The 54,401-nt window shown below is 58.2% G+C and carries 65 protein-coding genes (1 of these 65 running past the window's edge); 36 read left to right on the top strand and 29 right to left on the bottom strand.

Features of this window, described 5'->3' with window-relative positions:
• Window positions 1–194, top strand: a 194-nt coding sequence (locus tag AB4Z52_RS13585) for a hypothetical protein (protein ID WP_442218450.1), incomplete at its 5' end; no start/stop codon positions are given.
• 64 nt (window positions 195–258) lie between these two features.
• On the opposite strand, the gene AB4Z52_RS13590 is transcribed toward AB4Z52_RS13585, so the two are convergent.
• A complete protein-coding gene (locus AB4Z52_RS13590) occupies window positions 259–1,131 on the bottom strand; it encodes an acyl-CoA thioester hydrolase/BAAT C-terminal domain-containing protein (protein WP_442218451.1) in 873 nt (290 codons plus the stop codon).
• 98 nt (window positions 1,132–1,229) lie between these two features.
• Window positions 1,230–1,649 (bottom strand): GFA family protein, encoded by a 420-nt coding sequence (locus AB4Z52_RS13595; RefSeq protein ID WP_442218452.1) that lies wholly within the window; start codon window positions 1,647–1,649, stop codon window positions 1,230–1,232.
• Between the two features lie 822 nt (window positions 1,650–2,471).
• Here AB4Z52_RS13595 and AB4Z52_RS13600 point away from each other — a divergent pair.
• Entirely contained in the window at window positions 2,472–2,807 is a 336-nt protein-coding gene (locus tag AB4Z52_RS13600; RefSeq protein ID WP_442218453.1) for a hypothetical protein, read from the top strand.
• A 221-nt stretch (window positions 2,808–3,028) separates the two neighbouring features.
• Window positions 3,029–3,721 (top strand): hypothetical protein, encoded by a 693-nt coding sequence (locus AB4Z52_RS13605; protein ID WP_442218454.1) that lies wholly within the window; start codon window positions 3,029–3,031, stop codon window positions 3,719–3,721.
• Window positions 3,722–4,047: 326 nt separating this feature from the next.
• Here AB4Z52_RS13605 and AB4Z52_RS13610 read toward each other — a convergent pair whose 3' ends face one another.
• The 4 genes from AB4Z52_RS13610 to AB4Z52_RS13625 all read right to left on the bottom strand — a co-directional run bounded on the left by AB4Z52_RS13610 (window position 4,048) and on the right by AB4Z52_RS13625 (window position 5,992).
• Complete coding sequence (locus tag AB4Z52_RS13610) at window positions 4,048–4,179, bottom strand: hypothetical protein (protein ID WP_442218455.1); 132 nt, start codon at window positions 4,177–4,179, stop codon at window positions 4,048–4,050.
• A gap of 793 nt (window positions 4,180–4,972) precedes the next feature.
• A complete protein-coding gene (locus AB4Z52_RS13615; RefSeq protein ID WP_442218456.1) occupies window positions 4,973–5,236 on the bottom strand; it encodes a hypothetical protein in 264 nt (87 codons plus the stop codon).
• Between the two features lie 298 nt (window positions 5,237–5,534).
• Window positions 5,535–5,729 carry a hypothetical protein gene (locus tag AB4Z52_RS13620; protein ID WP_442218457.1) on the bottom strand — a complete coding sequence of 65 codons (195 nt, stop codon included), beginning with the start codon at window positions 5,727–5,729 and terminating at the stop codon, window positions 5,535–5,537.
• Window positions 5,726–5,992 (bottom strand): hypothetical protein, encoded by a 267-nt coding sequence (locus AB4Z52_RS13625; RefSeq protein WP_442218458.1) that lies wholly within the window; start codon window positions 5,990–5,992, stop codon window positions 5,726–5,728. Before AB4Z52_RS13625 ends, AB4Z52_RS13620 begins: the two co-directional genes overlap by 4 nt.
• A 197-nt stretch (window positions 5,993–6,189) precedes the next feature.
• On the opposite strand from AB4Z52_RS13625, the gene AB4Z52_RS13630 reads away from it, so the two are divergent.
• The 3 genes from AB4Z52_RS13630 to AB4Z52_RS13640 all read left to right on the top strand — a co-directional run bounded on the left by AB4Z52_RS13630 (window position 6,190) and on the right by AB4Z52_RS13640 (window position 7,732).
• On the top strand, window positions 6,190–6,513 hold the full coding sequence (locus AB4Z52_RS13630) for a hypothetical protein (RefSeq protein ID WP_442218459.1): 324 nt from the start codon (window positions 6,190–6,192) through the stop codon (window positions 6,511–6,513).
• A gap of 125 nt (window positions 6,514–6,638) precedes the next feature.
• Window positions 6,639–7,202 (top strand): hypothetical protein, encoded by a 564-nt coding sequence (locus AB4Z52_RS13635; protein ID WP_442218460.1) that lies wholly within the window; start codon window positions 6,639–6,641, stop codon window positions 7,200–7,202.
• On the top strand, window positions 7,199–7,732 hold the full coding sequence (locus AB4Z52_RS13640) for a hypothetical protein (RefSeq protein ID WP_442218461.1): 534 nt from the start codon (window positions 7,199–7,201) through the stop codon (window positions 7,730–7,732). Before AB4Z52_RS13635 ends, AB4Z52_RS13640 begins: the two co-directional genes overlap by 4 nt.
• Here AB4Z52_RS13640 and AB4Z52_RS13645 read toward each other — a convergent pair.
• Window positions 7,729–8,088: a hypothetical protein gene (locus AB4Z52_RS13645; RefSeq protein ID WP_442218462.1), complete on the bottom strand. Its 360-nt coding sequence runs from the start codon at window positions 8,086–8,088 to the stop codon at window positions 7,729–7,731. The two genes, AB4Z52_RS13640 and AB4Z52_RS13645, sit on opposite strands and share 4 nt — an antisense overlap.
• On the bottom strand, window positions 8,085–9,161 hold the full coding sequence (locus AB4Z52_RS13650; RefSeq protein ID WP_442218463.1) for a hypothetical protein: 1,077 nt from the start codon (window positions 9,159–9,161) through the stop codon (window positions 8,085–8,087). The genes AB4Z52_RS13645 and AB4Z52_RS13650 overlap by 4 nt, the downstream gene beginning before the upstream one ends.
• Before the next feature lie 143 nt (window positions 9,162–9,304).
• On the opposite strand from AB4Z52_RS13650, the gene AB4Z52_RS13655 reads away from it, so the two are divergent.
• Window positions 9,305–10,054 (top strand): hypothetical protein, encoded by a 750-nt coding sequence (locus AB4Z52_RS13655; RefSeq protein ID WP_442218464.1) that lies wholly within the window; start codon window positions 9,305–9,307, stop codon window positions 10,052–10,054.
• 23 nt (window positions 10,055–10,077) lie between these two features.
• Here the strand turns inward: AB4Z52_RS13655 and AB4Z52_RS13660 are convergent, their stop codons facing one another.
• The 4 genes from AB4Z52_RS13660 to AB4Z52_RS13675 form a co-directional block, all read right to left on the bottom strand.
• A complete protein-coding gene (locus AB4Z52_RS13660; RefSeq protein ID WP_442218465.1) occupies window positions 10,078–11,127 on the bottom strand; it encodes a nucleotidyl transferase AbiEii/AbiGii toxin family protein in 1,050 nt (349 codons plus the stop codon).
• A 404-nt stretch (window positions 11,128–11,531) separates the two neighbouring features.
• A complete protein-coding gene (locus AB4Z52_RS13665; RefSeq protein ID WP_442218466.1) occupies window positions 11,532–11,744 on the bottom strand; it encodes a hypothetical protein in 213 nt (70 codons plus the stop codon).
• 583 nt (window positions 11,745–12,327) lie between these two features.
• Entirely contained in the window at window positions 12,328–12,669 is a 342-nt protein-coding gene (locus tag AB4Z52_RS13670; RefSeq protein WP_442218467.1) for a hypothetical protein, read from the bottom strand.
• Window positions 12,670–12,880: 211 nt separating this feature from the next.
• Entirely contained in the window at window positions 12,881–14,158 is a 1,278-nt protein-coding gene (locus AB4Z52_RS13675) for a hypothetical protein (RefSeq protein ID WP_442218468.1), read from the bottom strand.
• A gap of 567 nt (window positions 14,159–14,725) precedes the next feature.
• Between AB4Z52_RS13675 and AB4Z52_RS13680 the strand changes: the two genes are divergently transcribed.
• From AB4Z52_RS13680 to AB4Z52_RS13725, 10 genes are read left to right on the top strand one after another with little or no spacing between them, the layout of a single operon-like run.
• Window positions 14,726–15,268, top strand: a complete 543-nt coding sequence (locus tag AB4Z52_RS13680; protein ID WP_442218469.1) for a metallophosphoesterase — start codon at window positions 14,726–14,728, stop codon at window positions 15,266–15,268.
• Window positions 15,265–15,681, top strand: coding sequence for a hypothetical protein (locus tag AB4Z52_RS13685; RefSeq protein ID WP_442218470.1), 417 nt, complete (start codon window positions 15,265–15,267; stop codon window positions 15,679–15,681). Before AB4Z52_RS13680 ends, AB4Z52_RS13685 begins: the two co-directional genes overlap by 4 nt.
• Window positions 15,671–16,084 (top strand): hypothetical protein, encoded by a 414-nt coding sequence (locus tag AB4Z52_RS13690; protein WP_442218471.1) that lies wholly within the window; start codon window positions 15,671–15,673, stop codon window positions 16,082–16,084. The genes AB4Z52_RS13685 and AB4Z52_RS13690 overlap by 11 nt, the downstream gene beginning before the upstream one ends.
• Complete coding sequence (locus tag AB4Z52_RS13695; RefSeq protein ID WP_442218472.1) at window positions 16,081–16,773, top strand: hypothetical protein; 693 nt, start codon at window positions 16,081–16,083, stop codon at window positions 16,771–16,773. Before AB4Z52_RS13690 ends, AB4Z52_RS13695 begins: the two co-directional genes overlap by 4 nt.
• Window positions 16,763–17,212 carry a hypothetical protein gene (locus AB4Z52_RS13700; RefSeq protein WP_442218473.1) on the top strand — a complete coding sequence of 150 codons (450 nt, stop codon included), beginning with the start codon at window positions 16,763–16,765 and terminating at the stop codon, window positions 17,210–17,212. Before AB4Z52_RS13695 ends, AB4Z52_RS13700 begins: the two co-directional genes overlap by 11 nt.
• Window positions 17,205–17,492, top strand: a complete 288-nt coding sequence (locus AB4Z52_RS13705) for a hypothetical protein (RefSeq protein ID WP_442218474.1) — start codon at window positions 17,205–17,207, stop codon at window positions 17,490–17,492. Before AB4Z52_RS13700 ends, AB4Z52_RS13705 begins: the two co-directional genes overlap by 8 nt.
• Window positions 17,480–18,367: a hypothetical protein gene (locus AB4Z52_RS13710; RefSeq protein ID WP_442218475.1), complete on the top strand. Its 888-nt coding sequence runs from the start codon at window positions 17,480–17,482 to the stop codon at window positions 18,365–18,367. The genes AB4Z52_RS13705 and AB4Z52_RS13710 overlap by 13 nt, the downstream gene beginning before the upstream one ends.
• The gene (locus AB4Z52_RS13715) at window positions 18,360–18,659 is read left to right on the top strand and encodes a hypothetical protein (RefSeq protein ID WP_442218476.1); all 300 of its coding nucleotides are present in this window, start codon (window positions 18,360–18,362) and stop codon (window positions 18,657–18,659) included. Before AB4Z52_RS13710 ends, AB4Z52_RS13715 begins: the two co-directional genes overlap by 8 nt.
• Window positions 18,644–19,336 carry a hypothetical protein gene (locus tag AB4Z52_RS13720; protein WP_442218477.1) on the top strand — a complete coding sequence of 231 codons (693 nt, stop codon included), beginning with the start codon at window positions 18,644–18,646 and terminating at the stop codon, window positions 19,334–19,336. The genes AB4Z52_RS13715 and AB4Z52_RS13720 overlap by 16 nt, the downstream gene beginning before the upstream one ends.
• Window positions 19,317–19,703: a hypothetical protein gene (locus AB4Z52_RS13725; RefSeq protein WP_442218478.1), complete on the top strand. Its 387-nt coding sequence runs from the start codon at window positions 19,317–19,319 to the stop codon at window positions 19,701–19,703. Before AB4Z52_RS13720 ends, AB4Z52_RS13725 begins: the two co-directional genes overlap by 20 nt.
• 31 nt (window positions 19,704–19,734) lie before the next feature.
• Here the strand turns inward: AB4Z52_RS13725 and AB4Z52_RS13730 are convergent, their stop codons facing one another.
• Window positions 19,735–20,058, bottom strand: coding sequence for a hypothetical protein (locus tag AB4Z52_RS13730; RefSeq protein WP_442218479.1), 324 nt, complete (start codon window positions 20,056–20,058; stop codon window positions 19,735–19,737).
• Window positions 20,059–20,154: 96 nt separating this feature from the next.
• Between AB4Z52_RS13730 and AB4Z52_RS13735 the strand changes: the two genes are divergently transcribed.
• From AB4Z52_RS13735 to AB4Z52_RS13750, 4 genes are all read left to right on the top strand, one after another.
• Entirely contained in the window at window positions 20,155–20,418 is a 264-nt protein-coding gene (locus tag AB4Z52_RS13735; protein WP_442218480.1) for a hypothetical protein, read from the top strand.
• Between the two features lie 243 nt (window positions 20,419–20,661).
• On the top strand, window positions 20,662–21,198 hold the full coding sequence (locus tag AB4Z52_RS13740) for a hypothetical protein (protein ID WP_442218481.1): 537 nt from the start codon (window positions 20,662–20,664) through the stop codon (window positions 21,196–21,198).
• Window positions 21,195–22,355 (top strand): tyrosine-type recombinase/integrase, encoded by a 1,161-nt coding sequence (locus AB4Z52_RS13745; RefSeq protein ID WP_442218482.1) that lies wholly within the window; start codon window positions 21,195–21,197, stop codon window positions 22,353–22,355. Before AB4Z52_RS13740 ends, AB4Z52_RS13745 begins: the two co-directional genes overlap by 4 nt.
• Window positions 22,356–22,490: 135 nt before the next feature.
• Entirely contained in the window at window positions 22,491–22,658 is a 168-nt protein-coding gene (locus AB4Z52_RS13750) for a surface lipoprotein assembly modifier (RefSeq protein ID WP_442218629.1), read from the top strand.
• 56 nt (window positions 22,659–22,714) lie between these two features.
• Here AB4Z52_RS13750 and AB4Z52_RS13755 read toward each other — a convergent pair whose 3' ends face one another.
• The 6 genes from AB4Z52_RS13755 to AB4Z52_RS13780 form a co-directional block, all read right to left on the bottom strand.
• Window positions 22,715–24,154, bottom strand: a complete 1,440-nt coding sequence (locus tag AB4Z52_RS13755; protein ID WP_442218630.1) for an esterase-like activity of phytase family protein — start codon at window positions 24,152–24,154, stop codon at window positions 22,715–22,717.
• Between the two features lie 216 nt (window positions 24,155–24,370).
• Entirely contained in the window at window positions 24,371–24,508 is a 138-nt protein-coding gene (locus tag AB4Z52_RS13760) for a hypothetical protein (protein ID WP_442218483.1), read from the bottom strand.
• 76 nt (window positions 24,509–24,584) lie between these two features.
• Complete coding sequence (locus AB4Z52_RS13765) at window positions 24,585–24,938, bottom strand: hypothetical protein (protein WP_442218484.1); 354 nt, start codon at window positions 24,936–24,938, stop codon at window positions 24,585–24,587.
• A gap of 263 nt (window positions 24,939–25,201) precedes the next feature.
• Window positions 25,202–26,704 carry a sulfate adenylyltransferase subunit CysN gene (gene cysN / locus AB4Z52_RS13770; protein WP_442218485.1) on the bottom strand — a complete coding sequence of 501 codons (1,503 nt, stop codon included), beginning with the start codon at window positions 26,702–26,704 and terminating at the stop codon, window positions 25,202–25,204.
• Between the two features lies 1 nt (window position 26,705).
• A complete protein-coding gene (gene cysD, locus AB4Z52_RS13775) occupies window positions 26,706–27,659 on the bottom strand; it encodes a sulfate adenylyltransferase subunit CysD (protein WP_442218486.1) in 954 nt (317 codons plus the stop codon).
• Window positions 27,660–27,791: 132 nt separating this feature from the next.
• The gene (locus AB4Z52_RS13780; RefSeq protein ID WP_442218487.1) at window positions 27,792–28,529 is read right to left on the bottom strand and encodes a phosphoadenylyl-sulfate reductase; all 738 of its coding nucleotides are present in this window, start codon (window positions 28,527–28,529) and stop codon (window positions 27,792–27,794) included.
• A 463-nt stretch (window positions 28,530–28,992) separates the two neighbouring features.
• Between AB4Z52_RS13780 and AB4Z52_RS13785 the strand changes: the two genes are divergently transcribed.
• Together AB4Z52_RS13785 and AB4Z52_RS13790 are read left to right on the top strand one after the other, a co-directional pair.
• Entirely contained in the window at window positions 28,993–29,439 is a 447-nt protein-coding gene (locus tag AB4Z52_RS13785; protein ID WP_442218488.1) for an RrF2 family transcriptional regulator, read from the top strand.
• On the top strand, window positions 29,436–29,705 hold the full coding sequence (locus tag AB4Z52_RS13790) for a type II toxin-antitoxin system RelE/ParE family toxin (protein WP_442218489.1): 270 nt from the start codon (window positions 29,436–29,438) through the stop codon (window positions 29,703–29,705). Before AB4Z52_RS13785 ends, AB4Z52_RS13790 begins: the two co-directional genes overlap by 4 nt.
• Window positions 29,706–29,718: 13 nt before the next feature.
• Here AB4Z52_RS13790 and betA read toward each other — a convergent pair whose 3' ends face one another.
• The 4 genes from betA to betI all read right to left on the bottom strand — a co-directional run bounded on the left by betA (window position 29,719) and on the right by betI (window position 35,439).
• A complete protein-coding gene (betA, locus tag AB4Z52_RS13795; protein WP_442218490.1) occupies window positions 29,719–31,371 on the bottom strand; it encodes a choline dehydrogenase in 1,653 nt (550 codons plus the stop codon).
• Window positions 31,372–31,525: 154 nt separating this feature from the next.
• Window positions 31,526–32,989, bottom strand: coding sequence for a betaine-aldehyde dehydrogenase (betB, locus tag AB4Z52_RS13800; protein ID WP_442218491.1), 1,464 nt, complete (start codon window positions 32,987–32,989; stop codon window positions 31,526–31,528).
• 2 nt (window positions 32,990–32,991) lie between these two features.
• Window positions 32,992–34,521: a choline-sulfatase gene (betC, locus tag AB4Z52_RS13805; RefSeq protein WP_442218492.1), complete on the bottom strand. Its 1,530-nt coding sequence runs from the start codon at window positions 34,519–34,521 to the stop codon at window positions 32,992–32,994.
• Window positions 34,522–34,737: 216 nt separating this feature from the next.
• Window positions 34,738–35,439 (bottom strand): transcriptional regulator BetI, encoded by a 702-nt coding sequence (betI, locus tag AB4Z52_RS13810; protein ID WP_442218493.1) that lies wholly within the window; start codon window positions 35,437–35,439, stop codon window positions 34,738–34,740.
• Between the two features lie 170 nt (window positions 35,440–35,609).
• Here betI and AB4Z52_RS13815 point away from each other — a divergent pair, with 170 nt between their 5' ends.
• From AB4Z52_RS13815 to AB4Z52_RS13840, 6 genes are all read left to right on the top strand, one after another.
• The gene (locus AB4Z52_RS13815; RefSeq protein WP_442218494.1) at window positions 35,610–36,158 is read left to right on the top strand and encodes an HdeD family acid-resistance protein; all 549 of its coding nucleotides are present in this window, start codon (window positions 35,610–35,612) and stop codon (window positions 36,156–36,158) included.
• 222 nt (window positions 36,159–36,380) lie between these two features.
• Complete coding sequence (locus tag AB4Z52_RS13820) at window positions 36,381–36,635, top strand: ribbon-helix-helix domain-containing protein (protein WP_442218495.1); 255 nt, start codon at window positions 36,381–36,383, stop codon at window positions 36,633–36,635.
• A gap of 177 nt (window positions 36,636–36,812) precedes the next feature.
• Window positions 36,813–38,618, top strand: a complete 1,806-nt coding sequence (locus AB4Z52_RS13825; RefSeq protein WP_442218496.1) for a GGDEF domain-containing protein — start codon at window positions 36,813–36,815, stop codon at window positions 38,616–38,618.
• Window positions 38,619–38,724: 106 nt separating this feature from the next.
• The gene (locus AB4Z52_RS13830; protein WP_442218497.1) at window positions 38,725–39,723 is read left to right on the top strand and encodes an NAD(P)H-quinone oxidoreductase; all 999 of its coding nucleotides are present in this window, start codon (window positions 38,725–38,727) and stop codon (window positions 39,721–39,723) included.
• Between the two features lie 93 nt (window positions 39,724–39,816).
• Window positions 39,817–40,824, top strand: coding sequence for an asparaginase (locus AB4Z52_RS13835; protein WP_442218498.1), 1,008 nt, complete (start codon window positions 39,817–39,819; stop codon window positions 40,822–40,824).
• A 143-nt stretch (window positions 40,825–40,967) separates the two neighbouring features.
• Complete coding sequence (locus AB4Z52_RS13840) at window positions 40,968–41,735, top strand: hypothetical protein (RefSeq protein WP_442218499.1); 768 nt, start codon at window positions 40,968–40,970, stop codon at window positions 41,733–41,735.
• Here AB4Z52_RS13840 and AB4Z52_RS13845 read toward each other — a convergent pair.
• Window positions 41,692–42,447, bottom strand: coding sequence for a DeoR/GlpR family DNA-binding transcription regulator (locus AB4Z52_RS13845; RefSeq protein ID WP_442218500.1), 756 nt, complete (start codon window positions 42,445–42,447; stop codon window positions 41,692–41,694). The two genes, AB4Z52_RS13840 and AB4Z52_RS13845, sit on opposite strands and share 44 nt — an antisense overlap.
• A gap of 122 nt (window positions 42,448–42,569) precedes the next feature.
• On the opposite strand from AB4Z52_RS13845, the gene AB4Z52_RS13850 reads away from it, so the two are divergent.
• Together AB4Z52_RS13850 and AB4Z52_RS13855 are read left to right on the top strand one after the other, a co-directional pair.
• A complete protein-coding gene (locus AB4Z52_RS13850; RefSeq protein WP_442218501.1) occupies window positions 42,570–42,926 on the top strand; it encodes a DUF4406 domain-containing protein in 357 nt (118 codons plus the stop codon).
• Window positions 42,927–43,060: 134 nt separating this feature from the next.
• The gene (locus AB4Z52_RS13855; RefSeq protein WP_442218502.1) at window positions 43,061–43,681 is read left to right on the top strand and encodes a glutathione S-transferase family protein; all 621 of its coding nucleotides are present in this window, start codon (window positions 43,061–43,063) and stop codon (window positions 43,679–43,681) included.
• 21 nt (window positions 43,682–43,702) lie between these two features.
• Here AB4Z52_RS13855 and AB4Z52_RS13860 read toward each other — a convergent pair whose 3' ends face one another.
• Together AB4Z52_RS13860 and AB4Z52_RS13865 are read right to left on the bottom strand one after the other, a co-directional pair.
• Complete coding sequence (locus AB4Z52_RS13860; protein ID WP_442218503.1) at window positions 43,703–44,065, bottom strand: MmcQ/YjbR family DNA-binding protein; 363 nt, start codon at window positions 44,063–44,065, stop codon at window positions 43,703–43,705.
• 422 nt (window positions 44,066–44,487) lie between these two features.
• Window positions 44,488–44,697 (bottom strand): hypothetical protein, encoded by a 210-nt coding sequence (locus tag AB4Z52_RS13865; RefSeq protein WP_442218504.1) that lies wholly within the window; start codon window positions 44,695–44,697, stop codon window positions 44,488–44,490.
• 141 nt (window positions 44,698–44,838) lie between these two features.
• Here AB4Z52_RS13865 and AB4Z52_RS13870 point away from each other — a divergent pair, with 141 nt between their 5' ends.
• A complete protein-coding gene (locus AB4Z52_RS13870; protein ID WP_442218505.1) occupies window positions 44,839–45,735 on the top strand; it encodes a LysR substrate-binding domain-containing protein in 897 nt (298 codons plus the stop codon).
• 12 nt (window positions 45,736–45,747) lie between these two features.
• On the opposite strand, the gene AB4Z52_RS13875 is transcribed toward AB4Z52_RS13870, so the two are convergent.
• Together AB4Z52_RS13875 and AB4Z52_RS13880 are read right to left on the bottom strand one after the other, a co-directional pair.
• The gene (locus AB4Z52_RS13875) at window positions 45,748–46,407 is read right to left on the bottom strand and encodes a glutathione S-transferase family protein (RefSeq protein ID WP_442218506.1); all 660 of its coding nucleotides are present in this window, start codon (window positions 46,405–46,407) and stop codon (window positions 45,748–45,750) included.
• A gap of 100 nt (window positions 46,408–46,507) precedes the next feature.
• Entirely contained in the window at window positions 46,508–47,881 is a 1,374-nt protein-coding gene (locus tag AB4Z52_RS13880; RefSeq protein WP_442218507.1) for a TIGR03808 family TAT-translocated repetitive protein, read from the bottom strand.
• Between the two features lie 231 nt (window positions 47,882–48,112).
• On the opposite strand from AB4Z52_RS13880, the gene AB4Z52_RS13885 reads away from it, so the two are divergent.
• The gene (locus tag AB4Z52_RS13885) at window positions 48,113–50,443 is read left to right on the top strand and encodes a sensor domain-containing protein (protein WP_442218508.1); all 2,331 of its coding nucleotides are present in this window, start codon (window positions 48,113–48,115) and stop codon (window positions 50,441–50,443) included.
• 51 nt (window positions 50,444–50,494) lie between these two features.
• Here AB4Z52_RS13885 and AB4Z52_RS13890 read toward each other — a convergent pair whose 3' ends face one another.
• Window positions 50,495–50,908, bottom strand: coding sequence for a YkvA family protein (locus tag AB4Z52_RS13890; RefSeq protein WP_442218509.1), 414 nt, complete (start codon window positions 50,906–50,908; stop codon window positions 50,495–50,497).
• Window positions 50,909–51,012: 104 nt separating this feature from the next.
• Here AB4Z52_RS13890 and AB4Z52_RS13895 point away from each other — a divergent pair, with 104 nt between their 5' ends.
• From AB4Z52_RS13895 to AB4Z52_RS13905, 3 genes are all read left to right on the top strand, one after another.
• A complete protein-coding gene (locus AB4Z52_RS13895; protein WP_442218631.1) occupies window positions 51,013–52,026 on the top strand; it encodes a ligase-associated DNA damage response exonuclease in 1,014 nt (337 codons plus the stop codon).
• Window positions 52,027–52,375: 349 nt separating this feature from the next.
• Window positions 52,376–54,013 (top strand): cisplatin damage response ATP-dependent DNA ligase, encoded by a 1,638-nt coding sequence (locus AB4Z52_RS13900; protein WP_442218510.1) that lies wholly within the window; start codon window positions 52,376–52,378, stop codon window positions 54,011–54,013.
• A 96-nt stretch (window positions 54,014–54,109) separates the two neighbouring features.
• Window positions 54,110–54,401, top strand: the beginning of a protein-coding gene (locus tag AB4Z52_RS13905; protein ID WP_442218511.1) for an alpha/beta hydrolase family protein. Its footprint extends 677 nt past the window's final position; 292 of the gene's 969 nt are visible here — the first part of the coding sequence; it begins with the start codon at window positions 54,110–54,112; its stop codon lies beyond the right edge, outside the window.

Raw genomic sequence — 54,401 nt, forward strand, 5'->3', positions numbered from 1 at the left:
ACTGGTGGCCAGCCGACTTCGGAAGAAGTGCTGCAATAGGCTCAACTGTCATTGTTTACGTCTCTATTCCGGTTGAGAATTTAATTGACTGTAATTTTGGTGATCTCGAGATCGCGTGCGATCTGCCAGCAGTTGCGCCTATCCCCCGGCTTGTCGATTTCAGTGTTGGACGGTGGCACTATGCAGCCTTTTGAAATTTGTGCCGCGTCCCCCAAGATCGAACACAAATTTGACTGGTCGCCTCGATCAGAACGCCCGTCATCTGCCACTGGGCACTTCTACCTTCAAGCAGAGAGCGTGGACAATGACCGCCCAGGCGGATCGACCAAGTCTTGCGTCCGCTTCGTCGCTGCCGCCATGCGCATGCAGCGAAGACCTTGGCGTTGTCTCTCCAGGAAGCAAAAGCCGATGTCCGGCGTCTGCGTCGTAGACCAATTCGGTGTCTTTGCCGAACATCTGCCGTCGCTGAAGAATGGAACGTGCAAATGCCTCCGACTGCCAGAGCGCATCGCTCCCGCCAGCGATGAGAACGACTTTGGCGGCTATTTTCTCCACCGGGATGGTGGCGGCTGGAATGTAAGAGGCAAATCGTGTCAGGCAGTGTTCAAACAGTCCGCGATAGGAAACGAGGCCGTCCTTGTACTCCTTAACCCAGGAAGGATCGGCAGGCACGAAGGCGAGGGGCTCGCTCCTCCACGTCCAAGAGGACCGCTCTGGCCAGGCGATGCCGTCATGCCCCGGTCCGATATTGCCCCAAACGACGGAGGTCGGACTGATCGCAATGACCATTTCGACGCGGTCGTCACGGGCAGCGACAAGCAGGGCCGCTTCCGCGCCCTTGCATGTTCCGACGAATGCGATGTGCTTGCAGCCACGCTGGCGAAGTTCGTCGATGGCGCTGACGAAAGTCTCCAGCGGGACTTCACAGATTCCAGGAGTTTGATCTTCTCCGCCAAACCATCGCAGTGCCAGCGACGTGATGCCGAGGCTGGCGAAGAGGGAAGCACGCTGAACATCTGTGCGACCGCTTGATCCGCTGAGGACGACGATGCCCCATTCGTTCAAGCTGTCCGGCACCAGCAGAACGCCCTGTATCTCTCCGGTCAGGTTGATCTGTGAATAGGTTTTCACTGGTATTCTTCCGCCTTCCAACCATCGACCATCTTTGTCCCTTGCGGCGCTGATTTAAACTGGACCGCGCGTGAACGAGATAGTGAGCCTTCGATTGATCATTCTGTCGGAAACTCTAGATATTGTGGCAGGTCATCGGTGATTTCGTGCCAAGCAGCCTTGGAGGCAACGAAGATGTGCGCCGAAGGCTTGATCGTCGGTGCCTCGACGAGCGTGCCCATAGTGACGTGCGCCGTCGCACCGTTATTAACGATGGAATAGAGCAAGGAGCCGCAACGCATGCAATGAACATCATGCGCCTGTTCCGCGTCGCCATATATCGAAACTAGGTCCTGGCCGGATGCAATCCGTAGCTTGTCGCTCTCGATACCGGCAAAGGGTTTGAAGGCCGAGCCGGTCGCACGGCGACAGTTCGAGCAATGGCAATTCATTGCATAATTGAACGCGTCCCTGACTTCGTATTCCATGCCACCGCAGAGGCATCGACCCGTCAACATTCCCGATTCGTCATTCGCCATGTCCAGCCTCGTAATCTCGACGTAGTTGGCACACCGGTGATTGCCATGCCTTTCACGCTATGGTGGACGTCAGCATCATTCATATCTCGACTACGGATTTATGAGTAGTGACCAATCCAGCTTGATGACCGCAACGGGCCGCGACAAGCGGACATTGCTGTGACCCTTGCATCTGCACTACCTTTGATAGGATGCAGCGACGCGAGCGACGAGATCGCGCACTGGCAAATTTAAACCCTCCTTGGCAATCCAGGCCGTAGCACAAATGATCCGAGGCTTTCGTTGGCGAAGCTATGTCCATGGCGCTCCCTTTTAGACGAGATAGCCCTTGCGCGTCACCTTTCAATCGGCCTTTCGATGTTCTCTTATTGTTCTGTATCCGCACCAGCGCTAGATGCGCCTTCGATACCCCGTAGCGCTTCTTCCAGCAATCCGTCGCTCACGATATTCGACGCCGCGCAGCGTTACACCTATGACACCCCGGTCGGCGGAAACGGCAAAGCTCCAAATGCAAGATTTAGATTTGGCAGTCCTGCAAGAATTTCGAAAGCAAATTCGTGACACCGGCAGCAGTCGATTTCATGACCCTTCATCGCCGTATGCGGTGACCGTCGAGCCATCGAAGCATGGTCACCGGATCAGGGTCGACGACACTCGAAAGCGTTGATTTGGGCGAGAGGTCCTTAAGCGTGAACACCTACTCGCAAATCACTCGCCCATCGTCGACAACGGCCCGGCCTCCATTGCGATCCAGACTTTGGAAATGGTCATTGATGGTGGGCTGCCGCTGTAATAGCCTCATCTGAACTTGGGGGATCGATAATGGGTGAACGCCAAACTACTCTCGTGGTGTGGACATGGGTGATCACGACGTTAGGTTTCTTCGGGTTGATCGGATATCGGCTTTGGGAACAAGGCCCGGAATGGCTATGGCGTTCGTCTGAATCGCTGGCCGCGCTTGGCATCGTTTCTCTCTCATCCTACGTCGCGGGGATGTTCCACCAAACCGACGAGAGCAGAGAAAAAGACACTGCGAGGCGAGAGCAAGTTCATCAAGAAGCTATGGAAGCTATCCGCGCCCTGCTAGCAGAGCAGAAGATGCAGCTCCGCGAGGTTGAGAGCGCGTTGTATGATCTGACCCGGAAAGTCCGGAGTTAGGCCGACTTTTGATCCCACTGATCTCGGTCTGCATGCCGAGCTGACTCTGGAGAAAGCCGTCGATCTTGCCTGAAATACCTGCAACGGCAGTATTCAATTTGAGGATTTCAGTCATCAGGAAGTTTTGATCGATGGCCATGCAAGTCTCGTCAACGTTGTATATGATGCTGACGGTATCAGCGCACGCGGCGGTGCAAGATTCGAGGCTGGGGTGGGGATAAATGTTCTGGAAGAAGAAACCGAAGTCGACCGGACCGACTCTTCAAGAAGAAATCGCCGCGCATAAAGACGCTATCTATATGTCGGAAGATTTCGACGATGCATTTCCCGATCCTGCCGAGCATCCTGAAATGCACAAGCAACCAGTCAGCCTGGAAGCGATGGATTGCCGCAATATACAACCAGCCGACCGGCAATTATTCGAGAAGACAGTTTCAGTTGGAAATCTGTTGAATTACGCACTATCGCGCGGGTCCTGGCGGGTAATCGAAAGCGATACTCGTCTTATGGATGACTGGTCCGGCTATCGTTCCTACAGGGCAACCGGTCGACACTATAAGCTTTTTTACGGAAAGTTGCGAACAGGAGCACTAGTGATCAGCACAGATGCCGAAGGCGACGAAGACTCTCACGGCGTCCATCTAAGCCTGACTTTCAGGTTCCCGTTCCTTTACGAATTCGACGCCATTTACGACATGCTGCGAACGCTCATCTGGCAAATGAGCGATGGTACGGCGGAAGACATGCAGCGACGGGACTCATCGCTGACGATGAAGCTGCTGCGGACGCTGTGGGGCATCCAGCGCGACGAGATGTACGTCTTCTACTTCGATGAGACTGGACCCGCGACCGTGATGTTTGAGGCGCTGGCGCAACAGCAGAAACGTGATCGGCGCACGGATAATGCGATTTGATGTCGCTCAAGGATTCGTGCGAGAGCGGTGGTCAATTTGACCATTGGTGCCAGCAGCGCTGCAAATTCAAGCTGCTACAGAAATTGTAGACATCGAGTCCTTCAGAAATTGATTTGAAAAAAGACTCGACGAAAAAATCTGAGCGCTATTTTTTTATACAATATTTTTCTTTACGATATTTTTTTAAAAGATATTTTTAAGTCATTCGGATTCCTGTCAAGGGAAAAATCCTTTGACAGGACTCGTCTAATAATTAAAGGTAGTCTTACAAAATCTGTAGGGACCGGTGCTGGTAACACCGATCCCCTTGGCAGCAGCAACCGCTGTTACATCGGTTTTGCTTCATCAGAGCCGTGCCGAGAAATCGACACGGCTTCTTTCATTTCGTTCCAGGCGTGGACGACGTAGTATGCCGCCACCGTCAAGAACGCTGCTGCCAACCAAACCTTGAGGATCATGGTGACCTCCTTTCGTTTGTTGGCACGAACAGTAAGGCAGGCTCGCGCTGAATCTGCAAGTGCTCATATTTAACAATCCGTTTACGATACTCCCACGGGAACCGCCCGTAAATGATTGTAATCAAAAGCGTATTAACACATGAAAACGATGTGTCGTCTGTGGATAACGTGTGGAAAAAGCCGGGGAGAATTCGCTCTATTCACACAAATAACGGCCGTACATGAGCTGACAATGCCGAAAGTATAGCTCAGCTGCACGTTTTCGTTGACAGACTCAACTGTAGTGATTCGTTTCAATCTTCGGGCGGGGTGTAGTCAACGGACGTCTGGACCACAGCAAACGACACATCCGCCCCCCAGCCAACGACCAGCTCTTGCTCCTGATCATGGCTTTCGATCCGAATAGTCGACGTCCTGACGCGCGTACGGGACACCAACTCTTTACGAGCTTGATGTCCGATAAGTTGTTTCAAGGCGCTAACGGTCGAGGTCATGTCTCCGGAGCAAGGTCGATACCTTTTCGGACAAGGATGGGTTGAGTGGGAGCTGAAATCCTTCGAGTGATCAGGTCTTCGTATCTCAGCGGTTCGAAAAAAATCCAAGCTGTGTCGGAATCGCCTTCAAGCGAACGCTTGATCAGAGGATAGCCGTTTTGTACGGACAGCGGGTTCGTCATTCAAACTCTTGCACTCTGTATTCGAGAGTAGCGTAGCGAACCCGGCTGCAAGATTTGATGGTAACCGCCAAATATTTTCGGCATGAAAAAGCCGGGCTGCAAACCCGGCTTGAAGGATCAGATTTTAAGCAGCGTGCCGACTGGCGGCAACGGCCATAAGCCCATTTTGGCGTATTTATCGCGGAAGTATTTGCGTCGGCACTGGCGCTCGATAGCGCGGCGGGTCAGAGCGTCCGCTTGCTTGGCCCGAACTTCGGCGACACGAGCCTGCTGAAGCTCAATGTGTTTGTCGATATTGGCGAAGTAGTGTTCGAATGACTTCTTGAGTGCGAGGAGATTACGTTCGTGGGCGGACAATTTCTGCTTTGCAGGAACTTTCATTTGGTAGTTCTCAGTTGCGATAGGCAAATTGTGACTCGCAAAAGCAGTGGACGCAAGCTCAAAAATGCAGGGCTAACTCATTGAGCGCCCTCCATAATGTTGACTCTTTGTCGCATCGGCGACGTTCAGTGAGAGGAAGTGCTAAAATGGCGACTTCTCCGGGTGGAAGAACGCATTAAAAGGAGGATTTCCGACTTAGGGTGCTGATGGTGAATCGGTTTTCAAAATGTCCGATCCAGTGACCAGATGCGGCCTCCAATCCACCGCATCGCAGGGAAAGAGCCTGGGGCCTCTCGGCTCAAAAATTGGTTGTTGGTCGGGCGGCGCTGACGATTGTCCGGGCTTCCTCAAGGACATCCTCAAGATCAACGCTTTCCCCGCGATCCAGTTCATCAAGACCTTGAGCATCCAGGAGCACTTCGGCCTGCTCCACGTTGGAGAGACTTTTAAACCACGCCTGCATTTTGATATCAGCGATATCTATCGAACTCATCCCTTCACCTCGAACGTCAACGACACCGATCCATCATCACTCGTCATCTCTTCGTGGCTTAAGACCTCCAACTCGCGCACGTCGATCCGATGCGGTTGGTCATCGCCGCCACGTCGCAAAGTGTCAGCGAACACTACATACACCTGCGGTAGACCAGTGAGGTACGCGGCTACATCATCCATGCGAACAAGGAGGAACCGGTCCGAGATCGGGTTTTGGCAGATTATCTCGACGGGGCCGAAATCATTCCTGTATTCAGTCATGCTAACTCCTCCAATCCCATCGCCGACCTAATAGTGACAACCGTCCACTCAGGTCCCTCAAATAGGTTCGACAGTCTACACCGGCATACCCTGACGGTTTGACCATGGGCGTCGAGCCGATGCGATCTGTCAGCAAGGGAAATCGTTGAAAATTAACGGCTTCTCGCTTACGTAGAGCAGCACCCAGGGAGACCCGCATGGCTATCAAGGCATACATCATCGAGAACGGCAAATATCTGCGCACGGAGACGCTTCAGAATAACGATCCTAGCGAACAGGAGCTTATCGATATCCTTGGTGGTATTCCGAGCGATATGGCAGCCATTACCTTAGGCTCCGTAGGGAGAGTAGAGGTCAATTTCGTTGCGAGCCAGCCAAACTTTCGGCTTGTCATCGGCAAAGCACCCGGCAACTGGGGTGATCCAAAGGTGCGGCCCGATATTACGCTTCCGCCGGGGGTTGCTGAAAACCTGGCAGAGGCGGTCGAAAACCTTTGGAAGAAGTATGGCAGCGCGATGTAAACGAATCAGGTTCCGGACAAAACATTAGGCTTGGCTCATTGAGTGGCGTTCGCCCAGCGGTTGAATTTGGACTATGTAGCGAACACACGACTTCCGAGTCGGTAAAACGTGTAGTTGGGGGCATTATGAAAACGCGCGTAAAATTTTTAGCCGGTTCGACGATTGGTATTCTCACCGTACTTGGTTCTTGGACGGCCGCAGCTGCTAGTCCAGCTACGCTCCAGGGGCTGTTGGAAAACGTCTGCATGGCAACCCGGCTAGACGAAAAGGCGCTGGGATCGACCGTGAAGGTTGCCGGTAAAGTATTGCACCTGACGGTCAAGCCTCTTCCGGCCGAAATGCTGCCGGATATCAATCCCGATGCAACGTCGGGATGGTCTCTTGTCGATGGGGATCAGGCTTTCTTGGTTGTCTTTGCTCACAAGACGGTCGAAGCGATGGTCAGCAACAGCTGCACGGTTGCTTCAACGTCCGCTGACTATGAGGCGATTAAGACGTTTATCGAAAAGAAGTTCTCAGCCCAACAGTTCGTTGACCAACAACAAGGCAGCTCACGAATGACGGGTTACAAAGTCGATCTCGTTGGCTTCGACAAGCCTAATTACTTCATGAGTATTCAGCGTGTGGAGCCTGGCGAAGGCATGGATCAAGGCATGATCATGCTGTCTTTTTTTGATAATTCCGAATGAGCAACATCCCAGACAAAACATTCGGTTTGAAAACGTCCACAGACCTCTACCTCAAACTGCTCTACGACATCGAGCGGCTGCGATCTGCTGTCGGCACGAAATCCGTCCAGTATGCCGCATTCGATGCCGCAGTGACGGCGTCACACATCCTGGATTGGATATTGCATGAACTGGATGAGTCAGCCCATGTCCGCCTGACGGGCGTTGGGAAGGGCAAGAAGGGTGCGGTGGGTGGTTTCATCGACCGCAATGGCGGAATGCTTGGCGGACTTGCGTTCTGCCGTCAGATCGCAAACTCGGTGAAGCACGTTGTCATCACGATGGGGCCGGTCATGGAGAACATGTCGACCGGTGCGACGGTCAAGTTTGAACGAGACGGCGACCGCTTCACGAACGTTTATGCGCACGCCTATATCAAGATAGATGGTCAGAAATACCCGGTGATCGAGTTATTTCAGTCCATGGCCGAGCAATGGTTTCTGTTTATGGAGATCGAGGGTCTGTGGGTAGAGCAGCCACCTGAGGATTAAGCGGCTATCTCAAATTTCGCAAGAATTTGATGATTGAGCGCTTGGTCGATGGCCTCAACGAGCTTGTCGAAGTCCTTGTGAAGAAACCGGTCGACGTCGCCGCTGTCGACGGATGGGTACATCTCCCAATACGGCTCGTCGACCGCGCCAAGACGGCCGAGGGGGTCAAAATAAATACTGACGGATGCCGGACCTTTGGTCACTAGGAAACCAACCAATGCGCCGCCCCACGGTGGAAGGATCGTCAGTTCCCACCCTGCCTTCGGACGGAAGGACGACATCTGCCGCCACATATCCCAGTCTTCATCGGTCTCGATATGATATCGGCGGCGTTTGAGCGCGAAATCCTCCATCACAGCGAACTCCCAACAACCTTTGCGATCTCGTCCCGAACGACATCCCGCAGGAACTGATGCTCGCGGTAACTCATCGGCGAAACGAAGCGGCGTACCTGTTCGTGGATCGCACCAACGGCCTTGTTGACGGCTTCATCGATGATTGTTTTCCGAGCTTGAGCCCGTTCTCGGTCGTATTTTACTAGCCCAGCGCGGATCGCCGTACGCATGCCGATTTCTTGGGTTGGTTTCACTTTTTCAGCCAGAATGCCGAGTTCGCGAGACAGTCGCCCCATGATCATGTCGATAATCGGTTTGTCGGGGTCCTGGGGAGCGTCTTCGCCGAAACTCCCGGCCTCCATGGCACCGATCATGGCGGTAGCCCGCGCCTCTGAATACGATTGCTGCATCTTCTCAATCACGCCTGGCTCGTCGACATTGAGGCCAAGGTTACGAGCTAGTTTGATTTCTTTGCCAGCGACGGCCTCCACGAGTTCCTCAATCTCCTGGACGGTATAAGAGCGGCGTTTTGGCGTGGCCCAGTCGCAGGACGTCAGGTTCTCGAATTCACTTTGCGACATGGTAGCAGGGGCTTCGATGCCTCCGAATTTGAGGGTAACTGTAACTGTCTCATCGTTCTTCTGGACATCGCCGCCAACGACCGCAATCTCGCCTTCCAGCTCATCTACGGCAGACATCGCCCAGTCCAGGCCCGGAGCCGCGATGATGATCCGCTCGGCCTCAACCTTGCCCCGGCGTTCCTTTTCGGCGGCTTCGTGGGCTCCGACGGACTGTATGGTCAGCTCAATGCGACGCCACATCATCTGGTCAGATGATTGTCCGCCAAACTTGGCACGCGGTCTATCAAGCCATTCCAACACCTCGTCAAATGCGTCGTGCATGTCGTCAAGGGTCAGACCAAGACCTCCAAGCCAGAAGCGGGTTTCATCCGGCATGGAAAGCAGTTTCTCGTTATAAATGAGAGTGAACTCTGGTCCACCAACTGAAGCTGGGCGCAGCTGGAAATGGATATCAAACTTGTTTTCGGAAACGGAATAATCGCCAACGCGAATCTTTGAAGTGATCTTGGCCATGTCGACGCTCCCATACGTCTATGTTCTTGATATTATTGTTCGATGGGAAACGTTCTGCGTCAAATAGCCATTCTGTTGACAAAACCAGTGATTGCGCTCATCTGGAAGTAGGGCCAAAAATAATTGCAAGTGAGGGCGCGATTTTGTCGAAGACGGAGTTCGTTGCGACGCTGATCGGCTGGATCGCTGGGGGCATTTCAAGCGACATCGGGAAATTTTTACTCGGCGCTGTCGGTGCCCTTGGTATCGCTTGGGTGAACACCAGATTGGGCATCTGGAGAGATGAGCGGGCCGACAAGCGGAGACGAGAGGGCGCGACAGCTTATTCGGTGGCCCTGATCGAATCGACGTTAAGGCGATACGTGCGCGATTGCATGGCGGTCATGAATGACGATGGGGAGCCGGATACTCCTCAAGGGGATTATGAAGACTGGAAGGCATCAATTCCCGAGCCTAGCCTCGCTTATCCAGACAAGATCGACTGGACTTTGTTTGAACCTCAAACGATGTACCAAGCGCTTGCGATCCCAAACATCGAGCTTAGCATTAAAAAATCGGTCTCTTGGGCCTACGATCAGGCATCACCTCCGGATCGTCACGGCTTCATTGAGGAGCGTCAACGCAAATTCGCACAACTGGCTATATTCTCCGCCCGGGCTCAAGCCAATTTCCACAGACACCATCCCGCGCCCTACACATCCGATCAGGATGACGTTATCGAGGAGATATCCAAAAAGATGATCGCACTTGATAAAGCGGAGCAAAAACAGAAAAAGGAAAACGCAATGTGGATGGCTGCCTTTGAAAGACACGGCGAAGAAAGGGCGGCGCAGAATTCCGATGATGTCGGGGCACCGGCGGCTCGGCCAACCGGCGGCTCGTCGGATACTTGACGTTGTAGTTCTGGCAGCAATCATTATTTCGGACGGAACTTCAGCGTAGCCGGATCGCGATATAGCCCCATATGAACAACGACGTTGTCACGATCAGCGCGTGCCTGCGGTTCGTTGAGGGCCTGCCTGACTTCATCGACCGTAGGAACATGACGGACGCGCGGGCGGCGGTAAGGCACGAAGCTATCGACCAGGACTTTGCGAACTGCAAAGTACATGTTGCGGACGTTGCAGTTGGCGTCTTCGAAGTCGATGGATGAAGCGGTTCGGCCGTTTTTAGCCTGCCAATTCTGCCACTGCGCAGCCTTTTCACGGGCATATTCGAAGCTCATGGTCTCCGGGACTTCCGGAAGAGCCTGCAGAACTTCCCTCGCCGTCTCGAACATGAAGCTGAGTTTGTGGCTCATCTCGATTGCGATCTTCGTTGGGCTTAGGTTCATCTTGTGAAGATGAGAGATGTCAGCAAAATCCTTCCAGCGAGTTGCATCAGGGCGGAGGACGAGTACTGAAAGCTTGTCAGCGGCTTGGCCTTCGAACGGTTGGAAGTATGCTTCAAGGGGCTGCTGGTCTTTGAAGAACACGGAACTAAACACCTTCTGAACCTGAACCTCCTTCCCGCTCTGATCTTTTTTCGACGCTGGAAGGTGGCGCATGCCGCCAGTGATATCCAGGTGAGTGTTGATCCGAGTGCCGCCGCAGTCAGCTTCGACCGGGAAGCGCATGCCACCATCGCCGGAGATGATGAGGTCCTGTATCTTGCCGATCCTCGTGATCGTGATGCCCTTAGCTGCGAGCAGAGGTGCCATTAGACGAAGGCTTTGAAGAATTTCGGGCTCGGACACCTTGCGAGCGAAAGTGATGTCCAGATCACCGGTCTCGCGCGTTACCTGAGCATGCAGTAGCCCGCCCTTAACGAGGTGGCGAACCGGAAAGACCGTCGACAGACCGCGAGAGATTTCCTCGCAAAGGAAACGCTCGGTCGATTTGCGTGTGTCTAGTTCGTGAACTGATGATGCGGATTTGATGCGATCTATCGTGCGCTTGCCGATATCGAAGGTGGCGTCGTTGGCCATTGTGGCTTCTCCCAAAGCGTTGTTGGGAGAAGCGTGCGATCCGCCGATGCATTGAACGAATTGGGCGGCTGGCGGCCGAGGGAGTTACGGACCCCGGTTTGTGATCCACCAATTCCGACTGTCGAGAAGGTGTCGACCGAGATTGTCCAGGGCGTTAGTGTAAGCCGTCAGGTCGAAATCGAAGCTGACGGAAGTTGATGTAGTCATGACATCACCTCAAAAAAAGGCCCGGCAGCGATCTCTCGCGCCAGGGCCAAGGTAGCCGTCGGAAAACTTCGAAACCGATGGCAGGGAACCCCAAGTCTGAGTCCGGGCGGAACATGAGGCAAGCGGTCATTAGAGGTGGCCCGCTGATAGGCGGTTCTCGGCCGATGTCATCCGGCTTTCAAGTGCTGCTTTGTGGATTAATTTTTCCATCCAAATCCCCCTGATCCAGCGCCGTAGAAGATGATGTTGTAGGCACGGTCGAGTGCGTCCTTGACCTCAGTCAAATCGGGATGTTCAGGAGCCGTGATGGCAGCAAGCTTATCGAGCACACCCTTGAGGACTGCCTCGACTTCCTGCAGGCGGATCGCGACGTCAGTTGGTGCCGTCCGCGTGGATGTGAAAGTTGTCATGAGCGATGCCTCGCAACGCGCTGGCGGCGGTTACGGACGTCATCGAGAGCAACGCTTGCGGCGATGCGGGCAATCAAACCGCCGTTGCCTTTGACAGCTTCAGCTTCCGAGACGGAAAAGAGCCGGAGATTCGATTGGTACCTGTCTTGGAAGTCATCGCCTTGGGCAGGCGTCAGGGATGATAGATCGACGATGTGCATTGCGGTTCTCCGGGGACTGTTCGCCCATGGAAACCCGGACGGCCGAAATGACCAAACTCAAATCGACCGTTTGACCTGTACCGGTTGATCGACAAGCAGACGAGGCGGAAGCTGTCGTCGGTATTTCCGAGCGAGACGGACGGCGATCAGAGCAAAGGCCCAATGTCGGACAACAATCTCTGTCGGCCATTTTGCGAGACAGTTTCCCAGTTTCGTATCTGACTTTGAGAACCCCGCGTTGTTGGCTTCATGTGCTCTGTCGAGATCGAATGCCGCGATATACCGGACGGCTTCGTGGGCTCGCTGGAGAACCTCATCACTATGTGTCTGTTGATTTCGAGGTTGTTTTTGTGCGGAGTAATGGGGGGAGGAGCCACCTTGGTTCATAGATTGCAGCCTCTTTTCTGCAGCCAAGTTGCCGCAGGATTTTTGTGGCTCTCTTTCAGCCAAACTATACGCCGGTAGAGCAGCCTTCCGGAAGCTTTACCCGAGTAACCCATTTTACGAAGATGATCGACGGCATCGATGATGGCTTGGTCGAGAACAGCTTTCGCTCCGGTAACTGCCGTCTTGTTCTCAAGGGCGATCACCAGTCTCGACAAGGCAGCAGCTACGGCTGTGTCGAGTTCCTGAACTTCTGGTTCCCGTTTCATTGACAAGCGATCACGGTATCGCTGTTGGCGAAGTCGACCTTTCTCGTTTTTTCCTGTTGTTTTCCGTGGCACGCCCATCTCCCGCCGTCACTAAGGCACGTCACAACGGTATGAGTGATGGCTGCAAGGAACTAGGTTAAGGCTATTGGTTTTCGCCATGTATTCCGGATTCCAAATTTAGATTCGGTTCCGGGAATCGTTATTCCCGATTCCCATCCTATTTCTAACTTAAGGAGTATGTAGTTAGGGCTACGCAACCATACACCGTTCGAATCGCGAACGGTCAAGAAGGCAACGACGAAGCTTCCTTGATTGCCTTGGTGATCGTTGCTCTGGACACCCCGAATTTCTCACAGAGCTGCGTTGTCGACATGCCGTCTCCTCTTAACCGGGCAGCCTCGACACCAAGTCTCAATCTTTCATCTGCCCGTGTTTTATGGTCCGTCTTCTGGCCTTGGCTAACTCGCCAATCCTTCGACCGTTTTCGAGCCAGTTCCGAAAGCCGACCTTCATCACACAGACACCGTAGATCAGCCTGAACCATCTCGCCCGGTTCAATCTTCAACATGTCGATAATCCTGGCCGATGAATACCTATACCGAGGGTCGTATTCTTTACCGTTCCAAGTGACCTTCTCACCGGCAGCAGCGGCAGTCGCACGCTTGAAGGCAGCCGAAGTTCGTGCTGATGTTTCACTCTCCGACCATCCGGCGGCGCTCTGGGCCAGTGCGGTGATCTCCCTCACCATTGCTTCCGGAGGTGCCAACCATGTTAGCGCGACGGAAGCGATGAACAGCCACGCATCACGCTGACCTGACGGTATCGCCCCGTCAGCCCAGCGAAGATTGCGCAGCTTTCGAAGGTCCTGGAAACGAGTTGACCAAAGCGTTGCTTGGCTAAGCTGCCTGGCAGGCTTGACGATATCTTTGCCTTCAGCATTCCGGGTGGCTCTTTCGGCCCGTAGGATTTTGATCTCGGCCCTCGTGTGCGGGAGAAGACTATCAGCCAGATCGCCAAACGGGTACCGGTGCGGCGAAGAAGCGTCGCCATTGCTCCAGATCAGATGAACACGCTGGCTATGATTGACCTTCGAATTATTTGATCCGACCAGGCGGAAAACACGGGCAGCGTCGAGCGCATTCTGGTCGGCTCCAAAAGCAGTCAGAAGCTTAGCGGTATGACGTTGGGTCGCCGACCAAATCGGAAGCGCATTAACGCCCATTAGTTCATGCAGCCAAACGCACAGCAGGCCGCGACCGGTCGACAGTATGTAGGATGGCAACGGCTTTTTGGCAGCCATCAGGTGTTTCAGAACGGCATCCTTCACCGTCTCGGCGCTCTGTCCGGCATACTGGGACTTGTGATAGTCGAGGTCGGCATAGGCCGCTCCCAGTGCGACCAGTTCCACGATTGCTCGCTTACGCCCGAACGTCTGCTGGGACAGGAAAATATTGGAGACGTTCTTTCGTGAAAGGGCTTCGTTGGCAGCTTCGACGACTGAGCTTGTTGGCCGGTACCACTCTTCCCATTTGCCGTCCGAATGAAGCTGAGCGAACGCCACCCGGCCTGCGCGGCGTTTGCCGGAGATACTCGGATGAAGAGTTTGAACATGTTGAGTTGGTCCAAAGCCGTTGTCAGGAACCCAAATTTGTGGACTTGCTGGACCAAAGAGATCAAGGATATCGTCGATGGTCTTGTAGACCGCCGCGCTCAAAATTCACCACTTACTTGCTTGAAAATAGCAACGCCAACGAACATAATCAGATCACCCCAAAAAGAACCGAAGTGGAGAGATTGCCGTCTCTGTGAAGCTTCGGTTCTTTTAGCTTTGGCGTGCGTTAAGCTTGTTGCAAGTGGCCGATTCTATGCTTTCAGCCCAATCTGTTGACCGGACCTTAACTATCCTAGACGTTTGAAGCGAAAATAAATCTGCATTTGAAAATCTGTCTTGCCATGGGGACTCCTCCATGGTTGTATGCATGCAGCCACCAGTGCCCTTGAAAGGCAACACGTAATGCGAGTCCTGTCGATACGAATATCCAGAGACCTATCCATAGCCAACTAACGGCTGTGGGTACCCGCACGCGCGGGTCTGATCGTATCGAACCGGAATTTAGGGACTCGCAAGATGGCTTTCACGTCACAATTTTTTACAGCCGACACCCATTTTGGGCATGCTCTCATGCTCAAAGATCGACCGTTCACGTCGCCGGAGGAGATGGACTACCATCTCATCGACGCATGGAATTCAATCGTCCGTCCAGACGATATCGTCTGGCACTTGGGTGATTTCAGCTACCATGATGCGGACCGCACCGCGTCGATCTTCTCCCAGCTTCGCGGCCGCAAGCGCCTCATCCTCGGCAACCATGATTTGGACAATCGCGGCGACGTCCGCAAGTCCGTTGCTAGCCTCGCCTGGGACCAGCCGCCAACCCACTATGCGGAAACCCAGCAGGATGGGGAGCGCGTCATCCTCAACCATTATGCGATGCGCACCTGGTCGGCATCGGTGCATGGCTCCTGGCATTTGTTCGGTCATTCACATGGCAAGCTCCCGGCGCTCGGTCGCAGCCGCGATTGCGGTGTCGATTGCCCTGACCTTGGTTTTGCTCCGGCGTCTTTCAAGAACCTGACTGCGGCGACGCGTGATGCGGAGGTGGTGGCATGAAGATGGAAGACATCGCCCGTCTCGCTGCCGCATATCCCCATCTCTGGGAGCGCAACATGATCCTTCTGCCGGACGGCTGGACCGAAATCACCGAGCGTCTGCTGTCGGACCTGCATGCGATCCAGCCGCCCGTCGATGGCGTCTACGGTAGCCCGCTTCCGATTATGGTCAAGCGCGGTCAGGGTTTTGCCGTCGCCTTTGTCACTTTCAATCCGGAGCTAGGTAGCTGGACCCCGGACAAGGCAATGGCGTTGGTCGAGGCGGTCGCTCGTTTCAACGCCGCGACGTCGAAAACCTGTGAAGTCTGCGGCAAGTCGAGCACGATGATCGTCAAATACATGGATCACCGCGATCAGCAGACGCTGTGTCAGGAACATGCGGACGAAGCGCTGGAGGCTGCAAATGAACACTGAGATCGCTGGCCGCCTCCGCGCGGAATACGAATATCTGTGGCACGACAGCATGACCGCGCTGCCGGACGGCTGGATCGAGCCGCTCGTAAAAATGCTCGACCGGCTGTACGTGCTGTCGCTCGTCGCCCCTCAGAGCTTCCTTACGCCGAGCCTGGCAACCTGGGTCCGACTGCGGGTTGAGGTCCAGCCATCAAGCGCAATGGCTTTCATGACTCCGATGATGCCGACATCTCGCTGGCACGGCAATCGCGCTCTCGAATGCATCGAGGCGCTGGTCCAATTCCACGGCGGTACACAAGAAACCTGTTCGATCTGCGGCGCTGACGGTTTCCTGCGGATGCCGATCCTCGGTGACCGTGGCGAAGGTGTTTTCTGCGACGAGCATGCTGGAGGTGTCGAATGACCCCCGACAACGTTGCCCGCATCCGCACAATGTATCGTCACTACTATCACCCTTCCGTCGACAACCTGCCGGACGGCTGGTGGCAGTTGGTCATGGATTTCCTGCACTTGATGGACGGGATCGGAGACCTGACGGACTCAGTTTCGATCCGCTTCGAGCGCGGACCTGACGGAGTTCGCGCGTTCGTTTTCCCGGAGATGTCACGCTGGAGCCCGGACCAGATGAACACCTTGCGCATCGCTCAGCATGAGCTGTACGGACTGAGCCAGCAGACCTGCGAACTTTGTGGCCTGCCAGGAGCGGCAGAGGACGGCCACGTCTACTGTATCGGACATGCTGGCGGTGACGAAAAGACCGCACGAGAAGCCGCTCTCTACCACGAAGTTCGAGACCTGTTTCCTGAGGTTCATGGAAAGGCGATCAATCTCGCGGTCCCGGAGTATATGTCCAACCTGCTCGCGATCACATTTCGCGCGATACTCAAAATCGTTGTCGACGAAGACATCGTCGGGAAAGTCCTGATCACGAAGGTCGAAATGGACGGCGGCGCACTTTTTGTTCGCGTTCGATATCTCGATCTAGAAGCTGTTTTTATGGGCGTGCAAATGTCAATCAACGAGATGATCAGCGATCTTGAGACGCTGAGCGACGAGCTGACACGCAAGCATGGGGGCTCCAATGCTTCCTGAGAGCTTCGAGCGCAACGCTTACATCGCCGGGCTCCACGAAAAACACGCCCGCATCCTGCCACCGGATATTGCGTTTGCGGTCGATGACGGGTGGCTGCAGTTGATTGCGGACAGCCTGCAGGAAATCGAAGCCTGCCTTGAACGGCATGACTGGATCGCGAAAGCCACGGTCCGTCAGATCAAAGAAAAGTTGGGTGACCTCCGCATCTACGTGCGGCCGCGACGGGCCTCGGCCAGTTTTCCGAAGGCGCTGCAGGCCGATCTATTTGAGGTCCAGAAGCGCTTTACAGGCAAGAGCATCGAGACCTGCGAGCAGTGCGGCGACCCCGGCAAGCTCGATAATTTCGACGGCTACCTGCAGACGTTGTGCGAGCGGCATTCAGACCAGCGCCGGGCGTGGATCGCAGGCGGTCGGAAGGGAGACCCCTTTCATGACTGAGACACCTACGTCGAACGATTTTCGTGAACACCTGCGACTGACGCGTGAGCAGGAACTCCATCAGATTAAGCGCCTGGCATACGAATACTTGAGGGACAGCGCTTGCCTTGCAAAAGAAGAGCGCCTTGATTTTCGGCGGCGAAAGGAATTCTTCATGCCGCACTTCAGGCACCTGTCGGGCATCACCCGCGCCTATATCGTCTCGCAGTGCGTTCTGCGAGTCAGCGATCTTTTCTTTGCCGAGCTGCGAGCACGGCAGGAAGCGGAGTGCCGCCGATGACTGACCGAAAAGTGGGCGGTCTCACCGTCAAGGATCGCCGCCCAGCGTTTCATATGGAGGACATCCAGGCCCTCGCGGAGTTGCATCTCGAAAGGCTGTATCCGGGAATCTACCGCCGCGCGGACAAAGCTATCGATGAGATCATTCGTCAATTATACGACGCAGGTTGGCGCGAGTACCGCGCTGAGATCATCGCCGATATCCGCGCGTACGCCGATCTCCACCCGGCCGACCAGCAGCGCAGCGAACGCTCGATCAAAGACTGGTCGGCGCATTGCGGCGGTTTCCTCGAAGACGACTACGGTCAATCCTATTATCGCGTCGCGGTTCACGTTGGACTTCTCGGATACGTCACCCAGATGCGCGAGCTTCGTCAGCACATGCATTGTGAGCATGGCTGGCACCGGATCATCGAACGGTTTGTCGATAGCTGCGGGAGTCAGCCCAGCTTCGGGTTCATTGAAGCCGGGGAGAAATGGGGGTCCTTATCACTGACGTACCGGTGCGATGAGGCTAGTCAGGAAATCTGCAGACCAGCCGAAAAAATCGTAGTCGAAAGGTCGTTGGAGACTTGCGAAATCTGCGGCCTGGTCGGACACCTGCGGAAGTTCAGCTGGTGGAAAACGCTTTGCGACCGACACTATCTTGATCGACTTCAAGTCCTGACAGACGATGAAGGCGAGCGTCTGCATGTGCTGTATCTGATGGACAAGGACCACTCCGAAAACCTGATCGCAGAATACGCTGCCGCTTGGGATACAACCGAGGAAATGATCGAGAATCTCCTGACGCTGCTGCACGACCGCCCGCCGGAGCTGCGGCTCTACTCGACGATTCAGATCGCACGAGCAATTCTGGAGCGACGAGATGACTGAGAATGAACTCAGGGAAAAACATCCGGTTACGATTGCCGACTACGCGGAGATCGAGGTGCGGCTGGAATGGCTGCCATTAATTGATAGTTATTTCGAGCAAGTCGAAAGCCTGTACGGAGGGACGGGACCGAGCGTCTGTCTTTTCAATGCTTACGAACTCGATGGTCAGCTAGTCGTTGATCTCGATGACACTCCGTGGACCGGGAATCAGGATCGGACGATCAAGCGTCAGGTCCGAGAACTCGCTCTCGCTCTGAGTGAAAGGAGCCGCAACGGATGTCTGACAAACTGATCCCCATTAGAGATGCTGCCGACATCATCGGCTGTGATTTCTACGCCCTCATTCGCGTCATCGAATACGGCGACCTCATGCCCGCTGGCATGCCTGCTGATCTCGATCCGCGCAAGAAATTCTGGTCACGGCATCTCGACGATATCCGTTTTTCGCCGGAGGATATCGAGCGCTTTCGTTACGAAATCAACCACCGTCGGAAGCATGTTGACTTCATCCAGGACTATGCTGACATCCTGGATTTCGACACTGGCCCGGGCTCCCGAACCCTCGAACAAGGACCTGGTTGGGACCGCTTACTGTGTGAGTTGGGCGATGGTTTACGAGTGCTGCAGAGACCTGACTGGCGCCCCAAGCTTTACTTCAGCAAAGAAAAGTTTGGCTGCATGCAAGCTCACGTATCTGATTTCGACCGCGAAAGGCGATTGCCGTTGGACATGCTGATTGAGCGCATCCGTCGCAAGTCGTTGCGGACATGCGAGGAATGCGGCGAGCCAGGTCGGCTGAGATGGGGAAGCTTTCTCAAAACGACGTGTGACCGGCATGCGTTTGTTGTCGGAACACTGAGAGAGGAAGACGGAAAGATTTTGGATGCTCGGATGTGGAGACTGGGAGAAGACGGGAAGATCGAGATCGTCAATCGGAAAAGGTGGAGCGATGAAGAACTCGGACTCTGAGCTGCTGGATTACACTACGACTCTCAATTTCCTTTGCGGTGACATGATTGCGGAAGCCTGCTCGGTGGTTCTCGACGAGCGCCAGTTTCAGGTTCTGCTGGAGTATCTCGACCGGATCGCGGCGCTCGGCGATGGCGTCAATTTCGCTTTGGAGCAATGCGTCGATTATCGACCAGGCTATGGCGTCAGCTGGGACAACAAGGGAAGTGAGGAGCAGGATCGCGCCGTCGACCGCATTATGGATGAACTGGTCATGGCTCTTGGCTTTGATGCCGGGAGTGTCCCCTTGGCATTGTCGATATTGGATAAAGTCGCGGCTGCGGAGCCGGAGGAATGGGACCGTATGCCTGGAAAAAATAGCGAATAAGGTAGCTAGGATTTCCTAGCTACCAATCTCACTAATGCCGAATCCTCCAGGAAGCCGGTTGCCGCAGTTCGGCTGGAACTTCTTCCCCGTCGAGCAGCATCCGCATCATTTTGGCCTGGCGCTCCTCCTCTTGGGGATTGGGCTCCGGGCGCTCGATACGGTAGACCGCAACGGCGGTGTAAAGCGTCCCCAGATGATCGATGCCGAGCGCATCCATCGCCTCGTCGCGGTCGTATCCACCGGCAACATATCGTTCCAGAACATCAACGATCTGATTATCAGGCAGGCGGCTCCTGATTTCCGTGATCGCTTGGCGATAGGCCGCGTGTAGCGATGAGAGGTCAGGTCCTGGCATAGGGTTAAATTCCAGTTTCGGCCTATGGAATTTAGACTCACGCCGGTCTTCAAAGCAAGAAGGCTGGAGACGAGCAATGCGGGAGGATTTTTGGGAGTGAATTCGATCACTGTGAAGCTGTTGATTGAAAGAAGGACCGCTACCGAGATCGCTACAGAACTCGGCCGGACGGCACTGGCGGTTTCGATCAAGGGCTCACGGAGCGGTCTGTTTGCGCTGACGCGCGAGGAACTTTCGGAGCCGGGCCTCGCCGTCAGGACCTGCATCAATCCGACTGAGCACTATCCATTCGTGTCGACCGGCATTTATAATCGGACGTGCTCCGCATGCAAGAAGACGCAAGCTTTCCAAGCTGAGTAGAATAGATTTGCGCGAACAACGGATCAGTAACTACGCCGAAATTTCAACTTGATTACTGATCGCATTTCAAACCAAGGGGTTAGTCGCCGATGGGTAAAAGGCGTCGTATACAAATGTCATCCATTCGCGATTTTGGATGACGTTTGTATTCAACCTTTTGAAATCATTTTGCTTTTTTGATTGCCTTCTTGCATCCGCGTTAACCGGGAGATACACATCCTTCACCGTGACAGAGTGCAGGAAATGAATGACAACATCAAAGAACTGACAATCGAAGAACTCCAGGCTGAAATTGAAAAGACACTTCAGGAAGACGCGGAATTACTAGAGCGGCACCAGGCGACAATCGCCGAATTTGCAAGGTTCCTCGAAGAGGACGATCCGCACGAAGACGAACCCCTTAGAATTGAAGACGCGCTTTGCCTGCCGGAACTCGGTGGCAAGATGATGCTCAATATTCCGTCGACGCCGTCAAACACGGTGACGAAGGGGATGGTGCGCGAGGCGATCCACCGAGGTCAGCTTGCGGCCTTCCGACCGAATAAGAACCTCTTTGTAACACGTCGATATTTGAAGGAGTGGATAGAGTCATGCCGCGTAGACGTAACCAACCTGAACTCTGGCTCCAGCCTGAAACCCGAAACAAGAACGGCTCAGTTGAACAGGCCGTCTGGGCCATCAAATTCTTTGATGAAGATAAGGGACGCCAGTCTCGGAAGAGCACAGGATTTGGCGCGAGCGAAGGTACTGAAGCTCAGAAATACTTTGCGGAATGGTTGATCGAGCGAACATCCGGTCAGCCCATCCAACGTCATCGGAAAACGGATGACGTTCCCCTGGCTGACGTACTGTCGCACTACATCACTGAGCAGATCGACATCGAAGCTGCCGATGACAAGTCTTGTCGCAAGCCGCTTTCGAGACCACAAGAGGTTCTCACTTACATCCTACATCTAATCGACTGGTGGGGCGACAAGACGGTAGGCGATATCACAAGGGCGAATTGCCGGACGTATACTGGGACATGCAAGACCCCGACAGCAGCACGTAATCGGTTGGAGTACCTCCGCCGTGCTCTGAATATTGCGCTTGAGGACCGCATCATCGACCGCGTTGTTGTGGTCACACTTCCACCTAAGCCAAAGCGCCGCACTGATTTCTTTGAGCGGGACGATGTCGCCAAGATGATCAGGGCATGCCGGGCTCAGCGCCTTTACACTCATAACGAAAAGAAGTCTGAAAACACCGGCCACGCCGGGACGCAGGTGAGGACGACGTCTTATCCACGTCGACATCTCATTCCTTACATTCTGTTAGCCACCTACACTGGTACTCGATCCAGCCGGATGTTCACGGCCTCATTCATCAAAAAGGAAGGTCGCCCATGGATTGACCTTGAACGTGGAGTATACCACCGCACAGCACCTGGGGAGGAGGTTGCAAAAAACAAGCAGGCTCCGTCGTTCAAAATCCCGAAGCGTCTCCTCCAATACATGCGCCGATGGTACAAGGCCGGGCGCAGGTATCCAATCGAGTTCAACGGGGAACCGATTGAAAATAGCCGTGCGCTTTCTCGGTTGATTAAGGAACTTTTTCCGGATCGAAAGCTCGTCCCACACAGCTTCCGCCATACAGCTGCGACTTGGATGATGCGCGAGTCAGAACTGGCTATCAATGACATCGCCGGTTTCCTGGGTATGTCCATGGAAATGCTGGATCGGGTCTACGGCCATCATCGAACGCACCACCAACAGGGTATCGCCGATGCAATTTCCACGGGTGGTATCGGGAAGATCAAAAAGGACAAGGGCGACACCGACAATTTCAGCTACGGCAAGAAGCAACCGGAAGAAACCGGGAGAAACAAGTCGGAACAGGCAAAACCAAGTCAGATCAAAATGTCCGTAAGGTCCCAGAAAATAAGGAAAGCAGCCTGATCACTGGGGTCGTCAACAAAATTCGGGACGTGGGGGTCGAGTGTTCGAATCACTCCACTCCGACCAGTCTTTCAAGCGCCATATTCCCGATGTCTTGTTCAAAGTCATAAGCCGCGCCGATTGCGCACCGTTTCTGTGCGCAATAATATGATTGCAGTTGCCGTTAGCCGCGTCTTCCGCAACCTGAGCTATATGGGGATCGCGCCGCAGCTGGAATATTGCTTCACCAGCAATAATTCCAACATCAGCCTCCACGACTTTGATTCCCACTCCGTGAATTTGTACTTCACCAAGAAGTATTGATGGAAGTTCGATGACGTGGACGCGACCATGCCGCGTCCGCTGATGTCGTTCGCGAGTTACTTCTTCGCCAGACCCGGCAGCGTCAGTTCGAACACCTGGAACATCGTATCGACGTCGGCGCCGCCGTCGGCCTTGTAGCTGGCGCCGACCTGGAAGCCGTCCTGTGTCAGGAAGTCGTTGTCGTTGGCGACGAACAGGAAGTAGTCGTCAGGGCGCTTCGGGTCGAGAACGCTGGCAAGCGACATGGCTTCCCATTTCTCAGAGAGATTGTTCTTGTCGTTCGGCGTGCCGTTGTGAAGGCCGAAGCGGGCAAGGTCGGCGTTGTCGTTGATATCGATGAACGGCGTCAGTGCCGCCGGCTTGACGGAGACATCGAGCACTCCCTTGGGTGCAACCGGCTTCTCGCCGTCGAACGGCGTGCCGGCAATGTCGGTGGCGCCCGAGACATCGACGACGTTGATGGTGCGGTAGAGCGAGGCGTCGCTTTTCAGGCCGTAGCCGTGGCCGCTGTCGCGCGAAAGCATCAGGAAGGTCTGCGGCGACAGCGCGACGATTTCGCTCTGGGCTGCAACCGACCGCTTGCCCTCGTCGCCGGTAAAGACCGGCAGCGGCACGACATATTCGTGCACGAGCTTCAGATGCGCGAGATCGGACGCGTCGTAGACGAGCGCGCGGGTGTTCTCGCGGGTCTTGCCGCTGTCGCCGCCGTCCTGGCGTGTTGCCGATTGCAGCACCGCGATCAGGAACTTGCCGTCCGGCGTCATAGCCATGCCTTCGAGGCCTTGGTTGTTCTGGCGGCCGCTTGTGGGATCCTTAGGGTCAGGCGCGCTTTCGCCGGGACCGGGATTGTTGGAGGCGAAATTCGCCGCTCCATGGCGCATCGGGATGAGCGCCGCCGGCGGCGGTGTCGCCGACATCATCCGGCCATCGGCCGAGAAGCGATAGATGTAAGGGCCATATTCGTCGCTGATAAACATCGAGCCGTCGGGCAGGCGAACGATGGCCTCGTTGTCGAGCGAGATCTTGCCGTTCGGTGCCTGCGGCAAAAGCGGCATGCTGCCTTCCGGCGCGCGGATACCATCCGCAGGGTCGAGCCCGGTGGTGTCGGTGCCCTTGTCGTCGGTAAGCAGTATGGTGTCGGCAAGCTTGGCATCCACGCCGGATTGTTCTTTTCCGGCAGCCGGGGTTGCGCCCGGCGCCGTCGGGGTCAGCTGGATGGAGATCGTATTGAGGCGCGGCCGGTAGTCCGTGGTGCCTTCGACGTTATATCCCCGGTCCGGCAGCAGCCAGAGCGAGCCCTTGTAGCTATCGCCGTCGCGCGTCCAGCTCGCCGGGTCGATCGCCATGCCGGAGCCGGAGCCGAAGGTCTCGCCGAACTTGTCGCGCTGGGCCGACGGAATGCGGCCGACGCCGACCCGGCCCTTGTTGACGAGCGTCGCGCCGCCGATGGTAACGGAATTCTCGGCCAACGCTGCAATCGGCGCCGTTGCTACCATCAGGACAAAGGCTGCAGATAGCAGCGGCAAAGTGGTCGAATGCGAATTTCTCACGTGCAATATCCTCTTCATGAAATGGCAATGGCTGGGGGGCGGCGAGCTCCCCCGAGCGCCGGCCCCAAATGATCTATGTTGCCAATATGATAGAGGGATGACAGTCGCCGGATTGCGCGAACCGACTCCTTGCTGGCGGTAAGCCTGCGCGTGAAGGATCAATCAGTGCCGAGCGGTGGTTTGCGGCGGTTGCATGCCGCGAAGCGGCGCCTGCCCGGTGAGCGGCACTGTCAGCGTCGCAAAAAAGGCTACGCCAGCGATAAACACCGCGAGACCGAGAAGCCATGGACGAATCTGCATTGTCGTTCTCCCTTACTCCCGGAGAAATGGGTGGCAGCGCGTCGACAGTTGCCCTCCCCTTGGGAGGATTCGCGGGTCAGTTCAGCTGAGCGCGCTTTCCTAGAGGCGAGAGACGAACCCGATCGAAGGCTGCAGCAAGGGCAACGCCCCAGAGCGCGCCGGCCATCGCCACGATGCAATGCATCGGCGAGCCGAAACTACCAATGGCGACATAGCGGGCGAACCCGAGGCCGCAAACCATCCCGATCATCAGGATGCACACGAAAGATGGCGTCTGCGGATAGGCAAGGCGTGCGAGCAACCCCGCGATTCCAAGCGCAATCAGCCTGTCGATATCGTAGGGGTTACTGATATCGGCGTGCCAGTTGGTAGGGACGATCGTGGCCACGAGAAGCACCACGAGATAAACCCACACCAAAATCTTGAACACACGAGCCGTTATCATGGCTTGAACATATAGCAGCCGCGAATGCAAACGCCAGCTTTACAACCCGCCGCTGAACTGGAAGCAGCCAATAGATAGCACACATTTTGTTTTAGTCAGAAATATAAGGCGAATGGACGTGCGGGAGATGCCCTGAGCAAGTCGTCGCTTGCGCGCTTGAAACAGGAAAATCGGGCTCCATGCCCGATTTTCCATGTCATCGATAATCGTCGTTCCGATCCGCCGGCCGCCATGGCCCGCCTGCTTACTCAGATATCGCTCGCCGCATTGGCCCAGAGTTCGGCTGCCTGTGCGGCGGTCATTCTGCGGACTTCGGCTTCGTCGCGGCGGGCAGCGAAGAGTTCGCTGGCCATGATCTTGTCGGCAAGGTCGGCCGGCAGCGAGAGAATGACACGGCCGTCTTCCTTGTGGATGCCGCCGATATCGGAGCGCTTGCCGGTCACCATGCCGCCGGCAACCGTGTTGTTGCTGTCTGGATCGATCAGGATGAACGAGCCGGAAGAGCGGTTCTGGTCATAGGAATCGAAGATCGCCGCTTCGTCGAAGACGAGATGCACCTTGCCGATCGCATTCATCGGCAGCGCGCCAGCCGGGTTCCAGTTGCCGGTCGAAAGTTCGAGCTGGCTCACGGGGTTGACCTGCACGCGCTGGCGACGGCTGCCGCTTTTTAGCCAGTAGCGCTTGCCGGCGATGATGCCTTCCGGCTGAAGTGCTACCAGATGCGCATCGAAGGAGAGGCCGACCTGCGGCTGGCTATCGATGGCGACGATCATGTCGCCGCGCGAAACATCGACCTGGCGGTCGAGAACGAGGGTGATGGCATCGCCGGCGACAGCCGCGTTGCGCACGAGGTCGAAGGTCACGATCTTCGAGACATTGGCGACCATGCCCGACGGCAGGATCATGACGCTGTCACCCGGCTTCACGGAGCCGCCAGCAACCGTGCCCTGATAACCGCGGAAGCTTTCGCCCGGCCGCGAGACGCGCTGCACCGAGAGACGGAAGCCGACGGCCTGCGACGAGCGCACGGTCGCAAGCTCCAGCGCCTCGACCAGCGTCGGGCCGTTATACCAGGGCATTGCAGCCTGGCCGGAATAGACGACATTCTCGCCCTTCAGCGCTGACATCGGGATCGCGGTGATCTGCTTTACGCCGAGAGAAAGCGCGAATTCCTTGAAATCATGCGAGATTTTCTCAAAGCCGGCGCGATCGTAGTTCGTAAGGTCGATCTTGTTGATCGCCAGCACGAACTGCTTGATGCCGAGCAGCGAGGCAATTGTTGCATGGCGGCGCGTCTGCTCGAGAATGCCCATGCGCGCGTCGATCAACAGGATCGCGAGGTCTGCGGTCGAGGCACCGGTTGCCATGTTGCGGGTATATTGCTCATGGCCGGGCGTGTCGGCGACGATGAACGAGCGCTTGTCGGTCGAGAAATAGCGATAGGCAACGTCAATGGTGATGCCCTGTTCGCGTTCGGCCTGCAATCCGTCGAGCAAAAGCGCGAAGTCGGGAAGACCGAGATCGTTCTGCTTGCCGGTGGAATCACGGCGGAGCGCCACGGCCTGGTCTTCCTTGACCGCCTTGGTGTCCCAGAGCAGGCGGCCGATCAGCGTCGATTTGCCGTCGTCAACGCTGCCGCAGGTGATGAGGCGCAGCGGACGGCTGTCACGAACGGCCTTCAACAGCTCGGCAGAAAGTAGGGGCTCGGAAGAGGGCAGGGCGACAGCGCTTGCGGAATTGGCAACGTTCATCTCAGAAATATCCTTCACGCTTCTTCTTTTCCATGGAGCCGGACTGGTCGCGGTCGATGGCGCGGCCCTGGCGTTCGGACACGGTGGCAATTTCAAGTTCGGCAATGACCGCGTCGAGGGTCGTCGCTTGCGAGGGGATGGCGCCGGTCAGCGGAAAGTCGCCGAGCGTGCGGAAGCGAATCATGCCTTCCTGCCTGACTTCGCCGGGCAGCAGTTCGAGCCGCGGGTCTTCGGCGAGGATCATCATCCCGTCGCGTTCGACAAAGGGTCGCTTCTTGGCGTAGTAAAGCGGAACCAGCGGAATATCCTCGGCCTGAATGTAGCGCCAGATATCGACTTCGGTCCAGTTGGAGAGCGGAAAGGCGCGCACGCTTTCGCCCTTCTTGATCATGCCGTTATAGACGTTCCAGAGTTCCGGCCGCTGGTTGCGCGGGTCCCAGCGGTGGTCAGGTGTGCGGAAGGAATAGATGCGTTCCTTGGCGCGGCTCGCCTCTTCGTCGCGCCGTGCGCCGCCGAAGGCGGCATCGAACCCGCCGGCATCAAGCGCCTGGCGTAGCCCCTCGGTCTTCATGATGTCGGTAAAGGTCGCCGAGCCGTGGGTGAACGGCGTAACGCCCTCGGCGGCACCGCGCGGATTGATATGCTCGATCAGGTCGAGATCGAAGTCCTTGGCGGTCTGGTCGCGAAAGGCGATCATCTCCGAAAACTTCCAGCCGGTGTTCACATGCAGCAGCGGGAAGGGCACACGGCCGGGATAGAAAGCCTTGCGCGCCAGGTGCAGCAGCACGGACGAGTCTTTGCCGATCGAATAGAGCATGACGGGACGCTCGAATTCGGCGGCAACTTCGCGGAAGATATGGATGCTCTCGTTTTCAAGCGCCTTTAGATGTGGATCGAGCGGCGGCTTGACGCTCTGCGGATTGTGCAGCTCCGTATCGGGGCGGCTATCGGGCATTTTGAACTCCAGAACTTTTGACATTTTGCGACCCGGACTTTGCTGGTCGGCATGATACGATCAATTGGTTTCCGAAAGGCTGGCGGCGGGAAAACCGCGCTCTCTTGCCATGGACCGGAAACCGGCGGGTATTTACTGGGCGACCACTGCGGCTTCTTCGTGAACGTGCAGGCCGCATTCGCGGGTCTGGTCGTTCTCCCACCACCAGCGGCCGGCGCGCTCCGGCTCGCCAGGCTTGATGGCGCGGGTACAGGGCTCGCAACCGATCGAGGGATAGCCGCGCGCATGCAACGGGTTCACCGGAACGCCATTGTCGCCGACATAGGCGCGGATGCGCTCGATATCCCAATCGGCCAGCGGATTGACCTTCAGCATGTTGCGATCGGCATCATATTCGACGAATGGCGTGTCGGCGCGATTAGCCGATTGCCCGCGGCGCAGGCCGGTGACCCAGATGGTGGCGCCGGCAAGCGCGCGCGCCAACGGCTTGACCTTGCGCACACCGCAACAGGCATGCCGTGCCTCGACGCTTTCGTAAAAGCCATTCATTCCATATTGCGCCGCATAGGCGTCGATATCGGCCTTCTCGGGCTCGAAGCGCTGGATCTTGATATCGTACTGGTTTTCCGTCTCATCGATCAGCGCCAGCGTCTCGGCAAAAAGCCGGCCGGTCTGCAGCGTCGCGACATCGATCGGCAGACGGTGGATGCCGATTTCGGCCGTGATTACCTGATCCTCGATGCCAAGGCTGGTCGTGAATACCGCGCGTCCACCGAGGCTTGCTGCTAGAGACAGCCGGCCGGACAGATCGAGAGCGGCAAACTGGCTGTTGAGCGTGGCGGTGTTTTCGATCGCGTCGATGGCAGTCATGGGAGAATCCTGTCCTGATATTGCCCGGAGTATCGCAGTTCAGGAACCGAGGGGACAGGAAAAGCGATTTCGAAACTATCGCCCGAAGAGCAAATATCTCTCTGAAGACAGTCCGGCAGGGAAAACCAGACGCCTCCGCAGTCATTGCAGGCGAAAATCACAAGACGCTTTCGCCGAATGGAAAACGCAAACTAGCAGTCTATTGCGTTAATGTCTATCGAAATAGTAGACTTACACGTCGTTTGTCAAATGGAAATCCGAAGTGATGGAAAATCGCATGGAAATTGCCGAAATTCGCCCCAAATCCGACCTGAACTGCTTAATGAAGGGGCGACGAGGCATCTGAATTTCCAAGGGTTTCAGCTGTGTTCAAATTCCGTTCAGACTGGCCGTGCCATAGATTTCAGAACAACTTCGAAACTGTAGGCAGATCGCTGCCGGATGTGTGTGTTGACGGTTTGAAATGATCACCCAAAAAGCAAGATATGCACTTCGGGCGCTGGCCGCGCTGGCTCAAGTCGATCCCGGCGAGCCGATGATGATTTCGGATATTGCCGAGCAGCAGACAATCCCGAAGAAATTCCTCGAGCAGATCCTTCTCGAGCTCAAGCATCAGGGCATCGTTGCCAGTCGCCGTGGCAAGCAGGGCGGCTATCTGCTGCTAAAGCCTGCCGACGAAATCACCTATGGCGAAATCCTGCGCATCATCGATGGCCCGATCGCGCCGCTGCCCTGCCTGTCGATCACCGCCTATCGCAAGTGCGACGATTGCGACGGCGAGCAAACCTGCGAAATTCGCCACGTCTTCGCCAAAGTGGCCGACGCCACCCGCAAGGTCCTATTCTCGACGACGATCGCCGACACGGCGGCGCTGCCGGCGGGGGCGGAGATTACGCGGCTGTTGGCTTGAACGGGACCTCGCGGTTTCAATGTGCCCACCTGCTGGAACGAGACGAAGAGGCGGCAAAACGCGCGCTGTCGATCATTGACAGTGGCATGAAGACCCTTGGTGTTTTTCCATTCAGTTGCCGCAAGGCATCCCCCGAAAATCCGTTCCTTCGCGAACTCGTCATGCCGTTCGGATCAGCCGCCTACGTGCTGCTGTTCGAAATTGGCGATGCAGAATCGGTAACGATCCTGGCTGTTCGGCATCAGCGCGAAGACGACTACCACTGACCTCTCCACCGCCCTACCTGTCACTCACCTGCCACCTCGGATTGATCCAGGGTTCCTGGTTCGACCGTGCCGCGGGTGCGCGGCCGAGGATGTGGTCGGCTGCCTTTTCGCCGGTCATGATCGAAGGGCCGTTGAGATTGCCGTAAGTGAGGCTCGGGAAGATCGAACTATCGGCAACGCGCAGGGCCTCAATGCCGATGATGCGCGTTTCTGGGTCGACGACCGCCATCGGATCGTCCTTTGCGCCCATCTTGCAGGTGCCGCAGGGGTGGTAGGCGCTTTCTAGGTGCTCGCGCAGGAAGGCATCGATCTCCTCGTCGGTCTCGACATTGGCGCCGGGCTGTATTTCAGCGCCGCGATATTGATCGAAGGCTTGCTGCCCGAAGATTTCGCGGGTCAGCCGGACGCAGTGGCGGAATTTCTCCCAGTCCTCGGCATGGCTCATATAGTTGAAATTGATGACCGGATCCGCGTTCGGGTCGGCGGATCTGAGCGTCACCGCGCCGCGCGATTTCGACAGATTGTAGCCGACATGGACCTGGAAGCCGTGGCTCTTTGCCGCCGCCTTGCCGTCATAGCTGATGGCGACGGGCAGGAAATGATACTGGATATCGGGCTGCTTGACACCAGGAGCGGAGCGCAGGAAGGCGCAGGCCTCGAACTGGTTCGAGGTGCCGAGCCCCGATCTCGTGAACATCCACTGCGCGCCCGCAACCCCCTGCCAGAACCAGGGAAGCCAGGAATAAAGCGACACTGGCTTGGTACTGACCTGCTGGAAATAGAACTCCATATGGTCTTGCAGATTGGCGCCGACGCCGGGGCGATCGACTTTCACCTCGATGCCCATGTCCTTGAGATGTCCAGCCGGTCCGATGCCGGAAAGCATCAGCAGCTTCGGCGAATTGAACGACGACGCAGCCACGATGACCTCGCGGTTTGCCTTGATGACCTCGATTTTGCCGCCGCGTTCGACCTCGACGCCGGTGGCGCGGCCGTTCTCGATCACGATCCTGCGGGCAAAGCAGCGGATCAGTTCGACATTCGGCCGCTTCAGGGCGGGTCGCAAATAGGCATTGGCCGCTGACCAGCGACGGCCGCGATAGATGGTCTGTTCCATCAGGCCGAAGCCTTCCTGCTTGCTGCCGTTGTAGTCGTCCGTCGCCTCGAAGCCGGCCTGCTTGCCGGCCTCGATGAAGGCGTGGAATAGCGGATTGGTAAAGCCGCCGCGCTGGACATGCAGTGGCCCGTCGGTACCGCGCCAGCCGTCCTCGCCGCCGTGGGTATGCTCCATTCGCTTGAAGTAGGGCAGCACGTCGGCATAGGCCCAGCCGCGGGCGCCGAGATCCTCCCAGCGGTTGAAGTCCTCGGCGTGGCCACGGACATAGACCATGCCGTTAATCGAGGACGACCCGCCGATCACTTTGCCCCGCGGCGCGGTGATCCGCCGGTTGTTGAGGTTCGGCTCCGGCTCCGAGTAGTAGCCCCAGTTGTACCGGTCCATGCTCATCGGCCAGGCAAGCGCTGCCGGCATCTGGATGAACGGCCCAAAATCGCTGCCGCCATATTCCAGCACGATCACCGAATGCTTGCCGTCTTCCGACAGGCGGTAAGTCATGGCGGAGCCTGCCGAACCCGAACCGATGATGACGAAATCTGCTTGCTGCATGTTATCTTTCCAATGCCGCCTAATCCTTCGAGGCCCGTCCTTCGGCCGGGCACCTCAGGATGAGGGAATTTGCCTTACCTGCGCAGAAGAAATTTGCTTCAAGAGGAAGGAGGCAGTGAGCTTCTGTCTTTCCACAAGGCCCCCGCCAGCCCCATCAATAAGGCGCCACCACCGGCCCCATCGCCACATACACCGTCTTCAATTCGCTATAATGCTCCAGCGCCGCCAGTGAGTTTTCCCTGCCGAAGCCTGATTGTTTCGAGCCGCCGAAGGGCATCTCGACGGGGCAGAGGTTATAGGTGTTGATCCACAACGTCCCTGCCTCCAGCCTGTCGACCACGCGATGGGCGCGGGTGATGTCAGAGGTGAAGACGCCGCCGGAAAGGCCGAATTCGGTGGCGTTGGCGCGGGCGATCACCTCATCCTCGCTGTCGAAATCGAGCACGCACATGACAGGCCCGAAGATTTCCTCGCGAGCGATTGTCATTCCGTCGGTGACATCGGCAAAGACGGTTGGCTGGATATAATAGCCTTCGCCGGAGACATTGTTGGGGATGCCGCCGCCGGCGATCAGCGCCGCGCCTTCGGCCTTGCCTTGTGCGATGTAGGAGAGCACCTTTTCGCGCTGCGCCCAGGAGACCATCGGGCCGACCTGCGTCGCCTCGTCCATCGGGTCGCCGATGATCATCGCCTCGGTGCGGCCCTTCAGTCGCTTCAGGAACTCGTCTTTGATCTTCCTGCTGACGAAGACCCGGGTGCCGTTCGAGCAGACCTGGCCGGTCGAATAGAAATTGCCGAGCATCGCCCCGCCGATGGCGCTGTCGATATCGGCATCGTCGAAGACGATCAGCGGCGACTTGCCGCCGAGTTCCATCGTGACATGCTTGAGGCTTCCTGCCGCCGCGGCCGCGACCTTGCGTCCGGTCGGAACGGAACCGGTCAACGAAACCTTGGCGACATCGGGGTGGTTGACCAGCAGCGGCCCGGTATCGCGGTCGCCCTGGATGACATTGTAGAGCCCTTTCGGAAGCCCGGCCTCCAGCAATATCTCCGCGATCTTCAGCGCGCCAAGCGGCGTGTTTTCAGACGGCTTGAAGACCATGGCATTGCCGGCGATCAGCGCCGGAGCGCCCTTCCAGCAAGCGATCTGCTGCGGATAGTTCCAGGCGCCGATACCGACGCAGACGCCGAGCGGCACGCGCTTGGTGTAGGCAAAGTCCCCGCCCAGCGGGATGTAGGAGCCGTTGAGGCCGGCAGCCGCGACGCCGCCGAAGAATTCGAAGCTGTCGGCGCCTGAGGTCGGGTCGGCAACCATCGTCTCCTGGATCGGCTTGCCGGTGTCGAGGGTCTCAAGTTCCGATAGTTCGCGGTTGCGCTCGCGCATGATCTCGGCTGCCCGCTTCAGGATGCGGCCGCGTGCCGTCGGGCTCATTGCCGCCCATTCCGGCTGGGCCCGTTTTGCCGACGCGATCGCCATCTCTACGATTGCGGGCGTTGCCGCATGCAGCCGGGCGATCACCTCGCCGGTCGCCGGATAGATGCTTTCGATGACGGTGCCGTCAGTGTCCTCGACATATTCGCCGTCGATGAAGTGCGAGGCTTTCGGTTGGGCTTTCATCTTTATTCTCCGCGCGGATAGCGTTTGGATTCTTCGAGGATGTTGAGGTCCATATGGTTGCGCATGTAGCGCTCCGAGGCCCGCTGCAAGGGCTGGTGGTCCCAGGGATAATAGGCGCCGTTGCGCAGCGCCTCGTAGACCACCCAGCGCCGCGCCTGGCTTTCACGCACCGCCGCGTCGAAGGCGCCCATGTCCCAGCGCTCTTCCCGCTTGCGGCGGAAAACTGCGACAATCTCTGCGAATTCAGGATCGTCGGCAAGATTGGCGAGCTCCAGCGGATCGGCCTCGAGATCGAAAAGCTGATCGGGATCGAGCATGCAGTGGATATATTTCCACTTGCCCTCGCGGATGCCGACGATCGGCGCGTAAGAACCCTCGGCCGCATATTCCATCAGCACCGGTTCGGTGCGCGGAACGCCGTTCATCATTGGCACCAGGCTCATCCCGTCGGTCCACGGCTTGACCTCGTCCATGGAAATGCCGGCAAGGGCCGCGAGCGTCGGCGTCACGTCGAGGTTCGATGTCGGGGTCAGGTGCAATTCCGGCTTGATGCCGGGACCCGCAACCATCAGCGGCACGCGGGCCGAGCCCTCGAAGAAGTTCATCTTGAACCACAGCCCGCGCTCGCCAAGCATGTCGCCATGATCCGAGCAGAATAGGATGAAGGTGCTGTCGAGCATCCGCGTCCGCGTCAGCGTGTCGACCAGTTCGCCGACCTTCTCGTCGAGATAGGAGATATTGGCGAAATAGGCCTGCCGCGAACGCCGGACGTTTTCGTCGGTCACAACGAATTTGTCGTAGTCGCAGGAATGGATGATCCGCTTTGAATGCGGATCAAGCTGATCCTCGGGCAAAGCGCCGATCTCGGGTTTCAGTTGCTCACAGCCCTCGTAAAGATCCCAGAATTTCCGGCGCGCGACATAAGGGTCGTGGGGATGGGTAAAGGAGACAGTCAGGCACCATGGACGGCGGCCCTGATCGTCGTTTTCGCGGCTGAGGTGATAGAGCTTCTGGTTGGCGAGGAAGGCGACCTCGTCGTCATATTCCATCTGGTTTGTGATCTCGGCGACCCCTGCACCGGTGACCGAGCCGAGATTGTGGTACCACCAGTCGATCCGCTCGCCGGGCTTGCGATAATCCGGCGTCCAGCCGAAATCGGCAGGATAGATATCGGTCGTCAGCCGCTCCTCGAAACCGTGCAGCTGGTCAGGCCCGACGAAATGCATCTTGCCAGAAAGCGCCGTGTAGTAGCCGGCGCGGCGAAGATGGTGGGCATAGGTCGGGATCGAGGAAACATATTCGGCAGCATTGTCGTAGACATTCGTCCGGCTCGGCAGCTGCCCGGCCATCAGGGAAGCGCGGGCAGGGGCGCAAAGCGGCGACGACGTGTAGTTGTTGCGAAACCGCGCCGACCGGGCGGCAAGCGCCTTCATATGAGGCGCATGCAGAAAATCTGCAGGACCGTCGGGAAAGAACTTCCCGTTGAGCTGATCGACCATGATGATCAGGATGTTCGGCTTGGTCTCAGTCACGGGTCGATCCTCTGGCGATTATGAAACTAGCACTGAGACGTCGAGCCCTCATCCTGAGGTGCAATTCGAAGAATTGCCTCGAAGGACGAGGGCGCCTGCTCCCATGTGCGCGAATTTGCGCAGTCAACCGGCCTCGGCCCCGGCCCGCGTGGTTCGAGACGGCCCTTCGGACTTCCTCATCATGAGGGCTGGAGCATGCAGCCGCAGATCCGCATATCATATGCGATCACCCCTCTTCACGTCGGGGGAGAGGACGACGGAGGCTGCTGCACCCCCTTCGCCCCGCTTGCGGGGGGGAGGTGCCCGAAGGGCGGATGAGGGGCCATTCCAAGCTCCGTCGAATGCCGCAAGCTGCATCGTCAGATAGTCCTCCGTCAGCGCGATCGAGGCCTCGATGCCGATCGGGGCTGAGCGGAGACTTTGGCGGATATAGAGCCCGTCGATCATCGCGGCTGCGCCTTCGGCGATGCGTTCCGCGTCATCATCAGGGCAGAGCGGCCGAAGATTGGCAAGAAGGTTCGAACGCAGGCGCCGGGCATAGATGACGAGGAAGCGCCGTGTTTCCTCGGAGCGTTGCGCCTCGGCGTAGAAGGCAAGCCAGGCGGCGATGGTCTCGGAGGCGAACTGGTCCGCCTGGAAGCTGACGCGGATGACGCCTGACAGTCTTTCGCGAGGGCTGCCGCCAAGCCTGAGCGCCGTCACCGTATCGTTGCGCAGCTGCCTTAGAAGGGAGCGGATCGTTTCGAGCAGCAGGTGCTCCTTGCTGCCGAAATAGTGATGTGCCAGCGCGGGCGACACGCCAGCCTCCCGCGCGATCTCCGACATGGTGACGGAAAGCGAGCCGTGATCGCCGATCACGCGCAACGCCGCATCCACCAGCGCCTTGCGGCGCACCGTCTCCATTCCGACTTTCGGCATAAATGTTCCCCTAGGAGGGCAATAGTATTTTTGATTGACGGATCAATCAATAAAAAACTTCGCTATATTTATTTTCGCTCAAAGGTGGTGAAAAACTTGACGACTAGCGTGGCTGGCACATCTAGCTCATAATTCCTGTTAGACAACAGCAACGGATAAGCGGTGAGATCATGGTCAATGTCCTGGATGAACTGCCGACGTCGGCGATGCGTGCGAAGTGGGGTTGGTTCGTGGCGCTCGGCGTGTTGCTGCTTGCCTGCAGCTTCATCGCCTTTGGCAACTTGTTCATCGCAACTGTGGTATCCGTCTATTATGTCGGCATGCTGATGCTGATCGGCGGCATCATCTACCTGGTGCATGCCTTTCAGATCCGGACCTGGGAGCACATTCTGACCTGGGTGCTGAGCGGCCTGCTCTACACGATTGCCGGCATCTGCGCCTTCGCCAACCCTGTTCTCACTTCGACAGTCCTGACGCTGCTTCTCGCCGTCACTCTTGTTGTCGCGGGCGTCCTGCGCATCTGGGTCGGCCGTCGCCTGAAGTCATCGCGCGGATGGGGCTGGATCCTCTTCGGCGGCATCGTCACCGTCCTTGCAGGCGTCGTAATCGTTATTGGCTGGCCTGTGAATAGCCTGTGGATACTCGGGATGTTTTTGGCGATAGATCTGTTCTTTCAAGGCTGGACGTTGGTCGCCTTCGGGCTTTCCATCAAAAAATGACACCGGTGGATAAGGGGTAAAACGGGGAGTAACGAAACACTACTTTTTGACAAGAAGTGTGAGCAGGCGTAACCTTATTGGGTAGCCGTCGTCGACGGCCAGGATGTTGCGAGGCGTCCTGACGACCAAGGCACTGGCGATAGATCGCCGGACCCATGACGAGAAGGGTCATGCGTCTCCCCTGAGCAGGGCTCTGCTCGTTGGTCAAATGGGAGGAATATCATGCCGATGGTAACCGTTTCCATCTCTCCGCTACAGGTCGCCGGCATCCGCGCCGCGATAGACAACGGCACCTATGCCTCAAGCAGCGAAGTCGTGCGCGAGGCTCTGCGCATGTGGGATGCGGCACGCAAGCGCGGCGAACTGTGCGATGTCAGGCGTGCGGCCAATTCCCCTGACGACGAGCCAAGAAGCGGCAGTCGTTGCGTGGCCGATATGTTTGCCGATTACGAGGCGGAGCAGCGCCGCCAAGCCTAACGCCTTGATCATCCGACCAGCCTGCAAGACGTAGTGTCATAAATGCTGCAACCCATAGTTGCGAGTGTGTGTCTGCAGTTGCATTTTCACAAAAGTTTCATGAAGGCGAAAGGTTTCGTTGATTGTTCCCGACGAAGGTCGCATTCAATATGAAACTGGAAATGCTGTGGAGACCGCATGTCAGTGGCTGCCGCTACCGAACAGGGAATACTACGCCGCTACGCCAGCGACCAGCTTGTGACCTTGGCGAAGGTCGTTGTCGAAAGTGCCTTTCAGCCGATCGTCGAGGCCGGCACCGGCGCGATCTTCGGCTATGAATCCCTGATGCGCGGACAGGAGCGGATCGGCTTCGAAAGTCCCATCGAAATCCTCGACGAAGCCGAGCGCATCGGCCAGCTTCTGCCGCTCGAACAGATGATCGCGAGCAGGGCGCTCGCGAAATTCCTGACGCTTGCCAATCGGACGACCGCCACGCTTTTCCTCAATCTCGACGTCAGGTTGATTGCCAAAGGCGAAGAGCTCCTGGATGGCCTGTTGCAGCATTTGAAAAATGCCGGCATTGCGCCGTCGTCCATCTGCTTCGAGTTGTCCGAGCGCTTCGACAACAGCAAGGTCCCCGAATTTGCCGCCCTGGTCGCCAAGATGCGCAAGTCGGGTTTCAAGCTTGCGGTCGATGACTTCGGCGTCGGCCATGGAGAGATGAAGCTGCTTTGCGACCACGCGATCGATTATCTGAAGATCGACCGCTATTTCATTGCCGATATCGACGCCAATGCCCGCAAGCGCCATCTCCTGAAGAACGTCGTCAATATCGCCCATGTGCTCGGGACGCGGGTCGTGGCCGAAGGCATCGAGACCGAAGCCGAATTCCTGGTCTGCCGCGATTTCGGCGTTGACTTGGTCCAGGGTTGGTTCATCGCCCGGCCGACGACCCTGGTCAACGAGTTGAAACCCTCCTTTCCGCATCTGCGGGACCTTGGAAAGCCCAAGGTCAACCATCAAGCGCTGGATGAAATTCTCATCCGCAAGCAGATCGAGATGCTTCCGACCGTCAACGAGAACGACAACATCGACAGCGTCTTCGAACTTTTTCGGCGAAATCCGCGCCAGTCCTTCTTTCCCGTCGTCAGCGCCGACAACGAGCCGCGCGGCATCATCCCCGAATATCACCTTAAGGAATATATCTATCAGCCCTTCGGCCGCGAGCTCCTGAAGAACAAGGCCTATGCGCGGGCGATCTCGCATTTTATCGAGAAGGCGCCGATTGTATCGCTCGATTCTGGCGCCGACAGGCTGCTTGAGATCTTCGCCAACATGGAAGGCAGCAGCTGCCTGATTGTGACCGAGAACATGCGCTACGCCGGAATCGTCTCGGCAGCCTCCCTTCTCAAGGTTATCAACGAAAAGCAGTTGAAGGTCGCCCAGGACCAGAACCCCCTGACCAGCCTGCCCGGCAACCGCGCCATCGGCGAATTCATGCAGGCAGCCGTGCGAGACGGCGACGCGACGCGCCATTTCTGCTATTGTGACTTCGACAATTTCAAGCCGTTCAACGATGCCTACGGCTTCCATCTCGGAGACCACGCGATCTCCCTCTTTGCCTCGCTGATGCGCCGCTATTTCTTTGCCGACCACCACTTCCTTGGGCATGTCGGCGGCGACGATTTCTTCATCGGCGTCACTGGCTCGACCGCCTGCGAACTGCGCGGGCTGGTCGATCGGCTGCTTGAAGATTTCCACACTGGTGTGTTTGCCCTCTATTCGCAGCAGGATCGCGTCGCCGGCCGAATAAAGGGCCATGATCGCAGCGGCGCCGAGGTCTTCTTTCCCCTGATGCGCTGCTCGATCGGAGTGCTCGAATTGCCGAGGGGTCTAGTCATCGACGATATCAGCCGCGTCGGCACCGCCATTGCCGGCATCAAGGCGAAGGCCAAGGAAAGCAACAGCGGCGTCGTCTTCCATCCGATCGGCGACGCGCATTAAACCTGCCCGACCGAGACCAAATGCCGCCCTTGCCGTCTTCCTCCTTCCCAAGCCTGCCCCTCTGAACTATGTCCATACGTCTGAGGAGACGGAGGAGAATCGGCCGATGAATTTGCCAACCGAGATGCGTTACGTGGCGCTTCCGACCTTCGGCCCCCCGGAGGCGATGACGATCGCCAAGGGGCCGCTTCCTGTTCTGAAAGCCGGCGAGATCCTGGTTCGCGTCGAGGCGATCGGCGTCAACCGGCCCGATATCGCCCAGCGCCAGGGCATCTATCCGCCGCCGAAGGACGCAAGCCCAATCCTCGGCCTCGAGATAGCGGGGGAGGTTGTGGACGTCGGTCACGGCGCCAGCGAATTCGCCATCGGCAACAAGGTCTGCGGCCTGACCAATGGCGGCGCATACGCTGAATATTGCGTCCTGCCCGTCGGCCAGGCGCTCCGCTTCCCGAACGGCTACGATGCAACCAAAGCGGCGGCACTGCCCGAAAACTATTTCACCGTCTGGGCCAATCTCTTTCAGATGGCCGGCCTGACCGAGGGAGAAAGCGTGTTGATCCACGGCGGATCGAGCGGCATCGGCACGACGGCGATCCAGCTTGCCTATGCTTTCGGCGCCGAGGTCTTCACGACGGCGGGCACGAAGGAAAAATGTGAAGCCTGCGAGAGGATCGGCGCCAGGCGCGCCATCAACTATCGCGAGGAAGATTTCGCCGAGGTCATCAAGGCTGAAACCACCCACGGCGTCGACGCCATTCTCGACATGGTCGGCGCTGACTATCTCGAACGCAACCTCGCCTCGCTTGCCAAGGACGGCTGCCTGTCGATCATCGCCTTTCTCAGCGGTTCGATGGCGGAAAAAGTCAATCTCGCACCGATCATGGTCAAGCGCCTGACAATAACCGGCTCGACCATGCGCCCGCGCACGGCAGAGGAAAAACGCGCCATCCGCGACGAACTATTGGCTGAGGTCTGGCCGCTGCTCGACGCCGGCACCATAGCCCCACTGATCGACCGAACCTTCCCCTTCGAACAGGTTGCCGACGCCCACAGGCTGATGGAAGAGAGCAGCCATATCGGCAAGATCATGCTGACGGTTGAATAGACGCAAAGCAGGCGGATCCTGTCCCGAAGATGTTGGCAATCCTCAGCCTAGGCGCTAACAATGCGCCGACCAAATCTATGAGAAAGCGCCTTGATGTCAAATCCTGTCTGTGTCGAAGTCACCCGCGGAAATCTCGTCGAAAGCCGGCATCGCGCCTCGGTGGTGGTTGTCGATGGTGACGGCAAGGTGGTCTTTTCACTCGGGGATATCGATGCGGCCGTCTTTCCGCGCTCGGCGTGCAAGGCGATGCAGGCCTTGCCGCTGGTCGAAAGTGGTGCTGCGGATGCCTATGGCTTTGGAAACAAGGAACTTGCGCTGGCCTGTGCGTCGCATAGCGGCGAGGACGAGCATGTGGCGCTCGCCGCATCGATGCTGGCGCGGGCCGGCTGCAATGTGGAAACGCTCGAATGCGGTGCCCACTGGTCGTTCGACCAGAAGACGCTGATCCACCAGGCGCGCACGCTGGACAAGCCGACCGCGCTGCACAACAATTGCTCCGGCAAGCATTCGGGTTTCGTCTGTGCCTGCTGCCATCAGGGCGTCGATCCCAAGGGCTATGTCGGCTACGACCATCCGCTGCAGCAGCAGATCCGCGACACGATGCAGAGCCTCACGGGTGCAGCACTCGGCGTCGACAATTGCGGCACGGACGGCTGCTCGATCCCCAGTTATGCCGTGCCGCTCAAGGGCCTTGCCCACGGCTTTGCCAGGATGGCAACCGGCACCGGCCTCGAGCCCCTGCGCGCAAAGGCTTCCCGCCGATTGTTCGAAGCCTGCATGGCCGAGCCATTCTACGTCGCCGGCACCGGCCGCGCCTGCACCAAGCTGATGGAAGTCGCTCCCGACCGCATCTTCGCCAAGACCGGCGCAGAGGGCGTCTTCTGCGCCGCGATCCCGCAGCAGGGCATCGCCATAGCCCTGAAATGCGATGACGGCGCAAGCCGCGCTGCCGAAGCGATCGTGATGGCGACCCTTGCCCGTTTCTTCGAAAAGGGCGGGGATGTCCATGCAGGACTGATGGCGATGGCGAACAAATCGCTGAGCAACTGGAACGGCATCCATGTCGGCGATATCTGGGTGACGCCAGCCCTGACAGCGTGATTGTGCCGAACTCGCTCACCTTCACCGGCATTTAACCTATTGCTAATATAAGTCAAACAAAGGCCGCTGGCTGCTGATGCGGCGATCGGGCTTTAGCGTAGACTTTGCTCGTATGATTTCGTCTTGGCCACTGAGGGTGAGGGATGTTCGCGGGTCGTTATCTCTGGTGGAGTTTGATTGCGATCGCGGGGTTCCTGTTCTTCGCGGTCTATTTTGACTATGTCAGCTGGGCGATCGTTCAATGCTCCGGCTGCGCCAAGGGCTCGGGCTCCTGTGGGCCACTCGTCCTCTTTCTCTCGGAAACGGTAAAGCCCGGCGGCTTCTGGCTTGCCGGCGCCATATTGTTCGTGTGCACGATTGGCCGCATCCATTATCTCAAACTCAGTCCCCTCTGGCATTTGGTTGTGGCTGCCTGGTTTCTGGCGATCGGACCGTTTCCGCTGCTATTTTCCAATATCTGGCATGGAGAATTGCAGCTCGAAGCGATCATCGACGCCTTCCCGATACCGCTGCTGTTCCTCGCTGCCTTCGGTGCCTATCTGGCGCTGCCTTTCGAGGATGATGGTCGCAGGCCCTTCAGCGGCTGGCGCCCGCTGCACTATGCCGTCGCGCTTGCGGCTGGCCATTCCGCGCTTCTTGTCATCTCCGACAGCCCGGGCCTACCGGCCTTCCTTTCGAAGGAATTCGACCTGACGCATCTCGCAGCCATGATCGCCGACGCACAGCCCCGAATGGCCTTCGCCCTTCGGCTCGGCGGCGCCGACGATGCGCCGTCCTATGTTGTCCTCGCCTTCTTTGTCCTGTCCCTGCTAGCGAGCCTTGCGCCCGACAGATGGACGCAAGCGGGAGCGGCATCGCTTCAGCCGTTCATGCCGGCAGGATCACCACGCCGGCGGTCCGGTAGGGTGTGAGAACGTCTTCGCCAAGCGCAAGCGGCACGATCAGCGCCGATATGGCCTCAAGCGGCAGGATATGGCAGGGCGACACGGCATCGAGCTTTTCGCCAGTCGCTGCCACATAGGTCTGGCCGGAGCATTGGGCGATATGCCGCTTGATCGCCGCTTCCTCGACATTGCCGGTCGACAGACCCCTCGCCGGATGGATCGCGGTGACCCCCAGAAAGAAGATATCCGGCCGGATCGTCGAGATCGCCGCCATCGCTACTGCACCGGTCGCGACCATCGAATGCTTGTAGAGTGAGCCGCCGATCAGGATCACCTCGGCGCTTGGATGGTGCTCGAGTTCGCCGGCGATCGTCGGGCTGTGGGTGACCACGGTGAAGGCGAATTCGCGTGGCAGCTGCCGGGCGATCTCCGCCGTTGTCGTCCCGCCATCGAGAAAGATCATCTGCCCGGGCTTTACCATCCCCGCCGCATAGAATCCGAGCCGCTGCTTTTCCTTCGACGCCAGGTTTCGACGGGTGGAAAAATCCGGCAGCTCCGGCGCGATCGGCAACGCGCCGCCGTGGACGCGCGTAAGCACGCCCTCTGCTGCCATTTCGCGGAGATCGCGGCGGATCGTGTCTTCGGAGAGATTTAGATTTTCCGCGACCTGCTTGGCGATCACCTGTCCCTCCCTGCGCAGGATATCGAGGATTGTCGCTTGACGTTTATGGGTCAGCATGTGCGCTCCTGCACGAAATTGCTCACTTCGTTGTACGTTAGTCGAGATGACTCGACATTCAAGAAAATAAACGCATATTCGTGCAAATACCTGCATGACGCGGGGTGAAGAAGGAGATGGATATGTTGATCTTGATTGCCGGCCCCTATCGTTCGGGCACTGGAGACGACCCGGTGAAGATGGCCGAGAACCTCGCGCGGCTGGAAGCGCCGTCCCATACTCTGTTCAAAGCCGGCCACCTGCCGATGATCGGCGAATGGGTGGCGCTGCCGGTCTGGAACGCCGCGGGCGGGACAACCGTCGGCGACGAGCTCTACGAAGAGATCTTTCATCCGACCGCCGGCAGATTGCTGGCACTCTGCGACGGCGTCCTGCGGCTTGAAGGCGCCTCCAAGGGTGCTGACAACGACGTCCGCATCGCCCGCGAGCGTGGTATCCCCGTCTGGCATCGCCTCGAAGATGTCCCCGGCTGCGCCTGAGGGCCATGGAAATGGAGCCGGGCGATCACGCCCGGTTCCGGCTCGCGCATCATTTCCCGATCTGGCAATCAACACCGTTTCCGCCGAGCGGCGAACGCGCTATATCTGCCAGTCAAAGGGAGAGAAGAATCAGCATGCTGACATTGTATTTTGCGCCGGGTACGTGCGCTCTCGCCAGCCTCATCGCTCTTGAAGAGAGCGGCCTTGCCTATGAAGGCAAGCGGATCGATACAGGCAAGGGCGAGCAGCTGACGCCGGAATATCTGGCAATCAATCCCAAGGGACGCGTCCCGGCGATGGTGACCGACCGAGGCACCCTGACCGAGACGCCCGCTATTCTTGCCTATATTGCCCAGGTGGCCTCTTCGGCGCGGCTCGCTCCGCTTGAGGATTTTTTTGCGTTCGGCCGGATGCAGGCCTTCAACAGCTACCTCTGCTCGACGGTGCACATAAACCACGCTCATGGCCGCCGCGGCAGCCGCTGGACGGACGATGCCGCTGCGATCGAGACGATGAAGGCGAAGGTGCCCCAGACGATGGGCGACAGCTTTGCCGTCATCGAGGAAAAGATGCTGGCCGGTCCCTGGGTCATGGGTGAAAACTATTCGGTCGCCGATGCCTATCTCTTCACTATGAGCCGCTGGCTTACCGGCGACGGCGTCGACCGGGCCCGCTTTGCCAAAGTGGACGCCCATCATGCCCGCATGCTGGAGCGGCCGGCCGTCCAAAGAGCGCTTGCGCTAGAAAAGGCGTGATCGATCAAGCCTGATCGGTTCTCATCGGCTGGCAAAAAGTGCGGTCTGCAATTTGCGCGGGGCGCGAAAGCGCCACGCATCGACGAGCCTCTGGGTGAGCTCGTCGTCGCCGATGGCAGCCGCCCGCAACGGCAACGAAGGCCATCGGCGATAATGGTCCGTCTGGTAATAGATTTCGGGCGCCATCTCGATCAGCAATTCCTTGTCCACGATGGCGATCGACAGAACGATGGTATCGGCATCCCTAACCGTTGCAAACGCCTTGCCGCCGACCTTGAGCGCCGGCATGCCATAATTCGTCCCGATCTCGACGCCGGGCAGATCGGCTTTCGCTGCCAATCTCTGTAGCCGGTCGTAGACCGTGTCGATGCCGACGTCTGTCATGGAGCAATCCCCGCGGCCTTCGATTGCATCATATAGAAGCGGGCGCGGCTTCCAAGGGTTGGTTCGGTGACGAGGTCTCGCCCCTCAATCTAGCCCTGTCTCCGTTCTATGGCAGGGCAATCGCGTATGAAGGGCACTGAAACCGGGGCCGAGACGTTGAGCCCTCATCCAGAGGTGCAATTCGAAGAATTGCCTCGAAGGACGAGGGCGCTTGCGCCGATGTTCATGGCCTTGCGCAGGCAAGCGGCCCCAAGACCAGCCCTCGTGGTTCAAGACGGCCCTTCTGGCCCCCTCACCATGAGGGCTGGAGCGTGCGACCGCCAATCCGCCTCCTATATGCAACTGCCCTCGTGTTAGAGGGAGAGGGGACGATCGTGTCTGCCGCGCCCGTCCGGTGAGGTCATGTGCGACGGAAGGTGCGCCTATCCCCTTCTCCCCGCCTGCGGGGAGAAGGTTGCCGACAGGCCGGATGAGGGGCACAGGTGCCTGCCAAGATTTGCCGGCATCAGCGGCAAGTCCGCCAATTCCCGCTGCGACATCACTGCCAGATCGGGATGCTGTAGCGGGTCCGCTTCGACGTCGACCCCGTCATACTCAAGGATATGCCTGAAGAAAATCTGCAGCAGCGACATGACTGCCTCCCTTCTTCGTTCGCTGGAAAGCTCGATGAGATCAGCAATCCTGGAACGAAATCCACTTCAATGTCCCTAAAATCGCATCACACCCCGCAATTTTCAATTGAGATTAAAAACTGAATGTTATAGATTTCCTATATGCGAAATCTCAATAGCGTGCATCTTAACGGCCTCAGGGCCCTGGAAGCGGTTGGTCGGTTCGGCTCGTTGCAGGCGGCGGCCGATGAGCTTGGGGTGACGATCGGCGCGGTCAGCCAGCAGATCATCAAGGCGGAGGCCCAGCTGGGACGAAAGCTTTTCGAACGTACGTCGAGGGGCATGGTGGCAACAGAGGCGGGCCTGCCCGTGCTGGCGCGGCTGGGCGAGGGCTTCAACATGTTGTCGCAGGCAGTGTCGGTGGCGCAACGCCAGGACGACACCATCCTAACCGTATCGATCGCGCCGATCTTTGCATCCCGCTGGCTTGTCCACCGCCTCGACCGCTTCGCCGCCGGTTACCCTGACATTCGCCTGCGCATGGACGCGACGACGCAGATCATCGATCCCGGAAGTTCCGATGTCGATATCGCCATTCGCGTCGGGGCAGGCAAATGGCCAGGAGTCAAAGCCGAACTGCTTCTGGCGCAGGAGATTTTTCCGGTCTGCGCACCGGCGCTTGCCGGCCGGCTGACCGCACCGGCCGATATCCTGGCCCTGCCGGCTGTCATCGACGATCGGGCGATGTTCACCTGGGAGACCTGGCTGCGCGAGGTCGGGCTGTCGGGTGCGGCGATGGAGGAACGCCATATCTTTAACGACGCATCGCTATGCCTCGACGCCGTTATCGCCGGGCAGGGGGTCATGCTCGCCTGGCAGACGATGGCATCCTATGCGCTGGAACACGGGCAACTTGTCGACCCCTTCGGCATCCGGGTCCGGACCGGCTTCGGGCACTATTTCGTAACGCCCCAAGGCGTGCGCGAGCCACGGAAAGTCACCGCGTTCAAACGCTGGATCCGCGATGAGATGGCCGAAAGCATGCGATTTTTCGCCTGAGACGGCGACGCGTTATTCGGGTTCCCGCATCCGTGTTGCCTGCATCGCCTTATAGGCTGCGCGAGACTGGCAGCGCTCGATCCAGGCCTTGAGATTGGGGCGGCTGTCGAACAGCGCCTTTTCCGTCTGTACGTAGCGCAGCACCTCGGCGATGTTGAGATCGGCCGCGGTGAAGCGATCGCCGACCATATAGTCGTGCCCGTCAAGCTGCTGTTCGAGAACGTCGAGCGGCCGCTTCAGCGCACGGCAGGCAGCCGCGATCGCGGCCTGTCCGGCCTCGCTGTTTTCCTGGGCGTAGTCATATGTCAGCACGACCCTGATCGTGTGCGGCTCGAGAGTCGTCGCTGCGAAGGTCGTCCACATGATCAATGAACCTTCCTCTTCCGGCGTCCTGCCGGCAAGCGGTCCGCCATATTTGCGGGCGAGATAGAGATTGATGGCCAGCGACTCGTGCATTGCGAAATCGCCGTCCTTGATGGCGGGGATCAGCCCCATCGGGTTGATGGCAACGAACTCCGGCGACATGGTGTTGAAAGGGGCGTCAACGGCCAGCGGGTTGTCGAGGCGCCGCGCCTGGATGACCGGCACAGATTTGAACTCGACGCCGAGTTCCTCCGCCATCCAGTAGTTGCGAGAGGCGCGCGAGCGGTAGACGCCGTAGATCGTCAGCATGATATTCCCCCGATTTTGTCTTGGCCAAGCCTATGCAATCGCCAAGGGAAACGGAAGCAGTCCACGATGATGACGCAATGAAAGCTTTTGATGGGTCGTGTCAGACCAGCCGATTGGATTCGATCGTAAGGTTGGCATAGGCCTTGCTTCCGCCGACGAGGTCCTGAGACCCGGCCGCGTCCCATTGGAAGCCGACGATCGCTCCCTTCGGCACGTTCTCGAACAGGTTGTTGGTAATGACGCAGGCGCCCGCCCCACCGACGATGGTGACGGCGCAGCCGACATTGGCGCGCCTGACGATATTGCCGGTGGCGACGACATTGCGCAAAAAGGTTCCCCAGCCAAGCTTCAGGCCCCAGAGCGGCGCATTTTCGATGACGTTGGAGGCAATCAACGTATCGGCCTCCGCCGATATGCCGATGCCGAAACCGCCGTTCTGGGGGTAGGGTGCTGTCAGCGACAGGTTGCGGATGAGATTGCCGGTGACGCTGGCAAGCCGGCCTCCCTTGTCGAAATTGGCAATGGCGATGCCGTTTGCCGCGCCGTCGATCAGGTTGGCGCTGACAAGGGCGCCCTCGAACTCGAATTCGCAAAAGATCGCCGTTTCACCTGAGCGCAGGCACTGGTTGTCGCTGATTTGAACATCCGACGCCGCGTTTGTTCTAATGGCTGTCAGCGCGCAGTCTGAAATGTGATTGCCGGTAATCATGACATTGTCGGCGCGATAGATGTTTACGCCGTTGCCGTTCTGCCCGGTTCCGCCGTTTTTGGCAGCAATGCGGGAGACGCGATTGCCGGAGATGACAGTGCCGTCCTCGCCCTTTTTCCCCCGGAAGATCAGGATGCCGCCATTGCCGCAATTGTCGACGCGGTTGCCGGTAATCGCAAGGTCTGCGGAGTCGGTCGCAAAGATGCCGGAGCAGGCAGCACCTGATATGGAGCTGCGCTCGATCCGCCCGCCGGAGCGATCGAGCCTGATCCCGTTCTTGCTGCTGCCGACGATCTCGCAATTGTCGATCAGCACTTCGCCGACGCCGGTGAATTGCAGGAGGCCGGCATTGTCCCCGAGCGCGCGGTCGGCGCCGTCGATGACGAGGTCGGACAACTGGATGCGCATGGCGCCATTGGCGGTCATCAGCTGGCCGCCGCCGCCGTAGACGATCCGCGTTGCGCCGGCCACTCCGACCAGTCGCGTATTGTCAGGCAGCGTCAGGTTCGACAGGTTGTATGTGCCGGGCGGCATGAAGACCGCCGCATTGTCGCGGGCAGCGGCTTGGATCATCCCCTGCAACTTGCGGCTTCCATTGCCGGTACCGCCGGCATCGGGTGTCGCCTTGTAGGCGTCGGCCATAAGGGCGCCGCGCGCATCCGGAGACGAGAGATTGGGAAGTTGTGCTGCGAAAGCGCGCGGCGCAAGCGCTGCAGCTGCGACGGCTCCAGTCAGGGCTACGGACAGCTGGCGACGGCTGAACAATATTTAACTCCAAATGTGTTGGCAGATCTGAGCAGGAATAGTACCGCCTCGGATTGCATTGTTATGGGACGGGTTGGGCGGCCTCGCTCACTAGGACACAACTCTTGGACTGTATTGATGTTCCATTTACCCTTCCAATTAAGCGACTTGAAGTAAAGTACTTGTATAAGCAAATCATGTTCAATCTTACCGTCTTCGGGATTGACGTCGACCTTGGAGGGGATGCGCACTATGAACGAAATGAGTGCTGTGCGGTCGTTGGCGGAAGGGGATTTGTCCACGCCGGAGACGGACGGCGAAAAGCTGCTGGCCGTGACGCAGGCTCTGCTCGCAGCCGGCAGTCCCGACCCATCCGAGAGCATCTGGGATCTGAAACTCGGTGCGATCGTTCACGAGCTTCCCGATTTTTTCTTTGTCAAGGATCGCGAAAGCCGCTTCGTCTTCGCCAACGCCGCAACCGCGCGGAGCGCGGGTCTCGACGACCCCTCAGCACTTGCCGGCAGGAGCGACTTCGAGCTTTGGCCGCATGACTATGCGCTGCAATTCCATGCGGTCGAACAGGACATCATGGCCAAAGGTCAGCCGCGGCTCGACATGGAGGAATTGATACCATCCTTGACCGGCGGCAAGACGACTTGCCGACTGACGTCGAAGATTCCCCTGCGAAACGACCGCAATGAGGTCATCGGCCTGATCGGCATTTCCAGAGACATTACCGAGCGAAAGCGTCAGGAACAGTTGCGCCGCCGCCAGGCGGAGCTTCTGGAGATGATCGCTAAGAATGAACCGCTGGAAATGATCCTCGAAGCGCTGGTGCTGCTGGTCGAGGGGGAATTGATCGGTATCAGCGGTTCCATTTTGTTGCTCGATCCTGAAGGCCTCCATCTTTTCCACGGTGCTGCACCGAACATTCCGGCGACCTACAGCAAGCTCATCGACGGCGTCGCCATCGGTCCGAAGGTTGGATCCTGCGGCACGGCGGCGTGGCGCGGCGAGAGGGTGATCGTCTCCGACACCGAGACGGACCCGTTGTGGGAAGATTTTCGCGGTGTCGTTGCGCAATTCAATTTGCGATCCTGCTGGTCGACGCCGATCGTCACCGCGCAGGGTAATGTGTTGGGCACCATCGCCCTTTATTCGCCTGAGGTTCGTGAGCCTCTGGCAAGCGAGCTGGAGCTGGTGGCGGTGGCCACCCATATTGCCGGCATCGCCATCGAGCGCAAACGCTCCGAGGATCGCATCTATTTCATGGCGCATCATGACGACCTGACCGGACTGCCCAACCGGGCCTTCCTGAAGGATCAGATGGCCAAGATTCTCTTTCAAGCGCGACGTCACAAGCGCAAGGTCACAGTTACCTATATTGACCTCGACAATTTCAAGGACATCAACGACAGCGCCGGTCACGGCGCCGGCGACGACGTATTGAAGGAGCTTTCCGCCCGCATGGTCAATTGCCTGCGCGCCTCGGATTTCGTGGTTCGCCTCGGCGGCGATGAGTTCCTCGTTGTCCTCGTCCATCAGGCAAGCCATGATGTCGGCATCGCCCGCCGCCTGCGCGAACTGCAGAAGGCGATCGCCCGCCCGCTAAAGATCCGCGGCAACGAGATCGTCGTCACCTGCAGCATGGGCATCGCCGCCTTTCCTTCAGACGGACATACGCCCGAGGAGCTCTTCGCCAACGCCGATGCAGCAATGTACAGGTCGAAGAGGCTTGGCCGCAACACGATGCAGCACTATGCCGACAAGCGCGATCCGGAGAGTTCCGTGCCGCTCAGCGAAGAGGAAGAATTTCGCTATGCGATCGTCTCGAACCAGCTTTTCGTCGACTATCAACCGCAGGTCGACGTTGCATCCGGCGCGATTATCGGTATCGAGGCACTGGTGCGCTGGGCGCATACGACGCAGGGCGTCCTGCTGCCGGGCCGCTTCATTCCGCTTGCCGAAGATAGCGGCCTGATCATTCCGCTCGGCCTTTTCGTGCTGAACGAAGCTTGTCGGCAGAACAAGCTCTGGCAGCAGATGGGCCTGCCGCCAATGACCGTCGCCGTCAACGTCTCGGCCAAGCAATTCGCTGATCCAGCACTTGCCGAACATGTCGTCGAAGCGCTTGAACTAAGTGGCCTTGAACCGCAGTGGCTGGAACTGGAACTGACCGAAAGCACCCTGATGGAGGACGTGCCCCGTGCGCTTGCGGTCATGCAGGCGCTGAAGGCCCTGGGAGTCCGGCTCTCCATCGACGACTTCGGCACGGGCTATTCCAGCCTCTCGGCGCTGAAGACATTTCCCTTCAACCGACTGAAAATGGACCGGTCGCTGGTCGATGCCCTGCCGCGCGACGAGACGACGGTCGCCATCGCCTCCGCCGTCATCTCGCTCGCACACAAATTGAAACTCGCAGTCGTTGCCGAAGGGGTCGAGACCGACGAGCAGTTCGAATTCCTGCGCGAAAGCCATTGCGACATCGCGCAAGGTTACCGCTTCTCGAAGGCCGTTGCGCCAGAGGCGATCGAGCGTCTGTTGCTGGACGGGTGTCGGGCATTCGCCAGCCAGTCCGTTTGAGTGGGTGGGCAGGCGGCCTTCCGCATGCCGCGATCATTTTCGACCAGTCGGTCATCGCGTGGCTTTTGACCAGGTATACCAACAGGCGATGGCAGCCAGCGCGATCCAGATTGCAACGATTACCACCAGCGCCGCGCGGCTGGCGGGGCGACCTTTCCGTTGCAGCGCAAGCTCACGAAATTCTGCCATCAACACCGGTGGGACGAGGCGTACGGCAAGCACTATGCCGAGCGGCACGATCAGCAGATCGTCGAGATAGCCGATTATGGGAATGAAATCCGGGATCAAATCGATCGGCGAAAGCGCATAGGCGGCAACGGCTCCGGCGACGATCTTTGCCGCAGCCGGCGTCCCTGGATCTCGCGCAGCCAGCCAGGGCGCAATCGCATCACGCTTGATCCGTCTTGCCCATTGTTTTGCAGATTGAATTCCGTTGCTGAGGTTCGTTGCGCGCGAAGGGTCCATCTCGAGTGTTTGGAAGTATAGTCCATCCGGATTCAAAGGCCGATTGCAACCGTAAAGGCAGTCCCGCTATGGCCCTTGGCGGAATTGCCGCTATCTTGCCTGCCATGAGGCCCGATGCGTTACTCTATCCTGCCCCTGAAGGGCTCTTCTGTCCGCTCGGCGGCTTTTTTGTCGATCCCGTGCGCGCCGTTGATCGGGCACTGGTGACCCATGGCCATTCCGACCATGCAAGACCCGGCCACGCCCACGTGCTTGCCACCCGCCAGACCCTCGACATCATGCGGCTGCGCTACGGCGATGGCTTTGCCGGCGCCGAGCAGGCGGCAGTCTTCGGCAAGGAGATCGATATCAACGGCGTGCGCGTGAGCTTTCATCCGGCCGGCCACGTGCTCGGCTCGGCGCAGATCGCCATTGAAAAGGACGGCATGCGCATCGTCGTGTCAGGGGACTACAAGCGCCGGCCCGATCCGACCTGTGCGGCCTATGTACCGGTCCCCTGCGATGTCTTCATCACCGAGGCGACCTTCGGCCTGCCGGTATTTCATCACCCCGATCCGATGTCCGAGACCCGCCGGCTGCTTGGCTCGCTGAAACAATTCCCGGAACGCACCCATCTCGTCGGCGCCTATGCGCTCGGCAAGGCCCAGCGGGTGATCCGGCTTCTGCGCGACGCTGGCTATGACCGACCGATCTATATCCACGGGGCGCTCGCGAAGCTCTGCGAGTATTACGTCAGCCAGGGGATCGAACTCGGCGAACTGCTGCCGGCGACGATCGAAAGCCGCAGCGACCAGGCGATGTTCCATGGCGCCGTCGTCGTCGGTCCGCCATCGGCTTTTGCCGACCGATGGGCGAGGCGCTTCCACGATCCGCTTCCGGCCTTCGCCTCCGGCTGGATGATGGTCCGCCAGCGGGCCAAGCAGCACGGCGTCGAACTACCGCTCGTCATTTCCGACCATTGCGACTGGCCGGAGCTGGTGGAAACCATTTCGGAGCTCAAGCCCGGCGAAGTCTGGGTCACCCACGGCCGCGAGGAAGCGCTGGTGCGCTGGTGCGAACTCCAGGGCATCGAGGCAAAGCCCCTGCATCTTGTCGGCTACGAGGACGAGGGGGATTGATGGCTGCCATGGACGGGAGAATGTCGGCATTGGCAAGAACCCCTCCCCAACCCCTCCGCACAGGGGGGAGGGGATTAACCCGCGACTGGGCTCTCTGCTTGGCGCCAGGCAAGCCGGCCGCGTCTCTCCCCCCTTGCGGGGGAGATGGCCGACAGGCCAGAGGGGGTTTTTCCTTGCGCGTCGCATCCTCCCCCTTCTGCCCAACGGGGAGAAGATGCCCGTCAGGTCAGATGAGGGGGACGAGGAGCCTTGGCGACGAGTATTCTGAGTGGCAAGCGAAGAACGGCATCTGCCGCATCGCCCCCTCATCCCCCCTTCGGGCGCCTTCTCCCCGAGGGAAGACGGGGACATGAAAGCCTTCGCAAACCTTCTCGACCGCCTCGTCCTGACGCCCAGCCGCAATGGCAAGCTCCGGCTGCTCACCGATTATTTCCGCGATACGCCGGACCCGGATCGTGGCTATGGTCTTGCCGCGATCGCTGGCACGCTGGAGGTCAGGAACGTTAAGCCTGCCATGCTGCGGGATCTGGTGCTCGAGCGGATGGACGAGGTGCTGTTTCGCTATTCCTATGACTATGTCGGCGATCTTGCCGAGACGATTTCGCTCGTCTGGGACAACGAGAGGGATATCGAGCGCGCCGACGATGCCCAGCCGGGGTTGGGCGAGGTGGTAACCGAGATGAACACGCTCGGGCGCACCGAGGTTCGCGCCTTTGTCAGGGAAATGCTCAACCGGCTGGACCCGTCGGGCCGGTTCGCCTTCATAAAGCTTGCGACGGGCGCGATGCGCATCGGCGTATCCGCGCGTCTGGCCAAGCAGGCGTTGGCCGATCTCGCCGGCAAGGACGTCACCGAGATCGAGACCCTGTGGCACGGCTTGCAACCGCCCTACGAGACGCTGTTTCAGTGGCTGGAGGGCAGGGGCGACCGGCCGGTACTGGCGACGCCCGCCATCTTCCACTCGGTCATGCTGGCCAATCCGGTCGAGCCAGGCGATCTCGACGGCCTTGCCCCCCAAGACTTCGCCGCCGAATGGAAATGGGATGGCATCCGCGTCCAGCTGTCACGTTCGGGACCGACGGCAAAGATCTATTCCCGATCCGGCGACGACATCTCCGGCGCCTTTCCCGATATCGTCGATGCCATCACCTTCGAGGGTGTTGTCGACGGCGAATTGCTGATCGGCGGTACGGTACGTTCGAACAACCCGACGCGGACATTCTCCGATCTGCAACAGCGCCTGAACCGCAAAACGGTCAATGCACGGATGCTGGAGGAATATCCGGCGTTCATCCGCGCCTACGATCTCCTCTTCGACGGCGAGGTGGACGTGCGCGCGAAAGGCTTCATCGACCGCCGCTCCCGGCTCACGGAGATCATCGACACCGCCCCGCACGATCGCTTCGACCTGTCGCCGCTTGTCGATTTCTCCTCCTGGGATGAGCTCGACCGGCTGCGTTCTACACCGCCAGATCCGGTCATCGAGGGCGTGATGATCAAGCGTCGCGACAGCCCCTACCAGGCAGGTCGCCTCAAGGGCCCCTGGTTCAAGTGGAAGCGCGATCCCTACAATGTCGATGCCGTGCTGATGTATGCACAGCGCGGCCACGGCAAGCGGTCGAGCTATTATTCCGATTTCACCTTCGGCGTCTGGGCGACGATGCCGGACGGCGAACAGCTGGTCCCCGTCGGCAAGGCCTATTTCGGCTTTACCGATGCCGAACTCGAGGTGCTGGACAAGTTCGTCCGCAACAATACGGTCGAGCGCTTCGGTCCGGTCAGGGCTCTCCGTGCCGAGCGCGATTTCGGTTTCGTCGTCGAGGTCGCGTTCGAAGGCATCAATCGCTCGACCCGGCATAAGTCGGGCGTGGCCATGCGTTTCCCCCGAATTGCTCGTTTGAGGCTGGATAAGCCGCCTTATGAGGCCGATCGGCTGGAAACCTTGGTGGCCATGATTGACGCAAAGGCTCCCTCCGCTGATTATTAGGATGCGCCTGATTCCTCACCACAATGTGAGTTGGCGCCGACTTTCCTCCTGTGCGAGAATTTCGCTTGCCGGGTGTTCATGGACGGAGCATGCACAATGCCTGAAGTAAAAGCGTATAGCCCAACCCGCCGCACCTTGCTCACTGGGTTTGCCGCTTCCGTGCTGTTGCCGAACGTCGCCGCTGCCGCTTCCCCCCCGGCAGCCCCCATCCCGCCTGCTCCTGCGGCGTCGTCAACGGCCGAGGCCCATCCCGAGCCGATCCAGATGAGCGGCGACTATGCGCATGAGCGCCGGAAATTCCGCACCGACCTTCTGAACAAAGGCCCGGCGCCTGATAATTACGAGCCGCTCGTGGCCCCTCCCGAGGCAGAGCAGATCCTTTACAAGG

The sequence above is a fragment of the Rhizobium sp. 2YAF20 genome (genome assembly GCF_052114685.1).
Classification (GTDB): Bacteria; Pseudomonadota; Alphaproteobacteria; order Rhizobiales; family Rhizobiaceae; genus Rhizobium.

Bases quoted from the DNA above. Each gene is read 5' to 3' on its own strand.
- AB4Z52_RS13890 (WP_442218509.1), bottom strand. From the start codon at position 50,908: ATGGACCCTTCGCGCGCAACGAACCTCAGCAACGGAATTCAATCTGCA.
- AB4Z52_RS13705 (WP_442218474.1), top strand. From the start codon at position 17,205: ATGACTGAGACACCTACGTCGAACGATTTTCGTGAACACCTGCGACTG.
- AB4Z52_RS13640 (WP_442218461.1), top strand. From the start codon at position 7,199: ATGAGCAACATCCCAGACAAAACATTCGGTTTGAAAACGTCCACAGAC.
- AB4Z52_RS13635 (WP_442218460.1), top strand. From the start codon at position 6,639: ATGAAAACGCGCGTAAAATTTTTAGCCGGTTCGACGATTGGTATTCTC.
- AB4Z52_RS13715 (WP_442218476.1), top strand. From the start codon at position 18,360: ATGACTGAGAATGAACTCAGGGAAAAACATCCGGTTACGATTGCCGAC.
- AB4Z52_RS13610 (WP_442218455.1), bottom strand. From the start codon at position 4,179: ATGATCCTCAAGGTTTGGTTGGCAGCAGCGTTCTTGACGGTGGCGGCA.
- AB4Z52_RS13825 (WP_442218496.1), top strand. From the start codon at position 36,813: ATGTCAGTGGCTGCCGCTACCGAACAGGGAATACTACGCCGCTACGCC.
- AB4Z52_RS13850 (WP_442218501.1), top strand. From the start codon at position 42,570: ATGTTGATCTTGATTGCCGGCCCCTATCGTTCGGGCACTGGAGACGAC.
- AB4Z52_RS13755 (WP_442218630.1), bottom strand. From the start codon at position 24,154: ATGGTAGCAACGGCGCCGATTGCAGCGTTGGCCGAGAATTCCGTTACC.
- AB4Z52_RS13630 (WP_442218459.1), top strand. From the start codon at position 6,190: ATGGCTATCAAGGCATACATCATCGAGAACGGCAAATATCTGCGCACG.
- AB4Z52_RS13820 (WP_442218495.1), top strand. From the start codon at position 36,381: ATGCCGATGGTAACCGTTTCCATCTCTCCGCTACAGGTCGCCGGCATC.
- AB4Z52_RS13625 (WP_442218458.1), bottom strand. From the start codon at position 5,992: ATGACTGAATACAGGAATGATTTCGGCCCCGTCGAGATAATCTGCCAA.
- AB4Z52_RS13600 (WP_442218453.1), top strand. From the start codon at position 2,472: ATGGGTGAACGCCAAACTACTCTCGTGGTGTGGACATGGGTGATCACG.
- AB4Z52_RS13875 (WP_442218506.1), bottom strand. From the start codon at position 46,407: ATGCTGACGATCTACGGCGTCTACCGCTCGCGCGCCTCTCGCAACTAC.
- AB4Z52_RS13895 (WP_442218631.1), top strand. From the start codon at position 51,013: ATGAGGCCCGATGCGTTACTCTATCCTGCCCCTGAAGGGCTCTTCTGT.
- AB4Z52_RS13885 (WP_442218508.1), top strand. From the start codon at position 48,113: ATGAACGAAATGAGTGCTGTGCGGTCGTTGGCGGAAGGGGATTTGTCC.
- AB4Z52_RS13615 (WP_442218456.1), bottom strand. From the start codon at position 5,236: ATGAAAGTTCCTGCAAAGCAGAAATTGTCCGCCCACGAACGTAATCTC.
- AB4Z52_RS13845 (WP_442218500.1), bottom strand. From the start codon at position 42,447: ATGCTGACCCATAAACGTCAAGCGACAATCCTCGATATCCTGCGCAGG.
- AB4Z52_RS13665 (WP_442218466.1), bottom strand. From the start codon at position 11,744: ATGACAACTTTCACATCCACGCGGACGGCACCAACTGACGTCGCGATC.
- betB (WP_442218491.1), bottom strand. From the start codon at position 32,989: ATGAAAGCCCAACCGAAAGCCTCGCACTTCATCGACGGCGAATATGTC.
- AB4Z52_RS13900 (WP_442218510.1), top strand. From the start codon at position 52,376: ATGAAAGCCTTCGCAAACCTTCTCGACCGCCTCGTCCTGACGCCCAGC.
- AB4Z52_RS13830 (WP_442218497.1), top strand. From the start codon at position 38,725: ATGAATTTGCCAACCGAGATGCGTTACGTGGCGCTTCCGACCTTCGGC.
- AB4Z52_RS13760 (WP_442218483.1), bottom strand. From the start codon at position 24,508: ATGCAGATTCGTCCATGGCTTCTCGGTCTCGCGGTGTTTATCGCTGGC.
- AB4Z52_RS13840 (WP_442218499.1), top strand. From the start codon at position 40,968: ATGTTCGCGGGTCGTTATCTCTGGTGGAGTTTGATTGCGATCGCGGGG.
- AB4Z52_RS13685 (WP_442218470.1), top strand. From the start codon at position 15,265: ATGAAGATGGAAGACATCGCCCGTCTCGCTGCCGCATATCCCCATCTC.
- AB4Z52_RS13815 (WP_442218494.1), top strand. From the start codon at position 35,610: ATGGTCAATGTCCTGGATGAACTGCCGACGTCGGCGATGCGTGCGAAG.
- AB4Z52_RS13690 (WP_442218471.1), top strand. From the start codon at position 15,671: ATGAACACTGAGATCGCTGGCCGCCTCCGCGCGGAATACGAATATCTG.
- AB4Z52_RS13595 (WP_442218452.1), bottom strand. From the start codon at position 1,649: ATGGCGAATGACGAATCGGGAATGTTGACGGGTCGATGCCTCTGCGGT.
- AB4Z52_RS13855 (WP_442218502.1), top strand. From the start codon at position 43,061: ATGCTGACATTGTATTTTGCGCCGGGTACGTGCGCTCTCGCCAGCCTC.
- AB4Z52_RS13835 (WP_442218498.1), top strand. From the start codon at position 39,817: ATGTCAAATCCTGTCTGTGTCGAAGTCACCCGCGGAAATCTCGTCGAA.
- AB4Z52_RS13740 (WP_442218481.1), top strand. From the start codon at position 20,662: ATGAATGACAACATCAAAGAACTGACAATCGAAGAACTCCAGGCTGAA.
- AB4Z52_RS13780 (WP_442218487.1), bottom strand. From the start codon at position 28,529: ATGACTGCCATCGACGCGATCGAAAACACCGCCACGCTCAACAGCCAG.
- AB4Z52_RS13870 (WP_442218505.1), top strand. From the start codon at position 44,839: ATGCGAAATCTCAATAGCGTGCATCTTAACGGCCTCAGGGCCCTGGAA.
- AB4Z52_RS13660 (WP_442218465.1), bottom strand. From the start codon at position 11,127: ATGGCCAACGACGCCACCTTCGATATCGGCAAGCGCACGATAGATCGC.
- AB4Z52_RS13605 (WP_442218454.1), top strand. From the start codon at position 3,029: ATGTTCTGGAAGAAGAAACCGAAGTCGACCGGACCGACTCTTCAAGAA.
- cysD (WP_442218486.1), bottom strand. From the start codon at position 27,659: ATGCCCGATAGCCGCCCCGATACGGAGCTGCACAATCCGCAGAGCGTC.
- AB4Z52_RS13720 (WP_442218477.1), top strand. From the start codon at position 18,644: ATGTCTGACAAACTGATCCCCATTAGAGATGCTGCCGACATCATCGGC.
- AB4Z52_RS13785 (WP_442218488.1), top strand. From the start codon at position 28,993: ATGATCACCCAAAAAGCAAGATATGCACTTCGGGCGCTGGCCGCGCTG.
- AB4Z52_RS13730 (WP_442218479.1), bottom strand. From the start codon at position 20,058: ATGCCAGGACCTGACCTCTCATCGCTACACGCGGCCTATCGCCAAGCG.
- cysN (WP_442218485.1), bottom strand. From the start codon at position 26,704: ATGAACGTTGCCAATTCCGCAAGCGCTGTCGCCCTGCCCTCTTCCGAG.
- AB4Z52_RS13650 (WP_442218463.1), bottom strand. From the start codon at position 9,161: ATGGCCAAGATCACTTCAAAGATTCGCGTTGGCGATTATTCCGTTTCC.
- AB4Z52_RS13700 (WP_442218473.1), top strand. From the start codon at position 16,763: ATGCTTCCTGAGAGCTTCGAGCGCAACGCTTACATCGCCGGGCTCCAC.
- betI (WP_442218493.1), bottom strand. From the start codon at position 35,439: ATGCCGAAAGTCGGAATGGAGACGGTGCGCCGCAAGGCGCTGGTGGAT.
- AB4Z52_RS13860 (WP_442218503.1), bottom strand. From the start codon at position 44,065: ATGACAGACGTCGGCATCGACACGGTCTACGACCGGCTACAGAGATTG.
- AB4Z52_RS13865 (WP_442218504.1), bottom strand. From the start codon at position 44,697: ATGTCGCTGCTGCAGATTTTCTTCAGGCATATCCTTGAGTATGACGGG.
- AB4Z52_RS13695 (WP_442218472.1), top strand. From the start codon at position 16,081: ATGACCCCCGACAACGTTGCCCGCATCCGCACAATGTATCGTCACTAC.
- AB4Z52_RS13680 (WP_442218469.1), top strand. From the start codon at position 14,726: ATGGCTTTCACGTCACAATTTTTTACAGCCGACACCCATTTTGGGCAT.
- AB4Z52_RS13620 (WP_442218457.1), bottom strand. From the start codon at position 5,729: ATGAGTTCGATAGATATCGCTGATATCAAAATGCAGGCGTGGTTTAAA.
- AB4Z52_RS13725 (WP_442218478.1), top strand. From the start codon at position 19,317: ATGAAGAACTCGGACTCTGAGCTGCTGGATTACACTACGACTCTCAAT.
- betA (WP_442218490.1), bottom strand. From the start codon at position 31,371: ATGCAGCAAGCAGATTTCGTCATCATCGGTTCGGGTTCGGCAGGCTCC.